Below are 57,671 nucleotides of genomic sequence, written 5' to 3'. Positions count from 1 at the left end.
CGGCAGTTTATTTAGCGGGTTCTCCATTGCAGAGCGGTAAAAGGCCGCGCCAAGCAGGTAATAATCCAACCGGATAAAATGGCCTGTAAGCATAGGCTGATATTGCTGTACATCGGCAACCAGTAATTGCAATACCTGGGCCATAGGTTTGCCGTTTAGTGTTAAAAACTGCGGAGTAAGGCCATGGATATTTGAAGCTGCAGGTGTTATTGTAACACCATTTTCGTTGATATAATGATCCTGTTGTTTAATGATTTGTTTATGCTTATCGTAAATAAGCCATGACACCTGCAACACATGGGGCCAGTTTTCATCGGCGCTGTAGGGTTGATCCCATTTTATGGGTAAGCCCGATGCTTCTGTGTCGATAAATAAAAGATAATCGTTCAATTGGTTTGCCGGGTTGCTGTTGCTGTTTTCAAATGTAATTAATTCTGTTAAAAGTCGACGGGGATTCAATCACTCCGTAACGTTTGACTTGACGAAATACCAATCGGCAGTCAAAAAAATAGGCTGATTTAATAATTATTCATTCCATTCAAATGTAGGTACATGTGTTTTTTATGTGCAATATATGCTACCTTTAGTAGCTGCCTTGTTTTTCAAAAAGAGTCAATAATAGCGTAAACCAAACCGATGATTTTGTTTTCCAGGAATAGATTAAAAGATATTTCTATAGCCAAAAAGCTGTATTTTACCGTAGGGATAATGGCTGCATTGGTAACTATAGAGCTTTTTACACTTTATTTTGCCGTTACTACATTATCTGCTGTAAGGTCATTTGTTGCCGGGGAGGGAATGTGGTCAAAGGCCGAAAAGGATGCCACAGCGGCCTTAAGTCAATATGCCCACTCACACAATGTGGCAGATTATGAGGCATTTAAACACTACTTAAAAGTTCCGTTGGGTGATAGGAATGCGCGTCTTGCCTTATTATTGCCACCCCCCGATATGGAAAAGGCAAGACAGGGCTTTCTTGATGGCCGCAATCATCCCGATGATATTAACGGAATGATTAAGCTGGTGCAACGTTTTCATCGTGTTTATTATATTAATAAGGCGTTTAAACTTTGGGAGAATGCAGAACCTATTATAGGCCAACTGACAAAAATAAGCGAAGAACTGCATCATAAAATAAATAGTGGAGCTTCACAAAAAGACATCGATAAATCGCTTGAAAACATAAAACTCATCAATAAACAGCTTACCGAAATGGAAGATGGGTTTTCATTTACGCTTGGCGAAGGTGCCCGCTGGCTGGAAGATCTGGTACTTAAGATATTGCTTACACTGTCGGTAACTATTGGTACTACCAGTATTTTAATAACCATATCGGTAAGTAATGGTATTGGAAAAGGCTTAAAAGCGATTATTAACGGCGCGGATTTGATCAGTGAGGGAAACTTAACCAGCAGGGTGAAAGTTTATTCAAAAGACGAAATAGGTTTGCTTGCCAATGCTTTTAATCAAATGACAGATAAGCTTGAACAAAACAGTTATGAGATAAAGCAGCATGAGGAAAGCCTTAAAAAGGAAAAAGAAAGGGTGTTGGCATCAGAAAAAGTAAAGCAGCTTTTTTTAATGAACATGAGTCACGAAATAAGAACCCCGATGAACGTGGTACTTGGTTTTGCTCATTTACTGGAAGATTCATTAACTGACGAGGAGCAGCTGGAGTATACCAACATGCTTATAAAAGCTGGTAATGAATTACTGGTAATTTTAAATGATATCCTGGAGTTTTCAAAAATTGAATCGGGAGATATTGTTTTGGAAACTCACCCTTTTAGTCTAAATCACATGATTTATGCTATACTGGCCGACATAGAACCAATTGCAATGGCAAAGCATATCAATTTAAACTGTTTTATTGATAGTACCGTGCCCGAAGTTGTTTTGGGCGATAAAAGCAGGGTGAACCAGATATTGATTAAGCTGCTTTCAAATGCTGTAAAGTTTACCGAGCGGGGAGAAGTTATGGTAATCGTTAACTGCACAGCTAATCATCCCGAATATGTGGAGCTTGAGTTTAGTATCAAAGATACCGGTATTGGGATTCCGGTTGATCAGCAGGAAAGAATATTTGATCATTTTGAACAGGCGTCCATAGATAACGGGCATAAGTTTGGAGGTACCGGATTGGGGCTAAGTATTGTAAAACAATTGGTGAAATTACTTGATGGAAGCATATATGTGAACAGTACGCCCGGCAATGGATCTGAGTTTCATTTCAAGCTATCGTTCCTGAAGGTTAGCAACCGCAAAGGGTGGACTGAGTCCGCTGAGGTAGACACTGCAACAAAAGAGGAACTATTTAGTATAACAAAGCCCCGGGTTTTAATTGTTGACGATAACCCGATGAATAGAACATTGATTGTTAAGATTTTACAAAAAAGGGGATTTGAAACAGACACAGCCGAAAATGGTAAAATTGCTGTATTTAAGGTACGTAACCAAAAATACGATATTGTATTAATGGATTTACAAATGCCCGAAATGGACGGCTATGAAGCAACAAGGCAAATAAGAGGCTGGCAAAACCATAAAAGTAATATCCCAATTATTGCCATGACAGCGCATACCATGTTGGGCGAAATGGAAAAATGCTTTGAAATAGGGATGGATGACTTTATCCCTAAACCGTTTTTTTCGGATATGCTTTTTAAGAAAATTTACGCCTTGCTGCTGCAAAGCAAAAATTAAATAAGCCCTTGCTATACCAAGGTTAGTGCCGTTCCGATTCATCTGGGTCAGAAAAATCGGTTATCCGGCTAACTTTTAAAGGAGTATAAGCACAGCAAAAATTTACAACCGGATACAGTAAATCACCTTTTGCTTTGCGTAACTATACTTGCTCTGCCCGACCTACAATTTCGCGGATGATGCCGTCGAGCTCCCATACCGAAGCCGAAATTTGTGCTATGAGTTCGGATTGCTCACAGTCATCCCCCTCACATGATTTATATACCTCAATCAAGCCCATCACCCTTGCCAGCGGGGCGCGAATAACGTGCGATTGCAGCCAGGCTATCTCGCTGAGCTGTTTATTCTGTTGCTCCACGTCGGCCACTCGTCGCCGGCGTTCTGAGTTTAGTGTGGCCTCTGTCAGCTTACGTTCGGTGATATCCAGGCAGGCACCTATCATGGCTGTGGGTGCACCGTTTTCATCGGTTTGTACCCGCCCCCATGATTGCAGGTAGCGGATCTCGCCGGTGGGCCTTATAATCCTTTCCTCAAAAGTAATATCTTTTTGCAGCTGCAACGCTTCGCCAATAAAAGCGGTTATCCGCTCCCGGTCATCCGGATGCAACAGCTCCCGGTATCCCTCAAAAGTGGCTTTGAACGATGCTTTATCCAGTCCGTAAATATGGTATAAAGCGTCTGACCAGGTTACCCGGTTTTGCGCTACGTCCCATTTCCAGTTGCCAAAGCTTGCCATTTCCTGAACCTGGCTCATTAACTGCGCAGCGTTTTTTAGTTCGGTGGCGTAAATGGCGGTTTGTTGTTTCATGGTAATCGCTTCTGTAACATCGGTAAGTGTAAGCAGCAGGCAATACACGTTATCGCTATCATTAATTAGCGGTGTAATAGCCATATCAAAAAAACGATCAGGGCCTAAACCCTGTTGGCTGGGGAGTGCCCCTGTTTGTGTTGCTATTTTTTGCTCAAGCGCTAAATGCAAGGCTTCTGAAATTTTATCTGAAGCACTGCCCTCCTTACTGGTCAAAACCGATAGTGCGCTTTTGCCTGCAATCTCAGTTTGCGCAGTATTGGTAAGTGTGGCAAATGCCCGGTTACAATCGGCTATGGTAAAAACCGGTGCATCGGGCATCAGCACCAGGCAAGGTGAAGGCAAAATGTTGAATATCTGGTAAGGGTTGGTCTGCTTCAGCATAGTTCTAAGATTTTGAGTCAAAGACTGTACAACCCCGCTAACGTGCTTCGAATCCCTGGCTTACCTGGGCCAACAGCGCGACCGATAGATTGTATATGCTAAAGATAGCAAACAACCCGCCCAATTTGTTATAAACGCAACAGATAGATTATTTTTTATATTCATTAAAGAGGCTTTATTTGGCAGGAATTGCCCAAGCCAACCCATCTGGCCCTCCGCCAACATCAATGTGGCCGCTTACCTGTAAGGTTTTAAGATCAATAACTGCAATATAATTATCGGCTGTGCAACCAATAAAAGCGCGTGATCCATCAGGATCAACCAAAATACCCGCCGCGCCGTGGCCGATGTTTATCTTCTTTACCTCTTTGTGCAATGCAGCGTCATACACAACCAGGTCGCCGCTTTGCAGGCTGGATATCAGCACGTATTTGCTATCGGGTGTAAATTGCAGGCGGTTGGCACCTAAAACCTTTGCATCAATAGTTTCAATTACCTTTTTTGTGCTAAGATCAATAATGGCAATGGTGCCATCGTTTGCAGCGGCTGTCCACAGTTGTTTGCCATCCGGCGATACATCAAAACCTTCGGAGCCTTTTGAAACAGGCACAAGGGTTTGTGTCCAGTCGTTGCGTGGTTGTGGTTTAAACCCCGGCGGCGGGCCTCCCTGACCAGGTCCACCACCTGGGGGAGGGCCAAAGCCGCCCTGCTGAATAAGGGTATCAACCAAAATACTCACCGTGCCCGAACTGACGTTGGTTGTATAAACGCGTTTGGCGTTGGGGGTAACATACAACATATGCGTGCGGTCCTGACCTGTTCCCATAGCCCAATCGAAAGCTTTGGTAGCCGGGTCATATCTAACCACGGTTTTTGTCCCCTCGGCTGTAAACCACAATTCACCGGCTGCAAATGTTATTCCGTGCGGGCCAAAAAATGGTTTGGTATCTATAATTGGTAATGCTTTTTTATTTACCAGGTCTATAACGTCTATCTCGTGCAGGCTACCGCCGCCATAAATAGATACGTAAGCCATTTTACCATCTGCAGAGGCAATAACCTCATGCGGATCCTGGCCTACAGGTACACGCGCTATTACTTTAAAGGATATAGGATCAACAATGGCTAATGTTTTGTCGTTTTTTGACAAGGCCAGCAGGTAGGGCTTTTGGCGGGTTTGCGCAGTACAGCTTGTAATGCAGTACAAACAAAATACTAACACAAAGCCGGCAAACAGTTTGAACGGCAATTGCAGGCGGCGAACGACTGTAAGCAACCTTTTTTTAGGAGCTTTATCCATGTTGTTTATCAATTTGGTAAAATGGGTAACAATTGAAGTTGGCAATGGTTGTTGAAACTACTTCAAAACTATCACCTTTTAACAAATATAATCCTGGCTATTTCAAAACCACCATAAAACCGATAGCAAGCACGAAATTATCGACAGTGGTTGATTATCAGTCTATCAAGGATCCTGTGATGCTGAAAACTTAACGGGGATTTTCATACTATATCTACGCCTGTAAAGCCGGTGCCTCGGGGTAACTAATACCAATTGCTCTGAATTTTTCATATACAAAGGTCGGCAACATCATGGTTAGTCCGTTTTGTTAAGATGCTGTTTAAAAATAAATAAACCTGGCTAAACCCAGGGAGTTTTTTGTTTGCTTAAGCTGATGTACTATGCATTACCTTGTTACTGTTCCACCGGAACGGGTGGAACGTTTGGAACACCCCGAACACTTTTATACCTCAATATCAGATAGTTAATGTTTTTAAAATGTCAACTTTCTGGAACACTTTAGGCGTTCATTATCAGGTGTTTATACGATATTAGCGATGCTGATCATTTTTTCTTCCAGATTTGACTGGTTGAAGGCTGGATATTTGCCTCGCGAATTATAACTAATGTTCAAAGAAATTTAAACAGGATCGGAAACGTCCAATTTTATTTTGTTAAGTGTCCAGGTAAATCAATATAAAAAAAGTGAAAATAAATTTGCGTAACTCACAGGTTACATATACATTTGAGTAACTTAAAAGTTACCTATTATGGCGAAGATCATCAAACACCAATTATTTTTTCCGCACCCACCAGCTGTGGTCTGGGAATATCTTACTAATGCCGAGTTAATAACGCTATGGCTCATGAAAAACGATTTCCTGCCGGTTTTGGGGCACGAGTTTCAATTCAGGATCAATCCTATGCCCCAGTTTAATTTCGACGGGATTGTGCATTGTAAAGTTTTAGCAATAGAGCCCTGTAGAGCGCTATCTTATTCCTGGAACTGGGGGCCGGGCAATGGAGAGTTGACCGAATCTGAGGTGAATTGGACACTGACTGAAAAAGACAATGGTACCGAACTTGATTTGGTGCATCGCGGGTTTAAAGGTGTAGGCTTTATGCCGATGGTTGACGCGATGGATACAGGTTGGTTACAAAACATGCACAAGATCCTTAAAGCCCTAAACGCCACAACCGATGGAACTGCAAAGGCTTGATGTATTCCAGGTGATTGCCGACCCCAGCCGCAGGCATATGCTGCAGCTGCTTTCAAAAGATAGCCTCACCATCAATTCGCTTGCCGAAAACTTCGATATGAGTCGCCCGGCGGTATCAAAGCACATTAAAGTGCTTTACAACGCCGGCTTTATCTCTATCCAGGATATTGGCCGCGAGCGGCATTGTATCCTTAAGCAGGACGGCTTTAAACAGTTACAGGAATGGCTGGCTTATTACGACAACTTCTGGGGTAGTAAATTGCAAAAGCTGGAAGCTTTATTGAACGAACGAAGTAATAAACAGTAGCAAGTAATTAGTATCAAGTAGCAAGATTATTAAAGATTATTATTTGACATTATTTATTCAAATGAAACCATAAAATCATGAACAACCAGGATTTAAGTGCCTCCATTGAGGTAAAACAAAGCCCCAAGCAGGCTTTTGATGCCGTTACCAACGTGCGCGGATGGTGGTCGGAAAATATTGAAGGTGGTACAAGTAAGCTTAACGATGAATTTACTTACGAAGTAAAAAATCTGCACCGCTGTACCATGCGATTGATAGAAGTTATACCCAATCAAAAGATAGTTTGGCTGGTGCTTGACAACTATTTTAGTTTTGTTAAAGATCAAAATGAGTGGAAGGGTACCAAAGTCATTTTTGAAATATCTGAGCAAAACGGCAAAACGCAGGTTCATTTTACACATCAGGGCCTGGTTCCGGGACACGAATGTTACGAGATTTGTTCTGAAGCGTGGACCGGTTATATAACAGGTAGTTTAAGTGACCTTATCACTGCCGGTAAGGGACAGCCTAACCCAAAAGAAAATTAAATCAATTTAAAACACACACAATGGATAAGCAGGATTTCAGTACTACTTTTTTGGTAGATCAAACCCCGATGGAAGTTTTTGACGCTATTAACGATATTGGCGGATGGTGGACAGAGAATTTTGAGGGCGGTTCTCAAAAGCTCAATGATGAATATTCCGTTCGCTTTGGCGACGTACATTATAGCAAGCAAAAATTAATAGAAGTGATTCCCGGCGAAAAAGTGGTTTGGCTTATTACCGATAGTAAACTCACTTTTGTGGAACACCAAACCGAATGGACAGGTACCAAAGTTAGCTTTGAAATATCAAAGCAAGGCGATAAAACGCAAGTCCATTTCACGCACCATGGTTTAGTACCCCGGTTTGAATGTTTTAATGGCTGCTCAAAAGGATGGGAACAATATGCACAGCATAGCTTACATAGTTTTATAACTACAGGTAAGGGAATGCCCGCGAAGAAAGGGGCTTAGCTAAAATAAGGGAATTTATATACCTTTGAAAAGAACGTCCCAAAGTGCTGAACAGAATAGACCTAAAGACTTCACTGTAATGAAAATCAAACTTATAGTAATAAGAACAAGCGATATGCCCCGCCTTGTTGGGTTTTATCAATTGTTGGGATTAACTTTTGATTATCATAAGCATGGCGCTTCACCATATCATTTTTCGGCAGAGGTAGAAGAGTTAATATTTGAGATTTATCCGTTGGCGAAAGGCCAGACTGATACAGATAAATATTTGCGACTGGGTTTTGAGATTGCTGATTTCGACGAAACTATTGCAACATTAAAAGATAGTAATGTCTTATTGGCCTCGGAGCCTGTTTTTACGGAATTTGGGTTTATGGCGGTAGTTATTGATCCGGATGGTAGAAAAGTAGAACTTTATAAAAGTAAGGATAAATGAAAAAGCTGCTAACTTTCGTCATTCTATCGCTATTCACGGCCCCGCTTTTTGCCCAGGTACTCAAGGTAGCACCAAGCAGACTAAAGCCATTTATCCCCGTAGGGTACTCCATTTTAGCCACCGAAACCGGCGACCTTAATCATGATAGCTACGCTGATGTTATTTTGGTTTTAAAGTATAACCACGAAGCAGATAGCGACCAGGCCGCAAGGCCTTTGCTGATCCTTTTAGGGAAACCAGGCGGTAAATTATCTCTTTTCGCCCGTAATGATAGTGTTGTGCTTTGTAAGGGATGTGGTGGAGTATTCGGTGATCCGTTTGAGGGAATAGATATTAAAGGCAGATATTTTTCCCTTGATCATTATGGCGGCAGCCGTTTCCGTTGGACGCGCATCATCACTTTTAAATACGACCCTGTTAAAAAGGATTTTATATTGCACAAGGATGCTGGGGTATCATATGATGATACTTTGCCTGTAGAAAAACTGGCTACGCAACTCTATAATAAAAAGGCTTTTGATAAAATGCGCTTTAAGGATTATCGGGAGGTAGATGAGTAAAATGTTTCCTCAGGGGTGTGTTCCCGAAGGCCCTGAGGAAATATTTTAAGGTACCTTACCAACGATAAGAAAGCTGAACGCCCGCTTTGGTCAACGGAGAATAGCTGACTCCCAGTCCTAATTTATGAGGACTGTATAATGCTGCCGCTTTCCATGAAATATTTTCTCTGTTTTGAGTGCTGACTGCAGATCCTGATAGCGTAGTTTGTGGTGTCTGACTTCCGTCTGGCGTAAGGCTTGAGACTGAAATATTGTTAATTGTGGGATTTATGGTAAGATAGCCTATACCCGCTTGCAACAAAAGTTTTCCCTCACTAAGCCCGTACATCAAAAAGCCGCCAGGTTTACCAACCACTGTGGAACTTGCAGGAACAACAAACTCAAACCCTATGTAATTATTTTCTTTGGCTTTTCCGGGTTTCCCTATGTGATGAAAATATGCGACTCCAAAAACATTTCCGGTGTATGCCGAGGCCTGTACATATTGTTTATACGGGGTATTATCGGTTTGGGATTTTTCTATTCGTAATAAAGAGTCGGCTGTCTTTTTTAACCCTTTAACAATGTTACAGCAGGTATCTGTTTTACAAACCGGCATATTCTTTTTTAACAGGCTGTCTATAAGTTTTCCCCAGTCAATATTTTTTGCCGGGGTGTTAGGGATAAGCGATTGAAGGTAAAGTTTGAAATTACCTGTTACAGTTAAAAAATGATCAATCCTTTCTTCTACATAATCAATTTGCACAGCATACAAAATTTTGTTGGTGTAACCAGATAGAGGATTCAAAGTGCTATCCATAAGTACATATTGATCATGAAAGTTATTATCCGCAGAACGAAAATTGTGTTGATCAGTGGTTTTGAGACTATCATATAACGGAATATCTTGTAAAGAATCCATTTGTAAACCTATTTTATACAAATGGTTATTTATAGTATTCCAATTACTTGATCCCAGTTTTTCGGTGGTTTTTAAATGATTTACAACAAATACGGATAACTGATTTGTAATATCATCAATATTTACCACATGCTGAATTACCTTCTTTAATAATGAATCCTTGGTTATTGGTTTCGTTGCAAAAACAAAGGTAGGTAGTAAAATGGTAAAGGTGCTGAGTAGGATATATTTTTTCATTATTTTTCTCCCTTATCGAAAATGGTTCTGTCTTTTGCGCTGCCAATAGTTCTTCTGGCTTGTTCTTTTATCAACCCTTTTGAAACAAGTACATTGGTGTCAATTCTTGCCAGGGTGGTAGAGTCATTGTAAACGGGCGGATTGGGGGGAGGAACCAGCTGGGGCAGAATTACTGGCTGGGATTCATAACTCCCGTTGCTTAGTTTACTCAGACTAAAATTTAAAAAAGGCTTGTCCAGCTCAACGCTATCTGAGTCGATGGTGCGGAACCATGGAATAATCAGTACAACCAATAAAAATATAAGCGACTTAACCTGGCTGGCATTATCCTTAAGTAATGGCAGGCGGCTGTCTTCCTGGTTAGTTATCCATTGTATTTTTACCATGGTCTTAAACCATAAACACAAGCCGAGTATAATTAAAAAAAGAAGCCATATTAAACTTTTAAATTGTAAGCCTTTTAGCAAGCCGGCCCACTTTACAGATATTTGCTGAATTTTGATTTTTTGTATTCCGAGGGCACGGTCAAAAAGGCTAAGAAAATAACGTTGGATAAAAACAACCTCATAAAATTTCAATTTATCACCGCTATTGATCAGGTAGTTTTCACGTTGAAACAAACTTTTAGATGAGCTTTTTATAAGGTTAACCTGTTTGATGATTTCTTCTTTTGTGGGATTGCTTATCGTATCAATATTGTTAATTGCTTTATTAATTGCTGCTATATCTTTAAGGTCGTCCTTATCGTAGGTAATCATTTTAGTTGTTACTACTTCCTGCTTTTTTACGTTTAAAATTGCCTTGGTGTAATTGGTAAAAGATATTTGTTTGAGGGAGTCTAATGGAACAATGAAATCTTTCTTTAATGCCTCACTTGATTCATAGGCTTTAAAGGCTCCATCCTGCATACTTGATGTATAATTGAAAATTCCATTTTTTTTTGACCATTCCTTTGTTATTATATTGATAAAGAAAAAGCTGAAAATTAGTAGTGTAACGACACCTATACCAAAAACTTCGCTTCTTAATTTTTCATTTTTCCAATAGATGATCACAAACCAGGCGAAGCAAAGCACCGCTATCGCAAAGAAAATTACCGAACCGGATACAATAGAAAATTTACTTGGGATGAATAAATAGAAAAACGCAACTAATGGTAAAACAAGCTCTGTTAAAAAATTCAACCACCGATGCGCTTTAAGGAAATCGGTTTGTTTTGTAGGCAATAACTGCAGATAGCCCACTTCGTCATGGATGCTGCAATAGGCCCAATAAAATACATAAGGTACTACAAAATAAACAGCAACGAAAATACCATAACCCACACAAATTTTGTTCAGTCCAAATATTTCAGATGTTTTGTTCAGAAATGCAGGAATAACGGTTGCCAGGGATACAATGCCTCCAAGAATTAAGAAAAACTTATCTCTCAGGTCGGAAAAAAACTCTAACTTATTATTGTTCTCTTCCATAGCTTTAATTGTTTAGATAATTAACAATATGGATAAAAAGGAAAAGCGAGGGTGTACTTATAGCGTATAAATACAATACCGTATGGGTACGGCCAAGTGGTAAGTTGTTCATCATGATAAAGTTTGGTGCTATAAAAATAATGAAAAACATATTAAAGCATATACTTTATTTAAATAAAATAATGCTTCAGCATATGTGAGGCCAAAAACCGATATTTTTTATTTAGATACTATATCTAATAGCGAATATTGCCGCTCAAATTTGAATGATGAGCGCTTGATTGAGTAGTAAGAACACATGAGGTTCGGCCAAACAAAAAAGGTCCGGTTGCAATGCAACCGAACCTTTTTGAATATCAGTAAAGTGATGATTATTTAGCCAGGATACCTTCGGCTAAAACGGTTACTTTATTGTTTAATACTTCAACAACGCCACCTTTGATCAAAAAAACTTCTTCTTTACCGGCGTTGCCTCCACGTACGGTTAACTTACCATCCTGTAAGGTTGATATGATAGGGGCGTGGTGGTTTAATATCTCAAATAATCCCAAAGTACCAGGTACGGTTACCGATGAGGCTTCGCCCTCGTAGATCTTTTTATCGGGAGTAAGAATTTCTAAAGTCATTTCTTTTTAGTATCAAGTAGTTAGTATCAAGTATCAAGTATTTTATGAAAATCAAGTAGTAAAACGGAAATTAGTCTTACTACTTGATACTAAATACTTACTACTAATTATTAGCTTCTGCCAATAATTTTTTGCCTTTTTCAATGGCATCCTCAATGCTTCCAACTAAGTTGAAGGCAGCTTCAGGGTACTCATCAACTTCGCCATCCATGATCATGTTGAAGCCTTTAATGGTTTCTTTAATGTCAACCAATACACCTTTTAAACCGGTGAACTGCTCGGCAACGTGGAACGGCTGAGAAAGGAAACGCTGAACACGACGTGCGCGGGTTACAACCAGTTTATCTTCTTCAGATAACTCGTCCATACCCAAAATCGCGATGATATCCTGTAGCTCTTTGTAACGTTGTAAAGTTTCTTTTACGCGTTGAGCTGTATTGTAATGCTCATCACCTAAAATAGCTGGGCTAAGGATACGTGATGTAGAATCCAAAGGATCTACCGCAGGGTAAATACCAAGCTCGGCAATTTTACGTGAAAGTACAGTTGTTGCATCTAAGTGGGCAAATGTAGTTGCCGGTGCAGGGTCGGTCAAGTCATCCGCAGGTACGTAAACGGCCTGTACAGATGTAATTGAACCACGTTTGGTTGAAGTAATACGCTCTTGCATGGTACCCATTTCGGTAGCCAATGTTGGCTGGTAACCTACTGCGGATGGCATACGGCCCAATAACGCTGATACTTCAGAACCTGCTTGCGTAAAGCGGAAAATGTTATCGATAAAGAAAAGGATATCGCGGCCTTTGCCATCCTCATCACCATCACGGAAATACTCGGCAATGGTTAAGCCCGATAAAGCTACACGTGCACGTGCACCAGGAGGCTCGTTCATTTGACCGAAAACGAAGGTTGCTTTTGAATCTTTCATTGCTTCGGTATCTATTTTAGATAGATCCCAGCCGCCTTCTTCCATTGAATGCATAAATGCATCACCATATTTTATAATGCCTGCTTCAAGCATCTCACGTAAAAGGTCATTACCTTCACGTGTGCGCTCGCCAACACCTGCAAATACAGATAAACCTGCATAAGCTTTCGCGATGTTGTTGATAAGCTCCTGGATCAATACTGTTTTACCTACACCGGCACCACCAAATAAACCAATTTTACCACCTTTTACATAAGGCTCTAACAAATCGATTACTTTGATACCTGTAAACAATACTTCAGTTTCGGTAGATAAATCTTCGAAACGTGGAGGGGTATTGTGGATAGGGCGACCATCGGTTTTGTCAAGATCAGGGATACCGTCAATCGCGTCGCCTACTACGTTAAATACACGGCCTTTGATGCTTTCGCCAACCGGCATTTTAATGGCCGATTCTAAATCCAAAACTTTCATGCCACGTAGCAATCCGTCTGTTGAATCCATCGCGATCGCGCGTACACGATCTTCACCTAAATGCTGTTGAACTTCTAAAATGATTTTTTGGCCATTATCTTTCGTGATCTCCAACGCGTCATAAATTTTAGGGAGATGAGCGTCATCAGCGAAACTTACGTCAACTACCGGACCGATGATCCGTGATATTTTTCCAATGTTTGGCATATATAACCTGGTGTTTTAAAGAATTTTCCTTTTTAATAGTTATCTTATGTATAAAAATTATAAGATGCTATTTCAGAGGCGCAAAGTTACGATTTCTATCTAAATATTTAAATATCAAACGCAGCATTTTTGCACTATAATTTCGGCAAGGGTAATTTAGCCTTAGGAATGCTCAAAATTGAGTATGATTTTGCCAATATGCGCGCTGCTTTCCATCAGTTCATGAGCGGCGGATGCATCGGCCGCGGCAAAAACCGAATGGATAACCGGCTTAATATCACCCGATACCAGCAAAGGCCATATGGTGGTTTGCAGCTCATGAGCTATTTTGCCCTTAAAGGCAACCTCCCGCGAGCGTAGCATAGATCCGGTGATGATAAGGCGTTTCCGCATCACCTGGGCAAGGTCAATTTGTACATTGTTTCCCTTCATGGTATTGATGAGTACCAACCTGCCTTCAACCGCGAGCGACTGGATATTGCCGGTAGTATAATCGCCGCCTATCATATCTAATATCACATCAACGCCTTTGCCATTGGTAGCCTGGCTAATCACATCTGCAAAGTTTTCTGTTTTATAGTTGATGGCTTTTGCAGCACCAAGCTGTTGGCAAAAGCGGCATTTATCATCAGAGCCCGCGGTTACATAAACTGTATGCCCGAGTGCTTTAGCCATTTGAATAGCTGCAACACCTATACCGCTTGAACCACCATGCACCAGCAAGGTTTCGTTGCCTTTTAAAGCGCCACGGTCAAATACATTGCTCCAAACTGTAAAAAAGGTTTCGGGCAACGAGGCTGCTTCAATGAACGACAGGTTGCCGGGAATAGGCAGGCATTGCTCCTGCGGTACGTTACAATATTCGGCATAACCGCCGCCCGATACCAGGGCGCAAATCTTATCGCCAACCATTAAATGGGTAACGGTAGTGCCAATAGCAGTAACAATGCCGGCAATCTCCAGGCCGGGAATATCCTGCGGCGCTCCCTCAGGTGGTAGATAATTGCCCTTTCGCTGAAAAACATCGGGCCGGTTAACACCCGCGGCCATTACTTTAATCAGCACCTCGTTATCGGCACAAATAGGTACTGGCCGTTCCGAAATCTGTAAAACAGACGCTGGTCCAGGTTCAGTTATTACAACAGCTTTCATGATGATATGATTTACACAAATGTAAACCATAAAAGAAGCAAACTGTTCCCACTAATGACTAATGACTAATGACTAATGACTAATGACCAACTACTCGTTTTTCAAACTATCAACCGGATTACTCATCGCTGCTTTAAATGATTGCGCGCTGATAGTGACAAAGGTGATGACAACTGCGCCCGCGCCCGCCAGTACAATTACCCACCATTGAATATTTTGGCGATAGGCAAAACCCTGCAACCATTGATGCATAGCCAGAAAGGCTAATGGAGCGGCAACAAGGAACGATATAATAACCAGTTTAACAAAATCAAAAGATAGCATACGCACAATAGCCGATACACTTGCACCTAATACCTTGCGGATGCCAATTTCTTTATTACGTTGCTCGGCAGCATAAGCAGCCATGCCAAATAAACCTAAACAGGCAATAACGATGGACAGTGATGTAAATATGATGAATAGATTGCCCATGCGTTGTTCGGTGCGATAGAGGGCGTCAAAATCCTGATCCATAAATGAGTATTCAAACTGCTCATTGGGGGCGATGGCTTTCCATGTTTTTTCAATTTGTGCCATCAAGGCAGGGAGGTTATGGGTATTTACCCGGATGCTTAAACGCGCCAGCCAGTCGTTATCCAGTGTCATAACCAGCGGTGTTACATTATCGCGAAGCGAACTGAAATTGAAATCTTTTACTACCCCTATCACATGATATTTTTTTAAATCCTTGGCGCCACCGGTGGTTATAGTTTTGCCGATAGCATCATTGCCATAGCCAAATATCTTTGCCGCTGTTTCGTTAATGACCATCGCTGTCGAATCAGTTTTAAACTGCTCAGAAAATGCGCGACCGGTCTTCATTTGCATACCCATAGTGCTGATGTAGTCCTCATCTATTTTCCAAAATTGGGTCGACTGGCCTTCTTTTTCGCCTGGCGATACATAGTTCAATATCTTGTTATTGGCAGTAGGCAAAAAACTGGTAAGCGTCGCGTTAACTACTCCGGGCAATTGTTTAATTTCCCGCTTCAGCAAATCAGGGTGTTCAAGTGTATTAACGTTGTTGAGTATAAGCACCTGGTTTCGATTAAACCCAAGGTCTTTATTCCGGATATAGTTTAGCTGATTGTAAATGACCAAAGTGCCTATCACCAAAAATATGGAGATGGAAAACTGGAAAACTACGAGTGTATTCCGGAAAGCACCGCCTTTAAAACCCGTTGAGATCTTCCCCTTTAAAACATTAATTGGCTGAAATGCCGAAAGGAAAAAGGCCGGGTAAGAGCCAGCCAAAACGCCAACAATAATAACGAGGCTTAATAAAGCAGGTAATAACCAGGTTATTGTTTGCAGATTGATAACTAATTGCTTGTTCGATAAATGATTGAACAATGGCAGTAAAACCCACGCGGTCATCACTGCTATAATAGATGCTGCAAAGGTCACGATCAATGATTCGGCGAGGAACTGGAAAATGAGGTGTTTACGGGATGAACCCAATACTTTACGTACACCAACTTCGCGTGCGCGGTTGGCAGAGCGGGCTGTAGACAGGTTCATGAAATTGATACAAGCCAACAATAGAATGAAAACCGCCACGGCCGCAAATATATAGACGTACTGGCTGTTACCGTTGGCGCCCAGTTCCATTACCCGGTTTGATTTAAGGTGGATGTCTGTTACCGGTATAAGGCTAAGCTTGAAATAATTGCCGCCCGATGTAAACTTGGCATAGTTCATGGTGCTTGAACCTTTAAGTCCTTTTTGCATTTCTGCGTTAAGTTTTGATTCAAGAAGGTTGGTATTTGCATTGGGTTTAACCAATACGTAGGTGGCAAAGGCCGTGAGTTTATTCCATAGATTATTATTTTGAACAGGATGGCCGGTAGCGAGCAGGAAATTTGCCCGAAAATGTGATTGCATTGGCATGTCGCGCATAACGCCCGTTATTTTGTGCGATGTACTATCAGTAACCAAAAATAGCGTTTGACCTACCACGTTGCTGCGGTTAAAGTATTTTTGAGCGATAGACTCGGAGATCACTACCGAGTTGGGTTCTTTTAAAGCCGTTTTTGCATCACCCGAAAGCAGGGGAAGTGTGAATACATCAAAAACATTGGGCTCGCAATAAAACGTTGCGCCGTCTTCCCTTACAATTTCGTCGCCTTTTTTAAATCGAATGTTTAGGGCGGGTGTTATACGCACGGCTGTTTCAACTTCGGGGCATTCAGTTTTTAATACATTGGCAACCGGGATTGCGGTTATGGCATAATTGGTTATCGTACCGCTGTATTTCAGATCGGTATTTACCCGGTAGATGCGATCATGTTTGATATTATACCTGTCGTAGCTCAGCTCATCAACTACATAAAAGGTAATGAGCAGGCAAATGGCCAGGCCCAGTGCCAGGCCTAATATATTGAGAAATGTAAAGCCCTTGTTTTTTAACAGGCTGCGCAGCGCGGTTTTAAAGTAATTCCTTATCATGATTTTAAGAATTGATAAGGCTAAATATATAACTAAATATTTAGTTAATTAATGGGTGTATTAAAATAAACTAAGAATTTAGTTGTTTTTTTTACTTTTTCTCAAAAGATTAAAGCAATAAAAGCTATGGTCAATTCCACACCAATGACCAATGACCAATGACCAATGACCAATGACCAATGACCAAATTACTCGTTCTTTAAGCTATCAACCGGGTTGCTCATAGCCGCTTTAAATGATTGCGCGCTAATGGTAATAAACGCTATAGCAACAGCGCCAATCCCGGCCGCCACAATTACCCACCATTGAATACTTTGGCGGTAGGCGAAGCCCTGCAGCCATTTGTACATAGCCAGGCAAGCTAACGGTGCGGCAATTACAAAAGATATGATCACCAGTTTAATAAAATCTTTGGATAGCATGCTTACTATGGCCGATACGCTTGCACCCAATACCTTGCGGATGCCGATCTCTTTATTGCGTTGTTCGGCTGCATAAGCGGCCAGGCTAAACAGGCCAAGGCAGGCAATGATCACAGCTAACGTAGTAAATGTTAAGAACAGGGTGCCGGTACGTTGTTCGGTGCGGTAAGCGGCATCAAAATCCTGGTCCATAAAGCTGTATTCAAAATGCTGGTTAGGCGCAAGGTTGGTCCACATATGCTCTACCTGGGCTATAAAGGCTGCCGGGTTTTGCGCGTTCATTTTGATGCTCAAGGCTCCTTTGTCATCAGTAAGCATCATTACTACAGGGGTAATGTTAGCGCGTAACGAACTGAAGTTAAAATCTTTTACCACGCCAATAACGTGAAACTCTTTTAAGGGTTGATTGGGTTGAGCAGATGGGCGGTATACCTTTTTATCCAAAGGGTCATTTAAAATACCCAGCATCCGGGCGGCGGTTTCGTTGATCACCACACCCAATGAATCGGAAGCCAGCGCGCCAGAGAAATTTCTGCCTTTTGCCAAACCCATGCCCATGGTAGGTAAATAATCGTCGTCAACGGGCCAGATCTCGGTATATAGGGCATTTTTAGGATCGGGTGTCCTGTTGCGGAACACGGCATCAGGTTGCCTAACTACCCCGGTAGGTAAAAAGCCGCTCAGCGAGGCACTTTTTACCCCGGCAAGTTGTTTTACCTGCTGTTTAAATAGTTTGGTGTTTGGTAGTACATCTACATTTTTAACCACCAATACCTGGTTTCGGTTAAAGCCAAGATCTTTATGTTGAATATAATTAAGTTGATTGTAAACAACGATGGTGCCTATTATGAGGAAAATAGAGATTGCAAACTGGAAAATCACCAAAAAATTGCGGAGTTTGCCTCCCTTAAAGCCGCTCGCTATTTTACCCTTTAATACATTAATGGGCTGAAAAGCCGAAAGGTAAAATGCCGGATATGATCCCGCTAACACGCCAACTACTAAAACGATAATCACCAGCGCCGGTAAAAGCCAGGTTAATGTTTGTATAGTAATAGATAAGTGTTTGCCTGCCACCTGGTTAAATAGCGGGAGCAAGGCCCATGCTGCCAACACGGCTATCACAGCCGCGCCAATGGTCAGTAAAATAGATTCTGATAAAAACTGGGCTATCAGATACCCGCGCGACGAGCCTAAAACCTTACGGACGCCCACCTCCCTTGCCCTGTTGGCCGAGCGCGCTGTTGACATGTTCATGAAGTTGATACAGGCTATCAGCAATACAAACAATGCAATCGCGCCAAAAATGTAAACGTAGGATGAATCGCTGTTGGTGCCCAGTTCGTACTGCCGGTTTGATTTAAGGTGGATGTCGGTAAGTGCTGTCATATTCAGGTGAAAATAGCCACCGCTTTTTTCCAGGCGGGCAAAGTTTTCGCCAAGTTGTGTTTTCATCAACCCGGCCAGTTTGTTTTGAAATTGTTGCAAATTGGTGCCGGGCTTAAATAATATATAGGTAGTGTAACTGAAGTTGTTCCAGTCGGTACTGCTGGCATCTGGCCTGCCGGCTATCGACAGAAAAAAATCGAAGTTAAAATGCGATTGACTGGGGATGTCCTTTATTACCCCTGTTATTTTATAGGTGGTATTGTTGCTTAAAGTAAGTGTGCGGCCAACAGCATGGTTATCTTTAAAATACCGTTTGGCAGTGCTTTCGGTAATAACAGCGGTCATGGGGGCGGTTAAGGCGGTTTTGGCATCGCCGTCCAATAATGGTAAGGTAAATACACCAAACAATTCAGAATCGGCATAAACTACTTTCTCTTCCTGTATAAATTCGTCGCCCTTTTTAATGCGGACGCCGGCGTCATGAATAAGGCGGGCGGAGCGTTCAACCTCGGGGAAACTGCTTTTTAATGTCGCCGCAAGGGGAGGGGGAGTAATGGCGAAGGAGGATACATTGCCGCCATATTTTAAATCCATGTTTACCCGGTAAATCCTGTCGGCTTTGGTGTTAAACCTGTCGTAACTTAGCTCATCAATTACATAAAACATAATGAGCAGGCAGGTTGCCAGCCCTATGGCCAGGCCCAATATGTTAATAATGGTAAACGCTTTGTTTTTTAAAAGACCTTTAAAAGCTATTTTGATAAAGTTTTTAAGCATGGCAGCAAGTGTTGTTATAAGGTGATTGGGAGCAACACTAAGGTAGCTAACTATGTATTAAACTGGTTGTTAAATAAAGTTAAACTAAGTTAAATACCCGGGAGGGACGCGCAGTACTAAGTTTTACTTGCCAAAAGTTTCGGATAGTTTTTTATCAAGCAAATTCATACCTCCATCATTATCCCCCCTCGTAACCCATACTGCATGATCGCCAAGGTAACGGCCAATAATTTTGCCCTGCTTATCAATCAATATTAAAATGGAAGGAGGCATGCCATTAATATTGTACTTGTCTTGTAAGCTATCATCATATTTTGTTAAAATATTGTGCCATTTTCCTAAGCCATTTTGGTTTATCGCATTTTTCCAATCCTTGCAGATAATATCTTGAGATATGCCAACAATTTCAAGTCCTTTAGTGCGGTATTTTTTATATAGGCTTACAAGGTGCGCGGGTTCATCACTTTTATACAAACACCAGCTTGCCCAAAAATAAACTAATACATAGTTTTTGTCCCTGAATGACTTAAGATCGATTGTTTTTCCATCAATATCCTTTTTCACGAATAGCGGAGCTATGCCTCCCCTTGCCGAAATGGAATGCTTCAGAATGGTTTCATATAAAGCTTTCCCGGCAATGGTGTTTTTCACAGGCGCGGTAAATGTGTTGTAAAATAAGGTTGTGGAATCAAGAGGGAGTTCATACATATCAAAATGATAAGCAGTTAAATATGGGCTTAGATACGATCCGGGATTTGAAGCAATAAACTCGTATTCTATTTGCTTTTCCCGCTCATTATAATTATCCCGTTCGCTGCCCAGTTTAAGTACAGCCGCATGGTTTTTTGGGGTATTGCCACCTGCCGATATTTCATTTGATTTTCTATCTATAATATACTTTAGGCGTTCTATCGGTTGTTCTTGCTTTTTTATCTTCGTCCAATCATCCTGCATTGCCGAACCTGTTATCAAGGCATTTGTAGTACTATCACCGGTAAGCGCTATCGTCATTTTACCCGGACTTAAAAACACTTCATTAATACCCCAGTCGTGATTTGAAAGCGGCTTGCTGTTAAAGTAGAGTTCGGCATAAACCGGCCCGGGTATAAAACAGCTGAACGAAAAAGCCCCCTTTTTTACATATGCTTTACGTTTTATCCGTGGTTGTTTGCCAAGTGAGTAGGTTAACCATATCACATGTGTTTTCTTATCAGTAGTAGTGCCTTTTAATATGAAGTTGTTTGCAGGGTTCGTTTTTTGAGCATAGATCGCATTGCTAAATAACGAGAGCAACAGGAATATGTATAGCTTATGGTTCATCTGATAGGTTTAATCACCTAATTTAGGCATTGTTGTTATTACAAACCATTAGCTTTTGATTTTGTAAAAAAAATATTTTGATCTTGTGACTATCGTGATTTCAAATTTATTATCATTCATTTGCAATACAATAAACACACACAACATGTCATTACAAGCAGGCCAGGCGGCACCACAGTTTACATTAGTATCATCATCATTGCAAAGCGTATCACTGGCCGATTTTAAGGGCCGCAAGGTTGTATTGCACTTTTTCCCTTTTGCTTTTACCGGCGTTTGTACTACGCAGCTTTGCACCATGCGCGATAGCTTTGGATACTACGATGGTTTAAATGCCACTATCTTAGGCATCTCTGTCGATTCGCCTTTTACACTGGCTAAGTTTAAAGAAGAAAATAATTACCAGTTTGATCTGCTATCTGATTTTAACAAAGAGGTTTCAACTGCTTATGGCGCTATTTATGCCGATTTTGTGATGGGCCTTAAAGGTGTATCCAAACGCGCAGCTTTTGTTATTGATGAAGAACAAAACATTATTTACGCCGAAGTTTTAGAAGTAGCGACCGATTTGCCAAACTTTGAAGCTATTGCCGCAGCGGTAAAATAGATGAAATTCCTCGTTGATGATAAATATTATAATTCATTATCAATAGGTTGATCATTATCTTGCAAGATATTTTAAAAAAGTTTGCAATGGAAGTACAAAAAATCTATCTTTGCATTCCATTTCGGAAAAGCACTCGTAGCTCAATTGGATAGAGCGTCTGACTACGGATCAGAAGGTTAGGGGTTCGACTCCCTTCGAGTGCACATATAACGTGCCTTTATTGGGTTTCAATTCCCATCATGGTATAAAGTTAATCTTAAGCCTTTCTGTGTAGTACCGAAAGGCTTTTAATTTATAACGAGCATGCTAAACCTGGTATTGTTTGGTCCTCCCGGAGCCGGGAAAGGGACTCAGTCACAAAAGCTTATTGAAAAACATGGATTGATCCATTTATCAACCGGCGATCTTTTACGTGGCGAAATTGCGCAGGGAACAGAACTTGGGTTAGAGGCAAAGAAGTTGATGGATGATGGCAAGTTGGTTCCGGACGCGGTTGTAATTGGAATGATCAGTAATAAGTTGGATAGCAATAAAAATGCTAAAGGCTTCATTTTTGATGGTTTTCCCCGTACCGTTGCACAGGCCGAAGCTTTAGATAGCTTGCTTGAAAGTAAAGCATCAGCTATATCGGGCATGATAGCGCTTGAGGTGAATGATGATGAACTGGAGCGCCGTTTATTAGAGCGTGGCAAATTATCGGGCAGGCCTGATGATGCCAATCCAGAAGTTATCCGCAAGCGTATTGTGGAGTATAATGATAAAACCGCTCCTGTAGCCGGTTTTTATAAAGGCCAGGATAAATTTACAAGCATTAACGGAGTAGGGTCTGTTGATGAGATCTTTACCCAGATAGGTGAAGTTGTTAAAGAATATTAAATAAATCAGAAAGTCCGTAAGACGATAAGTTAGTAAAGTCCGAAAGTTAAGAATGTCAAAATTCTTAACTTTCGGACTTTACTGACTTTCGGACTTTCCCGCTAAAGAAAAAGTTATGTCGCAAGGTTCCAATTTTGTTGATTATGTGAAAATCTGTTGCCGTAGTGGCCACGGAGGGGCGGGCTCTGCGCATTTACATCGTGATATATTAACCTCGAAGGGTGGTCCGGATGGCGGCGACGGTGGTCGTGGCGGTCACGTGATTGTTAAAGGTAATGCCCAGTTATGGACCATGCTACACCTTAAATACCGTAAACATGTTATTGCCGGCGATGGTGATTCTGGCGGCAGTTCATTACGCAGCGGTAAAACCGGGCGCGATGAGATATTGGAAGTGCCATTGGGTACAACAGTAAAAAATGCTGAAACCGGCGAGGTGATCTTCGAAATCACCCAGGATGGCGAAACCAGGATTTTGACGCCAGGTGGCCGTGGCGGTTTAGGTAACTGGCATTTTAAAACGCCAACCCAGCAAACCCCCCGTTTTGCCCAGCCTGGTGAAGAAGGTAAAGAAGACTGGAACGTACTGGAGCTGAAAATTTTGGCCGACGTAGGTTTGGTAGGCTTCCCTAATGCGGGTAAGTCAACACTGCTTTCGGTAGTGTCTGCTGCCAAGCCGGAGATTGCGGATTACGCTTTTACCACTTTGGTGCCTAACCTGGGCATTGTATCATACCGTGATAACCGTTCCTTTGTAATGGCCGATATTCCGGGGATTATTGAAGGCGCATCGCAGGGAAAAGGATTAGGTTTCCGCTTTTTGAGACATATTGAACGTAACTCGGTATTGTTGTTCATGGTACCTGCCGATACTACCCGTACCATCAAACAGGAATACGAGATTTTACTAAACGAATTGCAGGAATACAACGCCGAGCTGATGCACAAACCCCGGGTTTTAGCCGTAACCAAAATGGATTTGCTGGACGATGAGCTACAGGCCGAAATGAAAAAAGAACTCCCCGAGGGCGTTCCTTCCATATTCATATCATCAGTAGCGCAAAAAAATCTTACCGGGTTAAAAGATCTTCTTTGGACCGAGATCAATAAACAAGTCTGAGGTGTGTGGGGTGAGGTCGGTGGCGAGTGTTGCCCCAATTTATAACTGTCCATAAGTCCCGGAGTCCAACAGTCTGCGAATCTTACTTAGCCGAGTACAGCACATACTTATCACTCAGCATATCCATGTGAAAACCCTTATAACCCGGGAAACACTTGCGGATGATGTTCGATTTTGGGCCCATGTAACTTGCCGGGAGCAGAATAAAGATGGGGCCCGCATGGCCGTAGTGCACGTAATCGTCATAATCAATTTTAATATCCGCACTGATGGGATCTAAAGTGATGTAACGGTTATGGTTAATCTCCAGGCCCAGATCGGGGCTGATAAATACAAACAAAGCATTAGTATTTTTTTTATCCAGGCTGATGATCTCATCTAAAGAAGGCTGATCAATAAACATTTGTGCCAGGCCCGATGTACCTTTAGCACTGATGTTTTTGTTATGGATATAACTTGGTATAAAATACCGCAGGCTTAAACCTGCTATGAACAGGCATACTACACCAAATGCTATCTTGAAAGGCTGTTTCCAAAGGCTTACCAAATAAACAATGCCGGGTGTTACCAATAGCCCGATTACCCGGAAATGCCTTGCCTCGTAAGAGATACTGGCCTGGCGCAAAAAGCTGTAGCCAAAAAACAGTACGGACGCAGCATAAAATACCAACACCAATAAACTATATTTTTTGTTGGGAACAAGCCTGATCACATTCACCACCAGAATAACACTTACAATGGCCGAGAGCAGTAGTATAAGCACAGCGCCGGTTGCGCCTACTACGGCTGCGTTGCTATGGAAGATTAAGCCATGAAAAATATCATCGACAGAAAAACCGGCTAACAAGGGTGAAGCCAAAGGGAATGCCAGCGATTGCCAGCTTAATAAAAAACCGGCTGTTTGCCCGGCAGGGTTTGCTCCTTTTGACAGGTATAGAAGCTCTATAACAACGAACGATAGTATTGCCGGGATAGCGATCCACGCCCCGTTTTTAATCCATTCAGTGACTTTTAATTGCTTTTGTGATAGGCTGATCCACAGATATAAACATCCGGCCCCGTAAACCCATAAGAATGATGATTTACAGAAAAAGCCTATCCAGCCGGAGAGTAAAATAAATAGGGCAAGCTTCCAGCCGGCTTTATCCATACTGATGCAGCCATACAGGAACCATCCGGCGAAGCCGAAAAGTAAAACCTCGCCGCCATTGTAAAAAACATAGGGTGTAATAAATGCTTGTTGTACCGCTATAACCAGCACACTCACCGCGGCTAACGTAGGTGTAAAACCTGCTTTTTTAAAGAAGGCAAACAAACCAGTTATCCCTAATAAACCACAAATAGTAGTAGTTAACGCTGATGCCTGCCCGGTATTAACACCAAAAACAGACTTGAAAAAATAGGGGATCAGATACTGCCCCGGCGACCACCACGATAAAAACTCGCTGTAATTTTTACCCAGATCTTGCTGATCGGGTTTTACGGCGATATTAAACGCGCCACCGGCCTGCATTTTTTGCAACACCTGGAAACCCCAGGATGGATCAGGAAAAATGGATGTAGGCGCAATAAATATCAATACCCCAAGCAGCAGCACTATAAAGTATAAACTGTATAGAATGATGTTGTGGATTTGCGATTTTGAGGTAGGCATATAGGTTTTGATGAATTTTGTATTATTGATTGATCTCGCGTTCGCGGACTTTAATCGCCGGATTGCCCTGGTAAACGCTGTAAGGCAACAGGTTTTTGGTAGCAATTGATCCGCTGGTGAGCACCGAATGACTTCCAGCTGTTACGCCCAGGTTTATCATAGCGCCGGCACCTATCCAAACGCCATCTTCCAAAATAATGCTTTTTGTAATCAGGTCAAATGATGTTTTTTTATAGTTGTGGCTGCCCGTAAGTAATACAGTGCCTTGCGATAAGCAAACATTTGCGCCTATAGTTATCTTCACCAGGCAATCTATCCATACGTTTTCGCCAATCCAGGTTTCATCGCCAATTTGTAAAAACCAGGGATATTTGATATTTACGCAAGGCTTAATGGTTACATTTTTGCCAATCCGGGCACCAAACATCCGCAGTAAAAATACTTTAAACCCGCTTGAAGGGATCAGGCTGGTTTTAAAAAACAAGGCGTTTACATAAAACCAAACAAGCCGTTTAATGACATTCCCGCCGGGATGAAAAGGGTGGTTATTATAAGAGGAAAGATCGGTCTTAAGCATGTTGATCGGCAGGAGCCTGGTTGTTTTTAGTTACCCAAAAATACAAGCTTATCATGATGATAATGTATAGTATAATGTTAAAAACGGTATGGTGATCAATAATCTTACTGGCTTTTTTATTCCAGAACAGGGCCAACAGCACAAAACGCGTTATGTTTAAAACCTGGATAGTTAAAACTCCGGCAATCAGAAAAATAAGCTTTTGTTTTAGTTTTTTAGGATAGGCGATTACAAATGCAGCAAAAAAACTCATTAACCCAAGCCCCAGGCAGGAGTAAATTAATACAATGGTTCCTTTACCAACTACCAGCAGTTCGGTGCCGTTATGTATGGCCGTAAAGCCCATCCAATTTAATATTTGCGCACTACAGCTTAACAGAACCCAGCGTAAGCCCTGTATATAATTGAGGTTATCAGCCAAAAATGGCGAATACAATTTACCCGGACTGGTAATCCCAAAAAACGCAATATTGAAGTAATAAAACACCAGAAATAAAAGCAGGAATGTAAAGACAAACCTGAGTGGCGATGCCGCGACGGTTTTTTTATCTTCTTTTTTTTGTTCGCCTTTCAGAATCTCGTCAATTTTAACATCCACCATAAGCCGGAACCAAAAGCCCTGTAAAAAATGGAAGATCACGCCGGTTCGGCCTTCCAAAATACCCAGCTGAAAAATCATCCGGTAGGTAAAATAAAGTAAGGGCCTTACGTAGCGTGGTAGCTGCCACCATAAATTTTTTAACCAGGCGGTACGCTCGTCCGGCGAACCTAAAAGCGAAGGCTTAAGTGTTTGCAACCTTAGTTTTTGCATCCGCTCAACTTCTTCATGGGCCAGCAGATCGCTGTAACGATTGTGTTTAGCTATCCAGAAGCTGATCTGGTTTTCCTTTAAATTTTCTTCCAGGATGTGGCCCTTTTTCCAAACCACGGTTTTGCCTGGCACAATGAACCGATGATCCATGTTTTCATTAAGATCGGAATGGCCCACACCGTAACGAATCATTTTAAGCAGGTAAAAAGGGTAGTAACCACCGTGTTTTATCCAATGACCTTTAAAAAAGTTTTTGCGGTTAAAGTAAATTCCATCGATATCAAGGTGATCCTCATCTTTAAAATTGACTAACTTCTCTTTCAGCTCTGGTGTTACTTCCTGGTCGGCATCCAGACAAATGATCCAGGGTGTTTTTATCTCGAAGCTTTTTAAGGCGAAATCCCATTGTTTGGGATGATTTTCAAACGGATGCTGTAAAATAACTGCTCCGGCTTGTTGTGCTATCGCGATGGTGTCGTCCTCACTACCCGAATCTAAAATAAAAACAGGGGCGTTCAACCCTTTGATGGATGCCAATAAACGCGGCAGGTGTTGCTGCTCGTTATAGGTGAGAATGATAAAACAATATGCCGGTGTCAATGAATTACGCTATGTTATGGTACAAACTTATATATTTTTCAACCAGGCTGACATCACTAAAGTCATGGTAAATAATACCCGGGGCCTGTTGGTTGATGCGTTGCAGCTCATGGGTTTGTGTGACTATCTGTACAATTGCTTTGGCCACCGATGCCGCATTGGTCTCGCAAAGCCAGCCCAGTTTGTTTTGCTTTACGTAATCGGCCAGGCCAACCTCTTCACTGATCAGCACCGGTGTGCCAACAGCAAGGCTTTCAATGACGGCATTGCCAAAATTTTCATCGTATGAGGGCAATATAAACAGGTGATGCTGTTGTAAAACAGCAAATTTATCTTGGCCGATGAAACCGGCCCAGGTTATCTGTTCGGCGATGCCGTTACCGGCAGCTAATGATTTCAGGCTTGTAACATAATCCCCGTTTCCGTTGCCTGCTATGGTGAGGTGAAAAGGAATGCTGACCAGGGCGAGCGCGTTCAACAGGATATCGAGGCCTTTTTTTTCTTCAATCCTGGAAAAGAAGATGAGTTTTATGGGCGATACCGGGGATCTTTGTTTGTAGGGAGGAATATCACCTGGTAACGTCACAAAGTTGGATATGGTAGTGGTGCTTTTAGGGTTAATGATACGGTTAATGGCTTTGTTTTCTCTTAAAGAGGTAGCGTGAACGTGGCTCCTTTTAAGTAAGGGTTTGGTGAGCAGGTGGTGGATAATCGATTTAATGATCGTGTTTTTATTTTGGAAAGAATAGGGGCTTAATGTACCCCTTGGCGAAACCACAACCCGGGCACCGCGTGCAACCGCAAAGAGGCAGGAGAGTACGGAAACGAGGTTCCACCAGGCATGGATGTGGACGGCATCATAGGTTTTGGCGTTTCTCCATACGGCGCTTAATAACGCAGGTGAAAAATGGCTGTGATCTTTGGTGATGCGTTTAAAGTAGGTTACGGTTACACCATCAACTTGTTGTGGTTCATTGGGTGTTACCTTGAGTTCGTTGGCCCCATTTGCCGTGGTGGCATACACATCAACATGGCAGCCGGCTTTAGCCAATTGTTCGCAAAGCGCGGCTACAGACATCGTTGGGCCACCATAAACGTAGGCAGGTTTGTAAGCAGCCGAAACCTGTAATATTTTCAAACCTTTTTTAAAATATTGCGAGACAGAAGCACTTTATGTATCACTATCATAGTAACATAACTCCAAAATACGGTATTGATAATAAATTCAAAACTTAAGCCCCGCCACATGATTTGAAATAAGCCGCTAAAAACAAGCGCTGTTCCTAAAATATATCCCCCAAAAAGTCTTTCGGCCTTCATTGAAATAAATTGTGCAACTGCGCCGTAAATGAATAACAAGATAAAAATGGCTAAAGAACCGCCGGATAGGTAGGCGTCAACAACAAAAGCCGGTTTTGCCGATACAACAGAATTTCTGTTTATTACGCCAGCGTCGTATACACGTTCCATAATCATGTCTTCGGTGCTTGGTTTTGTTGGCCAAAAGATGCGTGGAATAATAGCCATGGCCGATTGCTTAATTAGTTTAAAGTTATAATAATCAATGTTCTTGGGGGTTGACTGTGTAAACTTAATAAACATGTCAATTTCACTTAGCCGGTAAACCAAAAAGCCCCAATTAGAATCATCAATATCATCCGAATCGCCGTTTAAAGCCGCACTTAAAGCTAATTGACTGGCATCTTCGGCATTGGTGTCGCCCTTCCACGCGTTTTCCCGAAAAATATGGTTATACGTGGGTAAAAACATAAACAACAACAGCATTAGCGGAATAAAAATGGCCGCTACTAATTTTTTATAATTGGGATAAAGAAAAATGCCCAAAACTAAAACACTGATGATAATAGGTTCTTTAAAACCCGAAATAAGCGCCTGGTAAAAATTGAAAAAGTAAAAACAAAGACAAAGGATGGTATTAGCTACTTTTTTAAGTGGTATAGCAAAAGCCAATGCTAAAGTGCCGGCAATAAAACTAAGTGAGTTTAGCTGGTAATAAAATTGCGATAAGCCTGGAAGCCGTAAAAATATAATAGAAACCGGAAAACTTACTACCGAAAACATCATGAGTAAGTTGGCAAGTTTTTGTTTTTCTATGTAATATTTTGATTTAACAGAGTAATCCATAAAAACTAACATACCCGTGGCAACTGAGGCATGTGCCAAACAATAATATTGCTGGCATTGTACAATAAGTTGGAGTTTGTTTTCATCAACAAGAATAGTACTGCTTTTTACAAAATTTTCATACCCCAATGCATCCATATAATAAAATATAGATGTGCAAGCCATATAACCGGCAAAAATTATCTGGACTAAAAATATCGGCCGCATCAGTTGTTCGGCTATGCTCCTGTCATTGGGTATTGGTTTTACCCACCCGGTTAATGTAAGAAAGAAAATCATAAATGAACCGAGCCAGGCTATCATATAGGATAACTCGCCATCCTTTTTGATTAACAATGAAAGTGCCCAGGGTAAGTAGAGCACTATTAGCCGTTCATATGAAATGTTTTTATCCATTATTTATTGGTACACAGAACAGGTTACCTTGTGTTACATCCGTTGTGGTTAAAATCTGTGCGCAGCCAATATCTGTGATTTGAAAAAGAGTATAATTTAAATCGCTGAAAAAGGCGCAACATTCTTTGATTGATTGGCTGGTTTTAATCCAATAGTTGCTATCGTATTCAAAAATAATTCGAGGTCTGTGTTTTTCGATGGCATTTTTTAATCCCCGCAAAACATGGTATTCAAACCCTTCTACATCTATTTTAATCAGATCAAGTCTGTCAACGTTTTTGATCTCTTCAATGGTATCGCCTGTTTTTACTATCAGCTCCTGTATCGTGCTACCCGAATTGCTGTTTTTTAAGCTAAATGCTCCCTGGTTCCAGGTGTGCTCATCAATAGATACAGTTATGGTGTCTTCCTGGTCTGAAAGAGCCCACGGAAAAAGGGTAACATTATTGCAATGATTGAGCCCTATATTTTTTTTGAACTTTTTTTGAAGGTAATTCAGCGGTTCAAAGGCGTAAACCTTGCCATTAGGCCCAACGCTTTGTGACATTCGTATGCTTTGAAGTCCGATGTTTCCCCCGATGTCTAAAGCAACAAATCCCGGCTTTAAAGAAATATTAATCAGTTTTCCTATTTCATCTTCATAGGTACCTGTGCTTAATATGGCGTATTCAATGTAGTTATCTGCTGTAGTGTAAATGGCAATATTTTCATTGCTTAACCAAATGATACCATTATTGAGTGTGGTTTTTAGCTGTGGCGATGCTTTTAGCCAGGCAGCCAATCTTTCTTTACCGGGTAGGTTCCAATTTCTTGAAAAGTTTATTTTAATACGGTCAGATCTTTTCATTTGTTAATTTATTTTCAATTACCACAGCAATATTGGCAAAGCTCCATTCCTTTATTAACGCTTTTGATTCCATTCCATATTTATTTAACAGGCTATGATCACCTAAAAGCTTTTGCAGATTTAAGGTTAAATCCTCCACATTTTCGCTATTAAAAATTATACCGTTATTATTGGTAACTAAATCAATAGCGCAACCGCATTTGTCAGATACCAGTACGGGCTTACCAGCCGCCATGGCCTCATTTACCGCAAGTCCCCAGGTTTCACCTGGACCTTTTGAAGGTAGGCAAAACAAATCACAAGCCAGGTATATGACCGGCATTACAGACTGGTTTTGAAACTCCATGAAATGAACGTTATGATTTTTACTTGCGTTTGTTTTTAATTCAATTTCCAAAATACCATTCCCAACAAACAGCAGGTGTGTTTTTGGGGCTTTCAAAGTTATAAAAGCATCTAACAATAATCCCGGCGATTTCTTATCCTCCAGTTTGCCTGCAAATAGCACCAACGTATCGCCCGGATCAATGCCCAGGTTTTTTCTGAGTTGTACAGCTTCCGTTGTTCTGTCGGCAGCGAATCTTTCATTGTCAATTGCGTGCGGGGCGAAACTGAGCTGCCACTCCTTTAAGCCATGTTTTTTAAAATAAGCTTTATTATTAGCTCCAACATAAAAAGCATGGTCTACATGCCGATAAACCCATTTTAAAAATAGCGATCTCAATACAGATTTGATCCCCTTTTTTGTATCTAACAAAGTTGAATCGCCACGGAAATAAACCGGTATTTTATTTTTGAAATAGCGTAAAGCCTTTAAATGGCTATGATAAGCCCAGCCAAAAACAAGGATGGCATCAGCTTGCCATACTTCAATTTGGGTTATCAGGTGGGGATTAATAATTCCTTTAAAATGATGCGAGCCGGGCTTTGTGGATGTGTTTTTAACCCATTCATAAGGATAGCCTTCTAATACCGGGATGTCCCAGGCTATTGTTTTACCAAAGCCGGGATCAAATTTTTCCAGTGCTTTTTCGCCCCAGGTATAAAATACTTTAATGCTGATCTCTTGTTTTTCATGCAGCAGTTTAAACACCGGCGCGTAATATTGAATAGGATGTGTGGTAATAATAGCCAGCCGCATATTATATGGTTTCGCTCAATACGTCAAAGGTCTTAGCAGCATTAATACGCTGATTAATAAATTCAGTATCACGGCAATAAATGGTGTTATAGTTTCCGAATGAATCCAATATAGTTAGCGCTCTTGCAAAGGGATCATATTGATAAGGCTCAAAACCGTTTAATAACAGGTTTTGATGTATCTTCTCCTCATTAAAACCATAGCGTGCTCCGCTGCCGTTAAGCTCAATAATAATTGCCTTAAGTGATGGCTGTTTTAATGTATTAACCATACCGTTGAGCACTTCGGTCTCAAAGCCTTCTACATCAATTTTTATTAATGCCGGTTTTTCAATTATGGTAAGCGAATCTACACTGATCACATTAACAGTTTCCACATCAGTATTTGCCAATTCATTATTGCTGATGATATGGTTGGTAGTGTCCTGGTTTTTTGAAAAATTAAGCGTACCGTTTGTTGCACCTGCTGCAGCATTAATTAAAGTAACCTTATCCTGGAGTTTATTTAGATTGATGTTTTTTTGGGTGATCTCCGCTGTGTTTTTAGACGCCTCAATGGTAATTGATTTTGCCTGGCATATGCCAGATGCCAGTAAGGTGTATGAGCCAACGTTGGCACCCACATCTAAAAAAATATCTTCGGGCCTTAAAAAATGAAGTAAAAAGCCCATATCATTAAACTCGTGAAGGCCTGTATAAATATTGCCGGTAATACCTGTTAAACCTTTACGGGCAAAAAAACGCAGGCCGGACAGGTATTGTTTTACAAATAACTTTGACGGATTGCCGCCTGTTTGCAATTGCCATATCAACAGCCGGATGATAGCCTTAATTGGATGCCTTTTTGCTAAAGGGTGATTGAGGATGAACCCGAATGTCCTTTTAATTTTTTCCATTAAGTACCTGATTAAAGAGTGCGCATTGTGTTAAAGTCATTTGTTTGGCCGAATATTGAACCTCCATTTCGGCATTATAGGCAACCTTTGGTGTATTGCTGTTGATAATATCCAGCAGGAATTTACTAATGTCTTCGCTGGCAACGCTATCGTAGTCATACACTGCTTTAACACCATAAGCCTTCATGATCGGGATCACTGAACTTGCTTTGTTGAATATAGCCAACAGCGGTTTTCGGGTAAGCAGGTACGGGTATATTTTGGATGCAGTATATTGGGGATCATCAGAACCGGGAATAAAAAAGGCATCGGCCTGTTGTAGGGTAACCAGGGTGTGGTAGTAGCTGATCCTATCTGTCATTTCAATTACCAGGTTGTGTATATCAAATTGTTTGGCAAGCGGTATTACAGTTGGCGTGCCCTGCCCGCTGGCAGCATAACTGGTACCGATAAAATAAAATCGTAATGTTTTTAACGCATCGTTACCTTTAGCCAGTTCCTCTTTAAGTGATTGGAAAAGCGGGGTTATAGCCTTGTACATATCGTGGCCTCCCCGGCCAATGTAAACTACATTTTTAAAATCGGGCTTGAGCAGTTTTGTAAACGTATCCTCGTTCTTTTCGGCAATAGCCATATCCGGTTCAAACGCACCGAATGTAATTGTTGTGGAAGGAATATTTTTTATAGATGGATAACTGTTTTTTAACTTGGTAATATACGCTTCAGAGACACTAATCAGCCCATCAACAGTTTTCATGGCAATTGGTTCCATGTATTTATTTAAGCGATAAGAAAACCAATATTTAGGCGGCCTTTGGGATTTTGGCTTATCCCGGTAGTAATCAGAAAACCAGGGGTCCTGCATATCTATCACATAAGGGATATTGAATTTCTTTTTCCAGTGCGCACCCAAAATGCAAACAGGGAATTGGGTAGTCGAAAAATAAATAAGGTCGAATTTTTGAGCAGATAAAAGCTTATCGACCTCACGTTTATAAAACCATAATGAACGAAGGGCAATACTGCCCAGCCCTAGTTTTGATGTGAGCGTTTTTTTTAGGGCTTTAACTTTATGGATTTTTATTTGGGCAGGGATGCTTTGCAGTAATAAAGTGTCGATACCCAGATCTGAAAAGTTTTCATCTACGGTAACCACTTCGGCGTCCCAGCCGTTTTCTGCAAAATAGGGGAGGCTCATCCGCACCCGCTGCATATCTGCCGCGTTTACCGGCGGGAAGTAAGGTGAAATGATAAGGAGTTTTTTCAATAGGTTAATTTAAAGGCCTTTCATTGAAACACATGATACTTTATTTTTCAAGTGCTTCATTTATGGAGTTTAACAGCTTTTTCGATTCGTTCTCCCAATTGAAAATGCCTGCCATCTCAATTGCTTTTCCTCTTGCGGTTTGCAGGGCGGTGGCATTATTTAGCCATTGTTCTAATTTGCTTATATCCATTGCCAAAGGCTGTTGCGGCAACAGATACCCTGGCTTAAACTGTTCAAATCCCTCAATCTGGCCCGCTGTTTCGCTGGCGATAACCGGTAACCCTGATTGAATATATTGGAAAAATTTATTGGTGATGGTGTAATTACGACTCATCGGGCTATCAAGCTCAAGTGCCAGGCCGATATCAAAGCTAGCTATTTTTGCGGCGAGTTTACTTTCCTCCACAAGTTCATGAAAATACAGTTTATGCTGCGCGGGAAGTATCGAGTTTAATAACTCCTTATATTGAGGTGTAATATTTCCCAGCAAATGTATTTCTACGCTGTTTTTGAACCCCTTTGATATATTGATAAATTGCTCAAGCCCGCGGCCTGTACCAATAGTTTGCGAAAACCAAAACAACTTCAAAGGGTTTGAAAAGCCTTTTGGCTTATTCAAATCAACATCGGGCGACGGAAATACATTGTAAACGGCAGTTGGTATAGGGCATTTATAAGTTTGTGAAAGCTTTTTTGCAAGTGCCTTAGATGTTGTAATGCAAAATACCCCTTTATTTAATGCTACTGATTCGGTTGTTTGAAGTAAATTAATAGGGCGCTCGGCGCGGGCGGCAGGCAACAGATCTTCAGAATACCAGTCTTCCAGATCAAAAGCGACTTTAAAGCCGGCTTTGATAAGTTTGGTACCAATATAGGTTGCCAATTCCTGGTGACAGATAAAAAGATCGGCTTTGATGTTTTTCGCTTTTTTATAGTAATGACTTGTGCCATAACCAAGAGACATGCTGTTTTCTATCTTGAATTTAGAGACCAGGAGTCGGCCCAACTTGTTTAACAGCCTATCGATAAATGACAGGAGCGATGGCAGGGAAAGATCAAATACTTTAGTTAAGCGAATATTCGGACAGTTTTTTATTAAGCTCAAATCTTGCCGATATAATTCACAGGAAATGATACCTGTTATAATATTAACCTGGTAGCCGGCATTTGCCAAAGCGATTGCCTCCTTTAATACTCTTGGATTGCGGCAAAGGTGTGATTGGGTTATAATACAGATAACTTGATTGGAGTTCATATCCTTAAGGAGACTTTACCGTATTTTCTTTCAAAAAGGTATATACGTTTTGCTGTTGTGTTAAATATGCCTTAATTTTTAAGATGTTGAAAATGTTTTTTATCAGCCACTTATTTATGATCAGCCAATCATTTAGTGTTAAAAATTTACATAATGACGGCTTCTTTAAAATAAAAAAGATAGCTACAAAAAAATTCGAGAGCGGGGATGGTTCTTGTTGTCTGTATATGGCCAAGGTTTCTTTAAACTTTTGCTGCGAGGCATTTGCGGCTTCAATAAAGCTGCTAAGCAGCATGGCCTGGCATGCTGTCCAAACCCATTTTTGATTTGAACGGCTGGTGCTAATTGTATGCGAAAAGTTAGCCATGGGTTTACTAACCAGGTAAATAGGAAATTTAAAGAGTCGCTCTCTTACGGGTTCAATGATGCTAAACTCACAATTATCAGGGATACTGTAATTTGCAGCCTCGGCTCCTTTGTATATCATTGCCCCGTTTGAATGTAGCGCAGCCATTGCAGGCCTGTTAGCCGGCCAATTGAATGTTTTATCGGTTTCAGTTTCATTCCATATGGTTTTGCCTGTATTAACCCAATTGCTATCTGCAACTTCCCGCCAGATAAACATGTTACTCCATGCAATATTAATTGTCGGGTTGCTGTCCATTATATTGATCATTTGCTCCAAAAAGTCAGGTTCCCACCAATTATCGTCCTCTAAAATAGAAGCATATTTTTCCGGGCACCCTGTGAAGGCCAGGTTAAAACTTTTAGTGCCTCCTAAATTGCTTTCGTGATTTTTAATAATAAAGCGGTTATCGTGGAGTTGTTTTATATATTGTTCAGGGAACGAATCTTCTACACTGTCGTTATGTAACTCGCATACCCAGTTCTGAAAAGTTTGCTTCAACAGGCTGTTTATCGCCCTTATTAATAAGTGGTTTCTTTTATAGGTAAATAAGTAAACCCTACAGGTTGCTTTCATTTTCTTTTAAGCAGCTTTTTTATTTTTTTTGTGACTTGCCAGCCCAGTAAATTGGCCAGTACCCGTGTATAGCCCCCGGCCGGAAAAGGTATTGTCGATCCGCCAAGTTCGGCAACCTTATGTTCTGCTTTTTTTACAAGTTCGGGATAGTCGGGGTAAAAAGTGTATACAAATCGTTGAAAACAATTTGCCGATAACTGCCTCACCTCCTGCCGGTCACTAAAATTCAGCAGATGCCCGGTTCCGAGTTCTGTGGAGAGGTAGGCGGATTTTGCACCTTTTAAGGTAGTAGTTGAAGAAAGTGAGTTTTGTAACCCGCTCCGGTAATATAAAATCGCTTTATCGGCATATCTGAGTTCTTTAGCTTGCAGTAGTACGCGTATAAAAAATTCAAAATCGTTAATCAATGAAAGCTCCTCGTTCCATAATCCGGCTTTGTTAATAATTGTACGTGGTATTAGCCATAAGGCACATTGCAGCATTACCTCGGCCGATTGCATGGAAGAGATCAACCAATCGGAGGGGCGCATATTTCCGGTGACTGGTCCGGTAGATAATTTAAAAGTATTCAAGTCATTTTTATAAAACCGCCCCCACTGCGCGTACCCAATAGTGTCGGTAAAATTATCCATCACTTCTACCTGCGATTTTAAAAAATCATCAGACAAAAGATCATCGGCATCCATAAACTTAATCAACGTCCCTTTCGACATCGAAAAGGCTTTATTTGCTGCAGCGCATTGTCCCTGGTTTTGCTGATGAAAAACTTGTACCCGTGGGTCCGAAATGGTTTGTAGTTCCTGCGCTGTATAGTCCCTTGATCCGTCGTTAACAACAATGAGTTCCCAGTTTTGATAGGATTGTTGCTGTATGGATCTTATCGATTGTAGAATATACGCTCCGGCGTTATAGGCCGGCATACAAATTGAGATCAATGGCTGATCGTTTTCCATTCGGCCGAAAAGTAAGGGAGTTTTGCTTTAAAAATATAATGCCTTAGTGTAGCGTTATCATTGTCATCAACAGCACTATCGTAATATATCTTGTAGTCGGTTTTATTTAGTGGAGTGCCATTTTGCATGGCAAGGATGTAACTCATCAGGGTTTGTTCTATACGTGCCGGCCCCTGGTGAAAATAGTTTTCGAGCAATAGTTTTGCTATATGTTCAAGGCGAGGGTAATCTACCACGCTGCCATCGTAAGCAATAATTCCACCGTTTACATTTTGCAACGTTGGGATATCATATTTTTTTAAAAGCACGTCTGAGTCGTCAACAAAATAAGATGCGCTCATTTGCTCCTGCATAAAAAAAGCCTTTTTTTGTTTTGAAAAATCAGTCAGGTCATCGGGGCATTTAAAAAAAAGCATATCGCTATCTAAATGAATTGCCCATTGCATTTTACAATGAATATCAATCATCCTTTTAAAAAACGGGCTCCAATCTCTTAAAAAATTTAGCGAGGGATACTTATCAGCAGGTATAATGGCATTCAGGTTCTCCATGATCTGCGCCTCGGTAGTGATGGTAATTTGAGGGCAGTAGTTTTTTAAAGTTTCAATAATTGGCGGGGCAAGTGATCCGTCGGAATAAATATCAATTCCTATATTGTTACCATAATGATTTACCAATGATTGAATGCCAAAAATGGTTTGGTGCCAATATTTTTCGCCGGTTAAATAGCTTATTACAGGTACGTCGCCTGAATTTTGCAAGCTGATAGCCGGAAGGTTAATAGCCGCTGTTTTCATTTGTTTTTCACCGTTTTTGTAAGCGTACCAGCCTTTTATACCAAAATGATGCAAATTATACCTGATACTGGCTGTTGGCGCGTATAGGTATTTGTATACCAGTTTTCCTAAGGACATATAACTAAGCCAAGCCTTTTAAAGCCACGTTTTAAATAAATTTTTTCCATGCCGATTTAAAGTAATATTCTTTGGATAGATCAACATAATGATGCAACACACCCGTTGATGTATGAAGCGGGTTAACTATATAATTTGTAGTATCTAAAGCTACAGATGCACTGTTACCGATAATCATAGCGGTTAGGGCTTGCTCAAGATAGTAGGTTGTCCCTTCTTTAGCTTCCAGTTCTTTTGTCCATAATTCCAACTTTTCCCAATCTATCGCTTCGCTATTCAGACCGATGGTGCCTACATTCACCAGTGGTTTCATGATGGTACCTGTGAGGCTTTCCATTAATCGGGCCGAATAACCGTAGCTTTCCACACAATCTATCATATGTAATGGCTCTTGGGGATTTTTTAACCAGGATACTATTTCTGTTGGATTGTCCCAGAAAAACATATCAGAATCTAAAACCAGTTTCCATCCTTTAGCCGGTAGGGTATGAATATCCGTCAACTTTTTAAGATGTGGATAAACATTCCGTTTGTTTCTGAGTACCGGGTATTTATCCCAAGGGAGATTTTTTTCGAGGTTTTGGTTTATGCTTTTCTGTGTAATTATCTCAGCACCTGGTAGCAACCTGTTTATTTGCCCAATCATGTGAGCGTCAAAGCTTCCGTCGTCAACAATAGCAAACTGAAACTGCTCATTACTGGCTTTAGTTAGTGAACGGATACAAAATAAAGTTTGGTAAAGGTATTTTTTGCCTGTAAGAAAATAGATTGATAAAGCGTTTGCATGTGAATTGACCGGAGGAAGCTGAAACGCGGCCTTTTCCATCAGTTTACGACTGGCAATCATTTTTCTGTAGTTCAGATACCCGCCAAAATGTTTAAATCTCTTGAGATTTGATTTTGGATAACGGTAAAGAATATCTACAAGGCGTTGGAACATGTTAACCAGAATGTTTTTTTGCGTTGGCATTAAAATACTTTTGGGCGAATTTTCTTCCATAGGCAATGGCAGGCACTTCAATATGATTGTATATTAGCCATGCCAGTCCTGTAACTACAAGGTATACTGTTAAATCATAAGCAAAATTCAATGCCGGGTTTTTCTGGATGATCTTGTTTTCGAAAAGAGCCAGTATATATACGCCTACCGGTATGTGAATCAGGTATACCGAATAGGAATATCGCCCCAACAAGGTAACAAAGTTAGGTACCATGCGGTAGTAATTGCCCATGATTATGATAGCAAAAGTAATAATGCCGGCAACTTTGTATTCGGTATTGTTTACGGAGCTATTGAACAACCCAAACAGGTTTATGGCCAACAGGCAAATAAAACACAAGCCCGAAAGCTTGTCCTTTATATTGAATAAATAAAAAATGCTGATACCCAATCCAAAAGCAGGCCATTGATCCAAAAAAAATAAAACGCCGGTATGTTGTGCCGGAACAAGGGCCGCCAGTAAGGAAAAGCCTATAAGTAAATAGATTAATTTTGCCTTGTTAAATAGCAGCATAAGGGTAACGGAACAATAGAAAAGTAGCTCGCAGGTTAATGACCAGTATACCCAGTTTATGGTTGTGATTTTGCTAAATGGTTTGGTGGCGAGTGTGATGATAGCTAAAACAGATCCAACATCCCTGGGCAGTACCGCAACGGAATTGAAACCGATATATAGTTTTTGAAAGCAAACGGCGCAGAGTACTACTCCAAGGCTTACCCAATAGGCCGGAAAGATGCGAAAGAGCCTCCTGCTTAAAAAATCTTTAAAATTTGCAGAGTTATACGCAGATAAAGCTATGCAATAGCCGCTAACTACGAAAAATATAGCTACCCCAAGTGAACCATGCACCACCAGGTGCCTGTACCAGTTTTCCTGTACTGGAATAGCCTGACTTAAATGAAAAAGTACAACCATCAATGCAGCAATAAAACGAAGGGCATCTACGGTATAGTTATGTTTTTGCATGTTTTTTTTCAATTGCAGAAAGGCCATCAAATAATCCGCAGGATGCTTTCCATTTCAAATAATGTATGGAGTTTTTCCAGGCCTGGTGTGCTAACCACGCCTTCAGCTTTCTTAAGGGAACAGACCATTTGGGAATAGGTTGCCATGGGTTTATGCTGTGTTTTTCTAAAACTGCAACCCATGATTCATTTGTGTTTTGAACCAAGCGCGCGAGGTAACCAATTTCGATGCGCTGTTTAGGAATAATATGCTGCAAAGTAAGATCAGGAAAATAGCCAACCCGCCAACCTGCCGCCAAAATTTCAAGCACGATATCGTTATCCCCCCCGGAAGCCAATGATTTGCCCGTGCGATCACCTATAAGGCCGGTGCCAAAGTTGTATTTTTTTATGTAGTTAGCCAGTGCCAATTTTCGGATTCCCATACCTGCACCAATAGGCGCGCAGGTTGGATATGCGTTAGTTTTGCTCGCTGTAAGTATGCTTTCTCCGAGATCGCGAAGGGCCAGGTTTCCGTAAAACTCAGGCAGCCAGGTGGGCGGTGTAGCTTCAAATAAGGGAAGCGATTTGCCGCCAATGGCTCCCAGTTTTTGATCGCTTTCAAAAATGGAAACGATGTGTTTAAGATAATTGGGCTCCAAAATGTTGTCATCATCAACCAATAACAACAGTTCGCCTTTGGCTTCACTAAACCCTTTAAGCCTGGCATGCGTAAGACCCTGTTTATTTTCAATAAGTATTCGGTGGTGTGGATGCCAACTAAGATCAATTTGTATGGGAGCAGGTGAGTTATTATCAATAATCAATAACTCCCATTGGTTGGTTGGTAAGGTTTGGATCTGTAATGCCTCAATCACCTGCGCCAAACGGCCTTGATGCGGATTATAAGCCGGCATTATAACAGATAGGAAATTATTCATGGCGGTGTCCGGTTATCCGTGCAGGCGCCCCAACAGCAATAGAATACGGGGGCAAGCTTTTGGTAACAACTGATCCTGCACCTATAACACAACCATTGCCAATGGTTACATCGCCTAATATTTTTGCGCCGGCACCTATCCATACGTCGCTTCCAATTTTTACGGGCAGTAAGATATCTGGCTGCGACCGAATCAAGGTTCCTTGCGAAGGGATAGTGTGATTTGAACTTACAATACAGGTATGCATGGCTATTAAAGTATTTTCACCTATTTCGACACCGCCATGGCCATATATGGTTACGTATTCGCCCAGGAATACATTTTTACCAATATTGATGTTCCCTCCATATGCTTTTAATATAACACCACGCGATAACTCAGCACCAGCGCCGATTTGGATATTGCCCGGCTTGCTGTTCATGATCCCCCGGGAAATTGAGGGCGATGGTTTTATGTTAACATTATAATCAATATCGATACCCCGAAATTTGAAAAACCACCTTAAAAGCGCCGAAACTATTTTTGACATGGGTTTAGTTTAAAAAAGCCGATAACGTTTCTTCAAGTGCATTGATACCAGCATGGGTATTTTCCCTGTTTTCAAAATCAAGATAGATTACCGAGTAATCGAGCTTACAAACCGAACAAATACGTAAATAGCAAGGTTGATAGGTTTGCCCATCGGGATAGATTTCTAAAATACGGGTAGCCGGCCGGCATAAATAAATGTTGCTTAACCCGGCACCATGCGGACTAATCACGTGGGTGGCCTGCTGCATTTTATCAATGGTTTCCGCGGTACTTAACTGGGCAAGGTCAATTTTTTCAATAAAAGGGTACTGTGTTAATAATTCATCCTCCCATTTAATATCCCGGGCCAGGCCTTTCCTGCTGATGAGCAATACCTTTTTCGCATCAGGGGAGTTGATTTCATCAGCAATAACCACAGGTACGTTAAATAATGACTTTAACGAATTGAGGCACCATGAACTAATTTGCTGATCGGCAATGAGACGGTTGGTAAAAAGTAGTTGGTCGCACTGGAAATGATCGGTATCATTAACCCATGTTATCTTTTGAGGATCTATGCCGGCCCTGTTTGTCCATTTTAATTTCCAATCGGTGCAGGGGCCATTAAATAGTATGTGGTCGATATTGTTCATCAGCGATTTACAAAATTGAATTTTTGTAAGCGATTCAAAAAGGAAATGGTAAAAACCGCCATCTGCACCGTTAGTTAAACATGAAAGGGTTATGCCTTTAAGATTAGTTTTAGACCTGAAATTAATAACATTAGTATACCGTGAGTCTTTGATATTAATAAACCACTCTTTAGCCGATTCATATACGTAAGCTCTTTTTTCAGGCGAATAAACAACCCCCAGATTACCGGTAATACAGCCATCGGCTAAACTATAAAGTATACGATCCTGTTCCTTAAAGATACCAGAAATTTGATATCTTTTATTTTTACCAATGTACCGTTCTACAATTTTGTTTTCAATTTCAGGTGCCGGTGGATAGATGATTAGTTTACCCGGTTCATTGATCAGGATGGCAGAAAAACTTTCTGGCAGATCAATAGGCGTGCCCTCAATAGCCGAAAACAATTGATTGTATGTACGGATTTTATAAGGGTGCTTTGTGAAAAGCCGTACCCAGGTTTTTTTTAATTTTTGTATTATGCTGCTGTTGTACAAGATGCTAACGGGTTATCTGATTAATTTTAACATCAAGCTAATGAAATTTGAAGGAAGAAATTTACTTGCTTTATAAATTAACACTATCTTCCAATTATCCATGAGCAGGTTATGTTGTTTGTTTAGCAAGATGACGTTGCCCAACTGCTTATATTTGCCCAATCGTACAAATTCATTTTGCACTTTTTTTAGTTCATTTTTAAGAGATGCTGTGGCACTTTGAAAATTGCTTAAATAGCTTTCAATAAATTTAAGCCTGCAGCCCCAGCACCTGGCTTCGTTTTTACTAATACCATTATAATGCCTTAGTGAGTAAGCCAAAACATGGTTGATAACTCCAAAAGTGGCTCCTGCCGCCGCCAATTGAACGTGTAAATCAGCATCTTCCCAGCAGGTATAATGCTCATTGAACCCTTTAACCTTTAAAAAAATATCCCTGGAATAAACTGTATTAATAATACCCAGCGGGTTGCTTATAAAATACGATAGCGGATCTTTTAAAAGTTCGCCCTCATCGTATCGCCATTGAATCACGGTATCGCGACTATCAAAGTCAATCCAGTCTGCATAGCCCAAAATCACGTCAGTTTGGTTTTGGCTTAGCTTATCGTCAATCAGCTGTAAAAAAAGCGGATTAAATTCATCATCAATGTCGTGAAAATGAATGTATTTACTGGTAGCCGCCCCGGCCAACCTGTTGCGGGCAAAACCAGGCCCTTTATTTGTTTCGCCTTTTATTACCCTGATACCTTTTGATTCAAGTGCTTGTAAGGTGTTATCTGTACTGGCATCATCGTAAAAAATAACCTCGTCAAACGGAACAGTTAACTTCGATAGATTTTCTAGGAAACCGTCGATGTAGTTTTGAGCGTTATAACAAGGAACCAATAACGCGTGCCGTTTCATGAAAGCGGTAGGTTGGGTATCACCGGTGTATTTTCGCCTGTTTTGGCGTTGAAATTTTTGATCCTTTTAGCCCTGTATTTTTCAATAGGGGAATTTAATAACCATTGCACTATCAGGGCATATACGATCACTATTATTACCGCTGTAAAACCAACGTCAATGAGTTTTGGAAATCTTTTAGCCGAAACTATCTTGATAATTAAACTTTGACCAATATAAATGGGATATGATAAGTTGCCTAAAAATCTATCAATCCTGCTTTTTTTGGTGAGCTCAAATGCAAACGGAATACATAAGGCAATGCACAAAAATAGTACGATTTGCTTGGCGTAGTTTTCTTCAAAAAATTGGTAGTAAAGCAGCACCACACAAAGAAGAATTCCATAAAAAAGATATAGTAACGCCTTGCTTGCTTTGTTTTTGATGTATTTGGCGTACATACGGTAGGAAAACATTCCACCTATAAAATATATCAGCTGCGTAGGGAAAAACATATAATCCCAGGGCGGGCCGTCTTGTAGATGATAGCACCAGAGCCGCAAACCCAGGCTTAAAAGAAAAATAGTAAGGAGTATGTAGTTTTTACGTTTATTTAGCCAGGGGGCTATTAAATAAAAGGCAAGTTCAACGCCAATTGTCCATGCAGCACCATTAAAAGCAAAATTGTAAACCGATGGCTTACTGCTGTTAAAATAGCCGGTAAAATATAATTGCCCACTTTTGTTAATACCCAATAAAAATACCCAGTCTAAACCAATAAGCAGCAAATTAGCCAATATTAGGTAAATATAAGTTGATAGGGATGGATGCGCATATTTGGTGTAAAAGTCTAACGTGCCCGGGTAATGCTGATGGTAAACAAATACGGCCCAAAAAATAAGTAATATAAGATTTAGCCAATAGGCCGGGTATATTTTTAAAGCCCTATTGGTATAAAACTGATAACTGGCACCTGGCTTGTTATATTTTTCTGTTAAAACCATTGCCATGTAAAATCCCGAAATAATGTAGAAACATTGAACCGCAAGGTTCCCTGCTACCGGCGAGTAGCCCATTATAGTGCTCGTGTGTGCAAGCACTACAGCGCAGGCCAGTAGAAATCTGATAAATCCCATTAAAAATTAAGCTGATATAAAAGGTTAAATAACATTGATGATTATATACTAAATTCTACCTGGATCCATTCGGGCGGAATGATGGCAACGGGGTATTCTTTTTTTATTTTAAAGCCAAGCCAGTACCGCGGGCAAAATATCTTTTTATCACTTTTAGGATTCAGATAGGCCGCCCACCATGAAAATGTGCTTTGCGATAATATGCATATATCGGCGTTCAACAACAACTGAAAATCTGTGATCAGATCATCGCCGGCAAATAAGGCGCCGGGTATATGCGCAAAAGCCGACTTGACAAACGCGATATCATCGCTTACAAAAATTACCTGGCAGGCAGCTATATCGGGTATTTGCGCCAGGCAATGTTGATAATAGCTGATTGGCAGCGTTAAGTCGCTGCTGCCCAGGTTTTCGGCCCACCAGTTATTTAAATCAAGATAATCTCCGCGACGAATATGTACAGCCACTACACGACGATTGCTAAATACCTGGCTGTACTTTTCATTGAAGATTTTAATATGTCGCTTTTTTACTTTGATATATCGGGAAATATCGACGATGATGTCATTAAAGAAGGCTTCTGACTGAAAATATCCCTGGTATATTTGATCGTTTGTTAATGTAAGGTACTCCTCTTTATTATACTGGCCAATAGCAACGCTTTGAAGGCTTTTTAACAAGCTGTGTCTTATTTTAAAATAGATCCTGAAATACTTATTTAACCATGGGCGATAGCCGCTGAGTTCAAAATAGTCTTCTACTATAAATTTCTCTACGCTTTCGTTCAGAAAAAAAGGTGTATCCAATTTCAGCGACAAGGCCTTTATAAAAGCATATTGGAATAACTGGTTTCCCAGCCGGCAGTCAATCGTTACGGCTACCATTGTATTGTGTTAAAACTTTTAAACGGATTTATCCCGTAACTGGTTGGGGTTAAATTAATTTTAGCCATTGATATAGTTTTATTCTAACGCGGTTTAAAAAAAACCTTTGATTCCAATCCATTACCGCGCCGTGCGCGCCGGTGTCACAGATAAGTTCATGGTCACGCTGCCATCTTATCTTCATCGCAGGATCGGATGTTTTCGCATCGGGGTGTACCGTAGCCACTGACAAGGGGTCTTTGATCAGACTTCGCCTGTTTCCTTTAACCATTCTTAGCCAAAGTTCGTAGTCAAGCGAGCAATGAAGTTCTTCCCATATAGGTTGATGAATATCGGCACTCCAAAAACAGGAGGGCTGCGCAAGCGAGGGAATCCTGATGAAGTAATCCAAAAATGGCAATACAGGGTTCAGTTTTCTGAATAGCTGCGTCGAATGGTCAAAATCGAGTGCGTAGCCATATATAAAGCCACTTTTAATATGCCTGAATCTGTCAATCACCTTTAAAAAAGTATTTTTAAGATAATAGTCGTCACTGTTTATCCAGGCATAATATACTCCCGATGCCAGGCTGAAGCCCTGGTTAATGGCATTACCTTGTCCTTTATCTTTTTTGCTTTGCTGGTAGCTAAGCCAGGGTTTATATTTTTCAATGATAGCCACCGTTTCATCGGTACTGCTACCATCCATAATAATATATTCCAGGTTAGGATAGTTTTGTAACAACACTGCCCTGATTGTTTGCTCGATAAAAATTCCCTGATTGTATGATGGCGTTACAATAGTGATTTTGGGCCATTGCAGGTTTTTATCATATAGCGCCGTATCAACCTGATCTGTCCACGGCCAGCCATGTTTGTCCGCTGGCGGGGCTGGTAATTGGTGCAGCAGCCCTGGTTTATTAAAAGGAACAATGGGAAGAGGATAAGTTATACCCTGGTTAAGGAAAGTTGTTTTATATGCTTTTAAGTTGGGCAGGTTTATCATTAATTTTTGTACGGTGATTGCTCCATGCTATCATGAAGCCCTTTTATATAATGTTGCCATATTTCAGGTTCGTTCTTTTCAAAGGCGTGGCATCCGAATGGTAAAACGCCCTGAAGCTTCCTTAACGATTCGGCAGGCGATTGCTCTACCGAAAAATGGAGTGCGACCTCATCTGAGGGTAACCTGAAAACCGGGTGAAGGATATTGCCCCAGTATTTAAAAAAACCATCTTCATTATTGGTTCCCCAAACTTTAATCTTCGATTGTAATAATTTAAGTAAACGATAACAGCTTTTGGTGTTTCTTAATGAAAAGCCGCCATTACCTACATTGCTGATCTGATGGTTTGTTCCGAGAATTTTGTTAACCCGCTTAACCCACCGGGAATATCTCTTCAAAAATTGTATTTCGTTAGGTTTGTTTTCATGCGGAATAGCCGGCGCGCCAATAAAATCGTAGCCCTGCCTGCACCAATGCAAAAGATCATCTTTAAAAACGTAGGCATCAAGCTGATAGATGAGCAGGTATTTATATTGTATAAAACTTTTATACAATGCAGGCGAAAGCATCAATTGGTTGTATCCGGCTATGCCGCTAAAATAGCGGTCGGCAAATCGCACCTCGCGAAAATTTATGCCATGTTGATTACATTCATTACTATAAAACGCAATATCGAGAGTTTCAGGGGCGATAAATATAATATCATAGCGGCTTAAAACCCGGAAACACTGGTTCATAGAAAGCACTTCGTTTTTATCCGGCAGGAGTTTATAGATAGGGATTATTACTGCGGCTGGGTTACTGATCATTGTTGCCAAAAAGTATTCTGCGTACCCGGTTGGCTGCGGCTTTTATCTTTTTTAAGTAAAAAGCCGAACTGGGTTCAATGAGTATATTAAACCGTTCGTACCGATCGGCTTGTTTGTTAATCGCAATATTTATGGGGTGTATTATTCGTGCTATGGTATGCTGCTTCATAGCTGCCTGGCTTGAAGCATCGTCAAAAGTGTGAGTGGCATGTGACCCAAACCCGATATTGGATATCATATTTTGCCAGGGTACCACGCATACACCTTTATTCTTCCATATCCAGTACATCCACTGATAATCCCAGGCATCAAGACCGTTGATGATGAGCCTGAAGTTACGCACCCAAAGCTGGCGTTCGCGTTGTAGCGCAAATGATTGTGTTACTACAGTGGCTCTTGTTTCTTCAGTTTCACCGCTTAGGCTAAAGTTATAATTTGCCCATGCCCGTTTCCAGGTGGCCCAGCCCCAGGCATGCGGGTAGCTGGAAAAATAATAGCTGGCTGTATCCAGTTTTTGAGGTTGGTAGCTTGTGCCGCAAATCATCATTACGCTTGGGGTGTTCCTATACTTTTCAAGCAATGTTTCGCAAAAAGTAAAGAAACTGGTATTGGGGATACAGTCATCTTCTAATATGATACCCTCATCTACATTGTCAAAAAACCAGGTGATGGCGCTTGCAGGTGCCGCCCCGCAGCCCAGGTTTTGATCCCTGAACAAGGTTTTAACCTCACAATCCCAATCAACATTCGTGGCTATGGCCCGGGTTAGTTCGCATAGGCCAGCATCAGCCGGTTTGTTTGCCCGTGGCCCATCCGCGGCAATAAAAAGATATTTGGGTTGTTGCCTGCGAATCTCGTCGAAAACTTTTCGCGTGGTTTCAGGCCTGTTAAAAATAAGAAAGAGAACCGGGGTATTTACCATAATAGTATCCTATCGATATTTTGGCTGGCCTCTATTGCAAAAATGGACTTAATCAACAGATAAATTTTTTGCTGGTTTACGGGTATCTGAATTAGTGAGCACGGCATAGGCTTTCTGCTTCAGGTAAGCGGCAAGGCAATACGTACGTTCAAGGATATTCAGCGGTGATGCTTTAGAAAATGCAGCTTGTTGAAGGTATAATCGTGTACCAATAAAAGATTTATTAAAAATCCGGCGCCCAAAATATTTCATCAACAAAGCCCCCCGATCGGCCTTAAACACATAGTCTTCAACGTTTGAACTCTGGCCGCCTACAAAAAAATTTGCGATTACCAGGTCGATAAAAGTGAATGTAAATCTGGCATAACACCTCAAGTTATAATCAAAATCGGCATTGGTAACATATTTCAAATTGTAGTACCCTATTTTTTCGACTACGCTTTTTTTGTAAAAGATTGCCTGGTGGCAGATATTGCGGTCAATGAATTTTTCCAGGTTGTACTCCCCGTCAAAAATTACATTATCCAGGTTCCATTTGTTTTTACCCCGCATAATCACGTTGCCATAAACAACATCAGCCTTGGTCTCCATAATTTTAAGTGCTATTGCCGATAATACTTTGTTGTTATGGAAGGTATCGTCGCTGCCTAAAAAATACAGCCAATTACCGTTGCATAAATCTATCCCTTTATTCATTGCATCGTAAATCCCTTTGTCGGCCTCAGATATAAAATTAACAAAGGGAAATTTCGCGACGTAACTTTTGATTAGAGCCAATGTTTCATCGGTTGAAAGCGCATCAATAATCCATACTTCAAAATTATCGTAGTCTTGTTCGGTTATACTCTGCAAACATGCGTTCAGCGTACGAGCCGAGTTAAATGTGGGGATAATGATGGAAATGAATGAGCCGGCGGCCATTAGCAATTGAAATCGGAGCTATTTACATTAGTAATATGAAAAAGCATCGAATGAAATGTTTTCGTTTGCGTTTTCGATTAAATGAATTGGTTTGTTACCGTAAAAAGAAGCCCAATAACTAAAAGTACTTGGTGGCCCTAATATGTAGTCGCATTTTGCCAAAGCGTAAAGGTCAACTATAAAATGTCGCTGTTCAATACTGGTATTCAAATGGGCGATGGTGTTTTAATGCCAGCTTATTAATTAACTTAAAAGGAGTTAGTCTGATGCTGATAGAATGAACATAAATTTATCAGCTGCAAAACTCGTGTTACTCTTCAAAATATGGATAAATAAGCCGATACCGTATTCTACCGGATTGGCTATAAAATACCCGAAGTGAAATAACCTGTTGCAAAGCTGCCAGTTTTTATCTGTTGTAATAGCCATTGTTGCGGCTGCGCTTTATGAATTGTGCTATTAATATGTACTTCTCATCGATATTCCTGAGGTTGATGCGGGATATTACATAAATCTTTAATTTTTCTGCGTTAACGTTCCAGCGGCTTGTCCCTGTAAGGCCCGCGGTAATGAGCCTTAACATTGGTTTAATTATCTGCCTGCTTTTTTCTATTAGCCGAAGTTGCGCCGCATCAATAAATGAGGCATAAATTTTTAATACCTCGTGGGCATCAATAAAGCCCTGCATTAACCGCTTATTATAATCGGGAGTTAACCGCTCTGGTGCAATATAATGGCTGAATAAAAGCTTTTCGGTGTAAAACAGCCGGTAGCCCATCAACAAAAAGCGCATACAGATTTCAGAGTCCTCGCCCGAAGTTAATTCTTTACCGTTGCGGCCAATAAGTAAATACGGAAAACCAGTGAACGCGCTTTTGTAAAGTGATTTTCTGATAACAATGCCGCCAGTCCAAAGAAATTTTCTTGACGAAACATCGCCGCTGCTTTCGGCCTGTTTGCCCACGGCGTAGTTGGCAGCAGATGAATTAAACCAATCCGGTAAGGGTATATCTGATACGGCTACGCTTTGCCCGCCCAGAGCCGCCATTTTTGGGTTGACCGAAATGGTATTATATGCAACGCCAACATAGTCTTCGTGCAGCCAGTTATCGTCGTCGCAAAAAAGTATGTAGTCAAAATTTGAATTTTGGATACCCGTTTCCCGTGCATTGCACACTCCCGGTTTCAACTCGTCAATTACCCGGAAATTGACACCTGGCGTATTAAAGTTTTGCCACTCCATTTTTGCTGTTTCTGCGGTATTATCGGTCGAGGCGTTGTTAACCACGATAATTTCCCAATTGATATCCGCAGATACTTTTTGCAGTGCCAGATGCCTGATGGTTTGTTTTAAACGGGTGGCGCTATTATAACAACAGATAATAATCGAAATTCCACCCTTATCCATTGTTGTCCATTGTTGTCCATTGTTGTCCATTGTTATTCACATCTAACAGTTGCCACCCATCGGGATAAATTTCTGGCGGCCAGGTTTTTTGGATATGGTGCCCCAAAAAATATTTTGGCGCGTAAATTTTTTTTTCCGGCTTTTGATTTAACCAAGCGCCCCACCAACTAAAAGTACTATTGGCGATAACACAAATGTCGGCATTTAAAAGATGCTGAAAATCGTTAATCATGTCATCTTCAGAAATTAACTTATAGGGCAGGTAGTCAAATTCTTTTTTTACAAGGTCAACATCGTCACTTATAAATACAAATAGTGTATTTGTTGATGATATGCGGGCAATGATGTTTTTATAGTAGCTGATAGGGAGTGAAAGATCGTCGCTTCCTAAATTTAAATGGCCAAGATTTTTATAGTCGTCCTGCCTGATGTGTACAGTAACAATTGTTTTGTTTGCAAAAAGGGTGTCGTATTTTTGATGGTAACGTTTTCTGAAATCGGCCTTTACATTAAAATGTTTTCTGATAGCATCTTCGTATCCAGTAAAATAGCGTTCTGACTGAAAATAACCTTCAAAAAGAGTTTTATCTTTATTAAGAGCGGCAACCTGGTCAAATTGCTCTTCTACTTTAAATTCAACTTTGTTAAAAATAAAATACTTGTGAATTAGCCGGTAATAGAAATTTCTGAGCCGGTATGAAAAGAAATTACGGTAGCCGCTAATGCCAAATATACGATCATCTAAAAAAAAACTTCGGTTATATGGCAGTTCAAAATAGTTTTGAATAACCTGCTTTTGATCAGCCTGATCAAAAAAGCAGGATGTATTTAACTTTTTTGCAGTTGCATAGCCAAAAGCAAACTGAAATAGCTGATTTCCCAAGCGCCCCTGTAGCTTTACTCCAATCATTACTTAACAAACCAAAAGCAGCCACAGCCCCAGTCTTGCTGATCGACATCAATTTGCGAGGCGTTGATTATCATCCCGGTTTCCAGGTAATTATCCGGCACTAATGAAAATTCTTTGAGGGTAAAGGGCCCAAAATAGCTGCAAATTTGTTGATAGGAATATATCCTGTGCGCATTGAATGCCATCTTTGGGCGGCCTACAGGCACAACAATTATGAGGTTGCCGCCTTGTGCCACAACTCTTTTTAATTCCTGCATGGCTTTTAAATCGGCAACAGGATCAATCGGATTTCCGTATCGGCCTAAGCCTATATGCTCAACTGTGTGCATGCACGATAAGGAGCGTATGCTAGAACAAAAGTGCAGAGTTGATGATATATCAACATGTACCTTTGGCGCTATTTTTTTTACCACCCTTGCAGCCCATGCTGGGTGATAAGTATAGTGTCCCTCAAAATAGGTTGAAGAGGTTTTATCATCTAAACATGGATAAATGTTAGACCAATTCATTTCAAACCTGTTATCTGTATCAAGCTTCTTAAATACAGCAAAATCCTTTTTAAATGAGTTCCATTTTTCGCTCTTGCGTTTTCTTTTGTGATAAAGATGTCGCAGTTGGTCAAGAACTAATAGTTTTTATATTCATTTGCGGGGATGATTTTTGCGGTGAGCTTTTATGCTGTAAAATATAGCTTTATGATTTTTTGTTGGCTGCAAACTTGTGTCAATGTATAGTTTCATTTACTCCGTTTGGGTGTTGATGATCTATTATGAGTTTAAATAAATGAATTTCTTATTTTTAGAAGCTGATCATGCCGTTCCCCGATTATTCCAGTAGTCTTTATTGATAAAGATTGTGTTTATGTAGGTATCGGCATAAACAAAAAAGTTATTCTTGGTAAAGTATTTAAAAATAGCCTCGTTCTTCTTTTCCGAATTGTCTTCAGTATAATTGATAGTTTCGATGCAAAATACGGTGGTTGTGTATTTTGTTAAATCTAAGGTTTTTAAAATTTGATAGTCCAGTCCTTCCACGTCAATTGATATAAAATCCGGAGATGTGCCAACAAGGAAATATGTTTCAACTATTTTTTGTAATGGAATAACTTTTATTTTTTTAATCGTTTCAATACCGTACGATCCGTACGCGGCTACCCGCTCAGCTTCTTCTTTAGAGAACGTGTTAAGCACCCTGTTGGACATCACATAAAAATCCAGCACGTCTTCGGCTTCTAATCCGATGCCTATATTGATATTAACATCGTTTGGTCGGCACTTAATAAATGATTCTATTAATTCGGGATCCGGCTCAATATTAACGCCTGTTGATCCAGCCAGGTAAAATAGATAAGTATTACTCAATATTGTAGGGTGATTTGCGCCTACATCAATATACCTGGGTTTTGAAACGCCTAATGAATTGAAAATGGAAAGCAGGATTCTGTCCTCGCCACATTGGGAATATGTTCTTTGAAAATCATCCGTTTTTTTGTTGAATAAATTAAAAAAACGAGTTCGAAGAATCCTAAAAATTTGCTTCATTGTCTTTAATTGTTTCAAACTTCATTTGGTTAATAAGTAAGCCGGTGTTTGCTTCATAGCTTACAATAGTTGAATCGGATAATCTATCTAACTCGATAGTAAATATTAGCGCTTCTCCAATATATTGTATATTACTTTTGCCAATTGAAAGGCCGATACCTATGGTATAGGTGCCTATAGCTAAATGCAATAAATCCATTTGGAAATAGGTATGATAGATACCCTCCTGAAGAGTTGCGGGTTCTGTCCAGGTAGTATTTATCGGGGTACCCTGATGCATGATACCTACTGCACATATAACGTCTCTTTGTGGGGTATTTACCTGGTAAGTAACTTTAATTGTAAAGTTACTCTGAAGCGCTATCTCACTACTTTTTTTACCATCCTTATTGATAAGGCTTGCAGATAGTACGGACATGGATAGGCTTTTGTTAGCCTTAAAAATTGCCTCAGCCTGCGAATTATCCGTTTTTAAATATTCATTAATTGTAGATGCCGCGTAATCAAAATAATCAAGCTTGCCATTATTTAATAAAATAGCTTTATTGCAAAGCTGGCTTATGCTGGCCATATTATGACTCACAAATAGTACTGTTCTTCCTTCGCCCTTACTCACTTCTCCCATTTTACCCAGGCATTTTTTCTGAAATTCGGCATCCCCAACGGCCAATACCTCATCAACTATCAAAATTTCTGCTTCCAGGTGGGCTGCAACGGCAAACGCAAGCCGTACATACATGCCCGATGAATATCGCTTTACAGGTGTGTCGATATATCTTTCGACGCCCGAGAAATCTACTATCTCATCAAAGTTGCGTTTTATTTCTGCCTTACGCATGCCTAAAATTGCACCATTAAGATAGATATTTTCCCTTCCGCTTAATTCCGGGTGAAAGCCGGTTCCTACTTCCAACAAGCTTGCTATGCGCCCTTTTAATTTAACAGAGCCTGTTGTAGGGGCGGTAACGCGGCTCAGAATTTTAAGCAATGTGCTTTTACCCGCGCCATTTTTACCAATAATACCTACCGCATCGCCCTGTTCTATATCAAAGTTGATATCCTTCAAGCTCCAAACAACATCACTTTGCCCTTTTTTTGTCCGGTCATTTACTTCTCCTATCTTTAAAAAAGGATCTTCTTTACCACGTATTTTAGCCCAGTAGCGTTCCAGATCGCGGGATAAGGTCCCTGTTCCAATTTCTCCTAACTGGTAAGCTTTTGAAAGATTTTCTGCTTTAATTACTGGTGGCATATATTATACAGTATCGATAAAGGTTCGCTCAACGCGGTTAAAAATTACTATTCCAATTAAAAGTATAGCAACGGTTATTACCGAAGTGATACCTAATGACAGCATAGTAAATGTGCCTTCTCCGAGGAAGCCATACCTGAACACTTCTATAATAGGTGTCATGGGGTTATACTCTACCACCCATTGATAGTGGGGATATTTTTCCTTTACTACAGATAGCGGGTAAATTACAGTAGTTAAATACATCATTAACTGAATGCCAAAAGTGATCAAAAAGCTCAGGTCACGATATTTTGTGGTCATAGCCGAAATGATCATGCCAAGGCCCAGACCTAACATGGCCATTAACAGCAATAAAAAGGGAAACAATAGCAGGTAAATATTAGGGTGCACATTGGCACCTTTAGCCATATAAATGCCCATCATTAAAAAAAACATGGCCATTTGAACAGCAAACCTAATCAAATTGGATACCACAATGCTTAAAGGAACGATAAGCCTCGGGAAATATACCTTGCCAAAAAGGCCTGCGTTTACTGTGAATACAGATGATGTTTTTGTAAGGCAATCAGCAAAATAGTTCCAGGCCGTAATACCTGCCAGGTAAAATAATGGTTGTGGTAAACCATCTGTTTTGATAGCCGCAAGGTTTCCAAATATAAAAGTATAAATAATAGTGGTAAACAGGGGCTGTATGAAAAACCATAGCGGTCCAAGTATGGTTTGCTTATAAAAAGAAACAAAATCACGTCGAACCAGCAATATCAGCAGGTCGCGGTAATGCCATATATCTTTTAGTTTTAGATCAAATAAACTGCCATGAGGCGTTAACTCGATATCCCACATTTCTTCGGTTGATGTATTCATTCGTTTAGCAGTGTTTTAATTTTTTGCATATAATCCAGTTCATTAAAATGCAATAAGCATTGCTCTTGCAGCATCTTGCGTTTATTAGGGGTGAGCGGGGTTTCCAGATGTTCGGTAATACACTTAATAAGCTCTGCCGGGTCGTCGGCGTCAATGGCGCTGCCCAATTCGCCGTTTCTGATGGCATCAATGCTCCCATCGGCGTTGCCGCAAATAACAGGTAAACCACATGCCAGTGCTTCAATGAATACAAGCCCGAAGCCTTCTTTTTTACTGGGTAATACAAAAAGATCGGCCATTAAAAAATGATCGGCAAGTTCGTCTTCGTCAATAAAGCCGGTAAGTATAACCTGGTTGGCTACTTTAAGTTCATTAATGAGCTTGTTGATCCTGCATTGCTCCTTTTCATCGTACTTGCCAGATAGTATGTATTTGATATTGGGGAAGCTTTCTTTTAAACTGCTGATAGCTTCTATTACATGCTCATAGCCTTTGTATTGTTCTGTAGAGGCCAGCCTGGTAAGGGTAAATATAATGGGCGAACTATTTTCTAACCGATAGCGGGATATCAGAGAAGTTGGGATCCGGGTAACAGAAGGTACCTTCATGAACGGGTCAATGGCGTTATTCAACACCCGGCAAATGTCTTTTTTAACGTGGTGCCTTGTTATTAGTTGGTCGCGTGTAAAATCACTTACGCAAATTACCTTGTCACATCTCTTTAATAGGTATCTTTTTACAGGGGAAAGATTACGCCAAACCTCAATACCGTGCGCTATTAGCCATACTTTACAATTAGGGTTAACTAATTTAATGATAAGGCCGATGATGGATAAATTGATATGGCTTAAAATGATCACGTCGGGTTTTACAGAACGATTAATGGCTTTTAAAACAAAACTTGCCCGCTTTGCACCAAAACCTTTAAACCCGGTTTGGGGAAGATACTGCTCCATCAAATCTTCCTGTTTATCATATGCAGACCATAACTCAAAATCCCATTTATTAATTTGGGCCAGCTTATATAAGGAATGCCCAAGTGTACGGGTCATTTTTTGAATGCCACCTGTTGTACTAAAGGTTTGTAAAGTAAAGAGGATTACTTTTTTACACATGGCCCTGTACCTGGTAAAGTGCATAAGCCTTTGACCAGTGAATTTGATTGTTTTTAAACTTTTGAATGCTGTTTTGTGCCAGTTTGCCATTGTAAAAGCTAACGTCGCTTATCCGGTGATTTTTACTCATCCACATTTGCAACGGAAACGAGAAACCCATTTTAGGTCTGTCCCATACAGAAGTTGGCAGCAAGTTACTAAAGCTATCAATTAACAATTTTTTGGGCTGTTGATTATTGAATCGTATTTGAGGCGCAATACTTTGAGCAACCCCGGTAAAGTCTTCATCTAAAAAAGGCACCCTTACTTCTAAACCGTGCCGCATACTCATTACGTCGGTATCTCTCAATAGCTGATTTTGCATATAAAGGTTTGTTTCAAACCAGAAAGCATGCTCATGATTATACGGGCCAAGCTCGGGAACGTCATGATCGTTAAAAAGCACATCAGCAACCTGCCGGGTGTCGGTGTCTAATATTTTACTAATGTCTCCAGGCGAAAATAGTCCCCTTAGTAAAAGATAATCGGCTATTGAGCTTTTACTGGCCAAAAAGGCAAGTTTTTTATAAGGATCGGGCAGCACTCCTCTTATTGCCGAAAATAAAAACGGCGGAATGTTTCTTAAATGCCCCAGGAACCTGATGCGGTTAAAGGAGGGATATCCGCCAAAGTACTCATCGGCCCCAACGCCGGATAGCACTGCCTTTAAACCGTCGTCGTGTGCGTATTTACTTATGAACCAACTGTTGATACCATCGGTTGTGGGCATATCCATAGCATCAATAATTTCGGGGAAATGATTTTCAAAATCCTGTTGTTTGACCAGATGTGAAAAGTTTTCACCGCTTATCTCATCTAAAATTAAACGTTGATATGCTTGTTCGTCATATTGTTTTTCGTCAAAAAAGATAGATATGGTTTTAAGCTGCTGTTTTTTTTGTTGATCAGCAAGGAGCGTTATCAGGCTTGAATCAATTCCTCCACTCAAAAAAACACCCAGCGGAGCATCGGCTATCATTTGCCGGTTTACCGCCTTTATTAAAGCCGCTTTAATGAGTTGCTGCGCCTCATTAGCATCGGTAACCTGGTCTTTTATAGCTGGTTGATCATATGAGCGCATCTCATGGGTTGATGTTGCATGATTCCAGCATAAATAACACCCTTTAGGTAGGCTATACACGCTTTCCAGTGTGGTGTATGGCTCAGGTATATGCCCGAAGGCCAAAAAGCGGATTGGCCAATGAGCATCTTTTTGGGTAGCCAGGCCGGCAGCGCCGAATGCCCTTATTTCAGAGGCAAAACTTAAGCCGTCATCCTT

55 protein-coding genes and 1 tRNA gene (2 of these 56 cut by a window edge) are annotated in these 57,671 nt (G+C 40.8%); 11 read left to right on the top strand and 45 right to left on the bottom strand.

Annotation, left to right across the window (positions count from 1 at the left end; genetic code table 11):
* A protein-coding gene (locus FHS10_RS03500; protein WP_259087661.1) for a 3'-5' exonuclease crosses the window boundary here: on the bottom strand, positions 1–390 show its 5' portion. 312 nt of this gene lie to the left of the window's left edge; 390 of the gene's 702 nt are visible here — the first part of the coding sequence; its start codon is at positions 388–390; the stop codon falls past the left edge of the window.
* Between the two features lie 246 nt (positions 391–636).
* On the opposite strand from FHS10_RS03500, the gene FHS10_RS03495 reads away from it, so the two are divergent.
* Entirely contained in the window at positions 637–2,703 is a 2,067-nt protein-coding gene (locus FHS10_RS03495) for a response regulator (protein WP_259087660.1), read from the top strand.
* Positions 2,704–2,845: 142 nt separating this feature from the next.
* On the opposite strand, the gene FHS10_RS03490 is transcribed toward FHS10_RS03495, so the two are convergent.
* Both FHS10_RS03490 and FHS10_RS03485 read right to left on the bottom strand, forming a co-directional pair.
* On the bottom strand, positions 2,846–3,895 hold the full coding sequence (locus tag FHS10_RS03490) for a PAS domain-containing protein (RefSeq protein WP_259087659.1): 1,050 nt from the start codon (positions 3,893–3,895) through the stop codon (positions 2,846–2,848).
* A 175-nt stretch (positions 3,896–4,070) separates the two neighbouring features.
* Complete coding sequence (locus tag FHS10_RS03485; RefSeq protein WP_259087658.1) at positions 4,071–5,195, bottom strand: YncE family protein; 1,125 nt, start codon at positions 5,193–5,195, stop codon at positions 4,071–4,073.
* 752 nt (positions 5,196–5,947) lie between these two features.
* Here FHS10_RS03485 and FHS10_RS03480 point away from each other — a divergent pair.
* The 6 genes from FHS10_RS03480 (at position 5,948) to FHS10_RS03455 (ending at position 8,697) form a co-directional block, all read left to right on the top strand.
* Positions 5,948–6,397, top strand: a complete 450-nt coding sequence (locus tag FHS10_RS03480) for an SRPBCC family protein (protein ID WP_259087657.1) — start codon at positions 5,948–5,950, stop codon at positions 6,395–6,397.
* A complete protein-coding gene (locus tag FHS10_RS03475) occupies positions 6,378–6,704 on the top strand; it encodes an ArsR/SmtB family transcription factor (RefSeq protein WP_259087656.1) in 327 nt (108 codons plus the stop codon). The genes FHS10_RS03480 and FHS10_RS03475 overlap by 20 nt, the downstream gene beginning before the upstream one ends.
* 77 nt (positions 6,705–6,781) lie before the next feature.
* Positions 6,782–7,231, top strand: coding sequence for an SRPBCC family protein (locus FHS10_RS03470; RefSeq protein WP_259087655.1), 450 nt, complete (start codon positions 6,782–6,784; stop codon positions 7,229–7,231).
* A 20-nt stretch (positions 7,232–7,251) separates the two neighbouring features.
* On the top strand, positions 7,252–7,701 hold the full coding sequence (locus FHS10_RS03465) for an SRPBCC family protein (RefSeq protein ID WP_259087654.1): 450 nt from the start codon (positions 7,252–7,254) through the stop codon (positions 7,699–7,701).
* Positions 7,702–7,780: 79 nt separating this feature from the next.
* Positions 7,781–8,137, top strand: coding sequence for a VOC family protein (locus FHS10_RS03460; RefSeq protein ID WP_259087653.1), 357 nt, complete (start codon positions 7,781–7,783; stop codon positions 8,135–8,137).
* Positions 8,134–8,697, top strand: coding sequence for a hypothetical protein (locus FHS10_RS03455; protein WP_259087652.1), 564 nt, complete (start codon positions 8,134–8,136; stop codon positions 8,695–8,697). The genes FHS10_RS03460 and FHS10_RS03455 overlap by 4 nt, the downstream gene beginning before the upstream one ends.
* A 55-nt stretch (positions 8,698–8,752) precedes the next feature.
* Here the strand turns inward: FHS10_RS03455 and FHS10_RS03450 are convergent, their stop codons facing one another.
* From FHS10_RS03450 to FHS10_RS03415, 8 genes are all read right to left on the bottom strand, one after another.
* Positions 8,753–9,835: a hypothetical protein gene (locus FHS10_RS03450; RefSeq protein WP_259087651.1), complete on the bottom strand. Its 1,083-nt coding sequence runs from the start codon at positions 9,833–9,835 to the stop codon at positions 8,753–8,755.
* On the bottom strand, positions 9,835–11,307 hold the full coding sequence (locus FHS10_RS03445; protein ID WP_259087650.1) for a hypothetical protein: 1,473 nt from the start codon (positions 11,305–11,307) through the stop codon (positions 9,835–9,837). Before FHS10_RS03445 ends, FHS10_RS03450 begins: the two co-directional genes overlap by 1 nt.
* A 371-nt stretch (positions 11,308–11,678) precedes the next feature.
* Positions 11,679–11,933 (bottom strand): ATP synthase F1 subunit epsilon, encoded by a 255-nt coding sequence (gene atpC, locus FHS10_RS03440; protein ID WP_259087649.1) that lies wholly within the window; start codon positions 11,931–11,933, stop codon positions 11,679–11,681.
* 103 nt (positions 11,934–12,036) lie between these two features.
* On the bottom strand, positions 12,037–13,542 hold the full coding sequence (gene atpD / locus FHS10_RS03435) for a F0F1 ATP synthase subunit beta (protein ID WP_259087648.1): 1,506 nt from the start codon (positions 13,540–13,542) through the stop codon (positions 12,037–12,039).
* A 162-nt stretch (positions 13,543–13,704) separates the two neighbouring features.
* A complete protein-coding gene (locus FHS10_RS03430) occupies positions 13,705–14,694 on the bottom strand; it encodes an NAD(P)H-quinone oxidoreductase (protein ID WP_259087647.1) in 990 nt (329 codons plus the stop codon).
* A 90-nt stretch (positions 14,695–14,784) separates the two neighbouring features.
* On the bottom strand, positions 14,785–17,184 hold the full coding sequence (locus tag FHS10_RS03425; RefSeq protein WP_259087646.1) for an ABC transporter permease: 2,400 nt from the start codon (positions 17,182–17,184) through the stop codon (positions 14,785–14,787).
* Positions 17,185–17,372: 188 nt separating this feature from the next.
* Positions 17,373–19,772: an ABC transporter permease gene (locus FHS10_RS03420; RefSeq protein ID WP_259087645.1), complete on the bottom strand. Its 2,400-nt coding sequence runs from the start codon at positions 19,770–19,772 to the stop codon at positions 17,373–17,375.
* 123 nt (positions 19,773–19,895) lie between these two features.
* The gene (locus tag FHS10_RS03415) at positions 19,896–21,092 is read right to left on the bottom strand and encodes a TlpA disulfide reductase family protein (protein ID WP_259087644.1); all 1,197 of its coding nucleotides are present in this window, start codon (positions 21,090–21,092) and stop codon (positions 19,896–19,898) included.
* A 145-nt stretch (positions 21,093–21,237) separates the two neighbouring features.
* Here FHS10_RS03415 and FHS10_RS03410 point away from each other — a divergent pair, with 145 nt between their 5' ends.
* From FHS10_RS03410 to obgE, 4 genes are all read left to right on the top strand, one after another.
* Positions 21,238–21,699 carry a redoxin domain-containing protein gene (locus tag FHS10_RS03410; RefSeq protein ID WP_259087643.1) on the top strand — a complete coding sequence of 154 codons (462 nt, stop codon included), beginning with the start codon at positions 21,238–21,240 and terminating at the stop codon, positions 21,697–21,699.
* Between the two features lie 129 nt (positions 21,700–21,828).
* A tRNA-Arg gene (locus FHS10_RS03405) sits at positions 21,829–21,902 on the top strand.
* 100 nt (positions 21,903–22,002) lie between these two features.
* Positions 22,003–22,575 carry an adenylate kinase gene (locus tag FHS10_RS03400; RefSeq protein WP_259087642.1) on the top strand — a complete coding sequence of 191 codons (573 nt, stop codon included), beginning with the start codon at positions 22,003–22,005 and terminating at the stop codon, positions 22,573–22,575.
* 115 nt (positions 22,576–22,690) lie between these two features.
* Positions 22,691–23,695: a GTPase ObgE gene (obgE, locus tag FHS10_RS03395; protein ID WP_259087641.1), complete on the top strand. Its 1,005-nt coding sequence runs from the start codon at positions 22,691–22,693 to the stop codon at positions 23,693–23,695.
* 82 nt (positions 23,696–23,777) lie between these two features.
* On the opposite strand, the gene FHS10_RS03390 is transcribed toward obgE, so the two are convergent.
* The 34 genes from FHS10_RS03390 to asnB form a co-directional block, all read right to left on the bottom strand.
* Complete coding sequence (locus FHS10_RS03390; RefSeq protein ID WP_259087640.1) at positions 23,778–25,349, bottom strand: hypothetical protein; 1,572 nt, start codon at positions 25,347–25,349, stop codon at positions 23,778–23,780.
* A 22-nt stretch (positions 25,350–25,371) separates the two neighbouring features.
* A complete protein-coding gene (locus FHS10_RS03385) occupies positions 25,372–25,926 on the bottom strand; it encodes a WcaF family extracellular polysaccharide biosynthesis acetyltransferase (protein WP_259087639.1) in 555 nt (184 codons plus the stop codon).
* A complete protein-coding gene (gene xrtY / locus FHS10_RS03380; protein WP_259087638.1) occupies positions 25,919–27,337 on the bottom strand; it encodes an exosortase Y in 1,419 nt (472 codons plus the stop codon). Before xrtY ends, FHS10_RS03385 begins: the two co-directional genes overlap by 8 nt.
* A 4-nt stretch (positions 27,338–27,341) precedes the next feature.
* Positions 27,342–28,475: an XrtY-associated glycosyltransferase XYAG1 gene (locus FHS10_RS03375; protein ID WP_259087637.1), complete on the bottom strand. Its 1,134-nt coding sequence runs from the start codon at positions 28,473–28,475 to the stop codon at positions 27,342–27,344.
* Complete coding sequence (locus FHS10_RS03370) at positions 28,472–29,878, bottom strand: exosortase Y-associated Wzy-like protein (protein ID WP_259087636.1); 1,407 nt, start codon at positions 29,876–29,878, stop codon at positions 28,472–28,474. Before FHS10_RS03370 ends, FHS10_RS03375 begins: the two co-directional genes overlap by 4 nt.
* Positions 29,871–30,725, bottom strand: a complete 855-nt coding sequence (locus FHS10_RS03365) for an FkbM family methyltransferase (RefSeq protein WP_259087635.1) — start codon at positions 30,723–30,725, stop codon at positions 29,871–29,873. The genes FHS10_RS03370 and FHS10_RS03365 overlap by 8 nt, the downstream gene beginning before the upstream one ends.
* The gene (locus FHS10_RS03360; protein ID WP_259087634.1) at positions 30,712–31,866 is read right to left on the bottom strand and encodes a glycosyltransferase family 4 protein; all 1,155 of its coding nucleotides are present in this window, start codon (positions 31,864–31,866) and stop codon (positions 30,712–30,714) included. The genes FHS10_RS03365 and FHS10_RS03360 overlap by 14 nt, the downstream gene beginning before the upstream one ends.
* 1 nt (position 31,867) lies before the next feature.
* Complete coding sequence (locus FHS10_RS03355) at positions 31,868–32,761, bottom strand: FkbM family methyltransferase (RefSeq protein ID WP_259087633.1); 894 nt, start codon at positions 32,759–32,761, stop codon at positions 31,868–31,870.
* Entirely contained in the window at positions 32,748–34,028 is a 1,281-nt protein-coding gene (locus FHS10_RS03350; RefSeq protein WP_259087632.1) for a glycosyltransferase family protein, read from the bottom strand. Before FHS10_RS03350 ends, FHS10_RS03355 begins: the two co-directional genes overlap by 14 nt.
* Positions 34,029–34,068: 40 nt before the next feature.
* On the bottom strand, positions 34,069–35,283 hold the full coding sequence (locus FHS10_RS03345) for a glycosyltransferase family protein (protein WP_259087631.1): 1,215 nt from the start codon (positions 35,281–35,283) through the stop codon (positions 34,069–34,071).
* Between the two features lie 4 nt (positions 35,284–35,287).
* Positions 35,288–36,265 carry a glycosyltransferase family 2 protein gene (locus tag FHS10_RS03340; protein WP_259087630.1) on the bottom strand — a complete coding sequence of 326 codons (978 nt, stop codon included), beginning with the start codon at positions 36,263–36,265 and terminating at the stop codon, positions 35,288–35,290.
* The gene (locus FHS10_RS03335; RefSeq protein WP_259087629.1) at positions 36,262–37,218 is read right to left on the bottom strand and encodes a glycosyltransferase family 2 protein; all 957 of its coding nucleotides are present in this window, start codon (positions 37,216–37,218) and stop codon (positions 36,262–36,264) included. Before FHS10_RS03335 ends, FHS10_RS03340 begins: the two co-directional genes overlap by 4 nt.
* Positions 37,197–38,132: a hypothetical protein gene (locus FHS10_RS03330; protein WP_259087628.1), complete on the bottom strand. Its 936-nt coding sequence runs from the start codon at positions 38,130–38,132 to the stop codon at positions 37,197–37,199. Before FHS10_RS03330 ends, FHS10_RS03335 begins: the two co-directional genes overlap by 22 nt.
* Before the next feature lie 31 nt (positions 38,133–38,163).
* Complete coding sequence (locus FHS10_RS03325) at positions 38,164–39,072, bottom strand: hypothetical protein (RefSeq protein ID WP_259087627.1); 909 nt, start codon at positions 39,070–39,072, stop codon at positions 38,164–38,166.
* Between the two features lies 1 nt (position 39,073).
* Positions 39,074–40,099, bottom strand: coding sequence for an acyltransferase family protein (locus FHS10_RS03320; protein WP_259087626.1), 1,026 nt, complete (start codon positions 40,097–40,099; stop codon positions 39,074–39,076).
* Positions 40,086–41,018 carry a glycosyltransferase gene (locus tag FHS10_RS03315; RefSeq protein ID WP_259087625.1) on the bottom strand — a complete coding sequence of 311 codons (933 nt, stop codon included), beginning with the start codon at positions 41,016–41,018 and terminating at the stop codon, positions 40,086–40,088. The genes FHS10_RS03320 and FHS10_RS03315 overlap by 14 nt, the downstream gene beginning before the upstream one ends.
* The gene (locus tag FHS10_RS03310; RefSeq protein WP_259087624.1) at positions 41,011–41,547 is read right to left on the bottom strand and encodes an acyltransferase; all 537 of its coding nucleotides are present in this window, start codon (positions 41,545–41,547) and stop codon (positions 41,011–41,013) included. The genes FHS10_RS03315 and FHS10_RS03310 overlap by 8 nt, the downstream gene beginning before the upstream one ends.
* A 4-nt stretch (positions 41,548–41,551) precedes the next feature.
* Positions 41,552–42,718 (bottom strand): glycosyltransferase family 61 protein, encoded by a 1,167-nt coding sequence (locus FHS10_RS03305; RefSeq protein WP_259087623.1) that lies wholly within the window; start codon positions 42,716–42,718, stop codon positions 41,552–41,554.
* Between the two features lie 12 nt (positions 42,719–42,730).
* Positions 42,731–43,624: a glycosyltransferase family 2 protein gene (locus FHS10_RS03300; RefSeq protein WP_259087622.1), complete on the bottom strand. Its 894-nt coding sequence runs from the start codon at positions 43,622–43,624 to the stop codon at positions 42,731–42,733.
* Positions 43,621–44,739 (bottom strand): acyltransferase family protein, encoded by a 1,119-nt coding sequence (locus FHS10_RS03295; RefSeq protein WP_259087621.1) that lies wholly within the window; start codon positions 44,737–44,739, stop codon positions 43,621–43,623. Before FHS10_RS03295 ends, FHS10_RS03300 begins: the two co-directional genes overlap by 4 nt.
* A 41-nt stretch (positions 44,740–44,780) precedes the next feature.
* Positions 44,781–45,623: an alpha-1,2-fucosyltransferase gene (locus FHS10_RS03290; RefSeq protein WP_259087620.1), complete on the bottom strand. Its 843-nt coding sequence runs from the start codon at positions 45,621–45,623 to the stop codon at positions 44,781–44,783.
* A 49-nt stretch (positions 45,624–45,672) separates the two neighbouring features.
* Positions 45,673–46,608 (bottom strand): glycosyltransferase family 2 protein, encoded by a 936-nt coding sequence (locus FHS10_RS03285; protein WP_259087619.1) that lies wholly within the window; start codon positions 46,606–46,608, stop codon positions 45,673–45,675.
* Positions 46,608–47,417 carry a DUF5672 family protein gene (locus FHS10_RS03280; RefSeq protein WP_259087618.1) on the bottom strand — a complete coding sequence of 270 codons (810 nt, stop codon included), beginning with the start codon at positions 47,415–47,417 and terminating at the stop codon, positions 46,608–46,610. The genes FHS10_RS03285 and FHS10_RS03280 overlap by 1 nt, the downstream gene beginning before the upstream one ends.
* Entirely contained in the window at positions 47,407–48,339 is a 933-nt protein-coding gene (locus tag FHS10_RS03275; protein WP_259087617.1) for a nucleotide-diphospho-sugar transferase, read from the bottom strand. Before FHS10_RS03275 ends, FHS10_RS03280 begins: the two co-directional genes overlap by 11 nt.
* 48 nt (positions 48,340–48,387) lie before the next feature.
* Complete coding sequence (locus tag FHS10_RS03270) at positions 48,388–49,260, bottom strand: glycosyltransferase family 2 protein (RefSeq protein WP_259087616.1); 873 nt, start codon at positions 49,258–49,260, stop codon at positions 48,388–48,390.
* Positions 49,261–49,518: 258 nt separating this feature from the next.
* Positions 49,519–49,689, bottom strand: coding sequence for a hypothetical protein (locus tag FHS10_RS03265; RefSeq protein WP_259087615.1), 171 nt, complete (start codon positions 49,687–49,689; stop codon positions 49,519–49,521).
* Positions 49,670–50,698: a glycosyltransferase gene (locus FHS10_RS03260; RefSeq protein WP_259087614.1), complete on the bottom strand. Its 1,029-nt coding sequence runs from the start codon at positions 50,696–50,698 to the stop codon at positions 49,670–49,672. The genes FHS10_RS03265 and FHS10_RS03260 overlap by 20 nt, the downstream gene beginning before the upstream one ends.
* Positions 50,661–51,578, bottom strand: a complete 918-nt coding sequence (locus tag FHS10_RS03255) for an alpha-1,2-fucosyltransferase (protein ID WP_259087613.1) — start codon at positions 51,576–51,578, stop codon at positions 50,661–50,663. Before FHS10_RS03255 ends, FHS10_RS03260 begins: the two co-directional genes overlap by 38 nt.
* The gene (locus FHS10_RS03250) at positions 51,578–52,087 is read right to left on the bottom strand and encodes a DUF268 domain-containing protein (protein WP_259087612.1); all 510 of its coding nucleotides are present in this window, start codon (positions 52,085–52,087) and stop codon (positions 51,578–51,580) included. The genes FHS10_RS03255 and FHS10_RS03250 overlap by 1 nt, the downstream gene beginning before the upstream one ends.
* A 300-nt stretch (positions 52,088–52,387) precedes the next feature.
* Entirely contained in the window at positions 52,388–53,119 is a 732-nt protein-coding gene (locus tag FHS10_RS03245) for an FkbM family methyltransferase (RefSeq protein ID WP_259087611.1), read from the bottom strand.
* Positions 53,103–54,371, bottom strand: a complete 1,269-nt coding sequence (locus FHS10_RS03240) for an ABC transporter ATP-binding protein (protein WP_259087610.1) — start codon at positions 54,369–54,371, stop codon at positions 53,103–53,105. Before FHS10_RS03240 ends, FHS10_RS03245 begins: the two co-directional genes overlap by 17 nt.
* Positions 54,372–54,374: 3 nt before the next feature.
* A complete protein-coding gene (locus FHS10_RS03235) occupies positions 54,375–55,238 on the bottom strand; it encodes an ABC transporter permease (protein ID WP_259087609.1) in 864 nt (287 codons plus the stop codon).
* On the bottom strand, positions 55,235–56,353 hold the full coding sequence (locus tag FHS10_RS03230; protein WP_259087608.1) for a glycosyltransferase family 4 protein: 1,119 nt from the start codon (positions 56,351–56,353) through the stop codon (positions 55,235–55,237). Before FHS10_RS03230 ends, FHS10_RS03235 begins: the two co-directional genes overlap by 4 nt.
* Positions 56,346–57,671 carry the 3' portion of an asparagine synthase (glutamine-hydrolyzing) gene (asnB, locus tag FHS10_RS03225; RefSeq protein WP_259087607.1) on the bottom strand. 462 nt of this gene lie beyond the right edge of the window, so 1,326 of the gene's 1,788 nt are visible here — the last part of the coding sequence; its start codon lies off the right edge, out of view; it ends in the stop codon at positions 56,346–56,348. The genes FHS10_RS03230 and asnB overlap by 8 nt, the downstream gene beginning before the upstream one ends.

The organism is Mucilaginibacter dorajii (assembly GCF_024808255.1).
Lineage (GTDB): Bacteria > Bacteroidota > Bacteroidia > Sphingobacteriales > Sphingobacteriaceae > Mucilaginibacter > Mucilaginibacter dorajii.
The sequence above is the reverse complement of the archived record's forward strand: the minus strand, read 5'-3'. Positions and strand labels throughout refer to the sequence as shown.

Excerpts from the sequence above, each read along its gene's own strand:
- FHS10_RS03495 (WP_259087660.1), top strand. The coding sequence starts at position 637 with ATGATTTTGTTTTCCAGGAATAGATTAAAAGATATTTCTATAGCCAAA.
- FHS10_RS03490 (WP_259087659.1), bottom strand. The coding sequence starts at position 3,895 with ATGCTGAAGCAGACCAACCCTTACCAGATATTCAACATTTTGCCTTCA.
- FHS10_RS03485 (WP_259087658.1), bottom strand. The coding sequence starts at position 5,195 with ATGGATAAAGCTCCTAAAAAAAGGTTGCTTACAGTCGTTCGCCGCCTG.
- FHS10_RS03480 (WP_259087657.1), top strand. The coding sequence starts at position 5,948 with ATGGCGAAGATCATCAAACACCAATTATTTTTTCCGCACCCACCAGCT.
- FHS10_RS03475 (WP_259087656.1), top strand. The coding sequence starts at position 6,378 with ATGGAACTGCAAAGGCTTGATGTATTCCAGGTGATTGCCGACCCCAGC.
- FHS10_RS03470 (WP_259087655.1), top strand. The coding sequence starts at position 6,782 with ATGAACAACCAGGATTTAAGTGCCTCCATTGAGGTAAAACAAAGCCCC.
- FHS10_RS03465 (WP_259087654.1), top strand. The coding sequence starts at position 7,252 with ATGGATAAGCAGGATTTCAGTACTACTTTTTTGGTAGATCAAACCCCG.
- FHS10_RS03460 (WP_259087653.1), top strand. The coding sequence starts at position 7,781 with ATGAAAATCAAACTTATAGTAATAAGAACAAGCGATATGCCCCGCCTT.
- FHS10_RS03455 (WP_259087652.1), top strand. The coding sequence starts at position 8,134 with ATGAAAAAGCTGCTAACTTTCGTCATTCTATCGCTATTCACGGCCCCG.
- FHS10_RS03450 (WP_259087651.1), bottom strand. The coding sequence starts at position 9,835 with ATGAAAAAATATATCCTACTCAGCACCTTTACCATTTTACTACCTACC.
- FHS10_RS03445 (WP_259087650.1), bottom strand. The coding sequence starts at position 11,307 with ATGGAAGAGAACAATAATAAGTTAGAGTTTTTTTCCGACCTGAGAGAT.
- atpC (WP_259087649.1), bottom strand. The coding sequence starts at position 11,933 with ATGACTTTAGAAATTCTTACTCCCGATAAAAAGATCTACGAGGGCGAA.
- atpD (WP_259087648.1), bottom strand. The coding sequence starts at position 13,542 with ATGCCAAACATTGGAAAAATATCACGGATCATCGGTCCGGTAGTTGAC.
- FHS10_RS03430 (WP_259087647.1), bottom strand. The coding sequence starts at position 14,694 with ATGAAAGCTGTTGTAATAACTGAACCTGGACCAGCGTCTGTTTTACAG.
- FHS10_RS03425 (WP_259087646.1), bottom strand. The coding sequence starts at position 17,184 with ATGATAAGGAATTACTTTAAAACCGCGCTGCGCAGCCTGTTAAAAAAC.
- FHS10_RS03420 (WP_259087645.1), bottom strand. The coding sequence starts at position 19,772 with ATGCTTAAAAACTTTATCAAAATAGCTTTTAAAGGTCTTTTAAAAAAC.
- FHS10_RS03415 (WP_259087644.1), bottom strand. The coding sequence starts at position 21,092 with ATGAACCATAAGCTATACATATTCCTGTTGCTCTCGTTATTTAGCAAT.
- FHS10_RS03410 (WP_259087643.1), top strand. The coding sequence starts at position 21,238 with ATGTCATTACAAGCAGGCCAGGCGGCACCACAGTTTACATTAGTATCA.
- FHS10_RS03400 (WP_259087642.1), top strand. The coding sequence starts at position 22,003 with ATGCTAAACCTGGTATTGTTTGGTCCTCCCGGAGCCGGGAAAGGGACT.
- obgE (WP_259087641.1), top strand. The coding sequence starts at position 22,691 with ATGTCGCAAGGTTCCAATTTTGTTGATTATGTGAAAATCTGTTGCCGT.
- FHS10_RS03390 (WP_259087640.1), bottom strand. The coding sequence starts at position 25,349 with ATGCCTACCTCAAAATCGCAAATCCACAACATCATTCTATACAGTTTA.
- FHS10_RS03385 (WP_259087639.1), bottom strand. The coding sequence starts at position 25,926 with ATGCTTAAGACCGATCTTTCCTCTTATAATAACCACCCTTTTCATCCC.
- FHS10_RS03370 (WP_259087636.1), bottom strand. The coding sequence starts at position 29,878 with ATGGATAAAAACATTTCATATGAACGGCTAATAGTGCTCTACTTACCC.
- FHS10_RS03365 (WP_259087635.1), bottom strand. The coding sequence starts at position 30,725 with ATGAAAAGATCTGACCGTATTAAAATAAACTTTTCAAGAAATTGGAAC.
- FHS10_RS03360 (WP_259087634.1), bottom strand. The coding sequence starts at position 31,866 with ATGCGGCTGGCTATTATTACCACACATCCTATTCAATATTACGCGCCG.
- FHS10_RS03355 (WP_259087633.1), bottom strand. The coding sequence starts at position 32,761 with ATGGAAAAAATTAAAAGGACATTCGGGTTCATCCTCAATCACCCTTTA.
- FHS10_RS03345 (WP_259087631.1), bottom strand. The coding sequence starts at position 35,283 with ATGAACTCCAATCAAGTTATCTGTATTATAACCCAATCACACCTTTGC.
- FHS10_RS03340 (WP_259087630.1), bottom strand. The coding sequence starts at position 36,265 with ATGAAAGCAACCTGTAGGGTTTACTTATTTACCTATAAAAGAAACCAC.
- FHS10_RS03335 (WP_259087629.1), bottom strand. The coding sequence starts at position 37,218 with ATGGAAAACGATCAGCCATTGATCTCAATTTGTATGCCGGCCTATAAC.
- FHS10_RS03330 (WP_259087628.1), bottom strand. The coding sequence starts at position 38,132 with ATGTCCTTAGGAAAACTGGTATACAAATACCTATACGCGCCAACAGCC.
- FHS10_RS03325 (WP_259087627.1), bottom strand. The coding sequence starts at position 39,072 with ATGTTCCAACGCCTTGTAGATATTCTTTACCGTTATCCAAAATCAAAT.
- FHS10_RS03320 (WP_259087626.1), bottom strand. The coding sequence starts at position 40,099 with ATGCAAAAACATAACTATACCGTAGATGCCCTTCGTTTTATTGCTGCA.
- FHS10_RS03315 (WP_259087625.1), bottom strand. The coding sequence starts at position 41,018 with ATGAATAATTTCCTATCTGTTATAATGCCGGCTTATAATCCGCATCAA.
- FHS10_RS03310 (WP_259087624.1), bottom strand. The coding sequence starts at position 41,547 with ATGTCAAAAATAGTTTCGGCGCTTTTAAGGTGGTTTTTCAAATTTCGG.
- FHS10_RS03300 (WP_259087622.1), bottom strand. The coding sequence starts at position 43,624 with ATGAAACGGCACGCGTTATTGGTTCCTTGTTATAACGCTCAAAACTAC.
- FHS10_RS03295 (WP_259087621.1), bottom strand. The coding sequence starts at position 44,739 with ATGGGATTTATCAGATTTCTACTGGCCTGCGCTGTAGTGCTTGCACAC.
- FHS10_RS03290 (WP_259087620.1), bottom strand. The coding sequence starts at position 45,623 with ATGGTAGCCGTAACGATTGACTGCCGGCTGGGAAACCAGTTATTCCAA.
- FHS10_RS03285 (WP_259087619.1), bottom strand. The coding sequence starts at position 46,608 with ATGATAAACCTGCCCAACTTAAAAGCATATAAAACAACTTTCCTTAAC.
- FHS10_RS03280 (WP_259087618.1), bottom strand. The coding sequence starts at position 47,417 with ATGATCAGTAACCCAGCCGCAGTAATAATCCCTATCTATAAACTCCTG.
- FHS10_RS03275 (WP_259087617.1), bottom strand. The coding sequence starts at position 48,339 with ATGGTAAATACCCCGGTTCTCTTTCTTATTTTTAACAGGCCTGAAACC.
- FHS10_RS03270 (WP_259087616.1), bottom strand. The coding sequence starts at position 49,260 with ATGGCCGCCGGCTCATTCATTTCCATCATTATCCCCACATTTAACTCG.
- FHS10_RS03265 (WP_259087615.1), bottom strand. The coding sequence starts at position 49,689 with ATGGCTATTACAACAGATAAAAACTGGCAGCTTTGCAACAGGTTATTT.
- FHS10_RS03260 (WP_259087614.1), bottom strand. The coding sequence starts at position 50,698 with ATGGACAACAATGGACAACAATGGACAACAATGGATAAGGGTGGAATT.
- FHS10_RS03255 (WP_259087613.1), bottom strand. The coding sequence starts at position 51,578 with ATGATTGGAGTAAAGCTACAGGGGCGCTTGGGAAATCAGCTATTTCAG.
- FHS10_RS03250 (WP_259087612.1), bottom strand. The coding sequence starts at position 52,087 with ATGAATTGGTCTAACATTTATCCATGTTTAGATGATAAAACCTCTTCA.
- FHS10_RS03245 (WP_259087611.1), bottom strand. The coding sequence starts at position 53,119 with ATGAAGCAAATTTTTAGGATTCTTCGAACTCGTTTTTTTAATTTATTC.
- FHS10_RS03240 (WP_259087610.1), bottom strand. The coding sequence starts at position 54,371 with ATGCCACCAGTAATTAAAGCAGAAAATCTTTCAAAAGCTTACCAGTTA.
- FHS10_RS03235 (WP_259087609.1), bottom strand. The coding sequence starts at position 55,238 with ATGAATACATCAACCGAAGAAATGTGGGATATCGAGTTAACGCCTCAT.
- FHS10_RS03230 (WP_259087608.1), bottom strand. The coding sequence starts at position 56,353 with ATGTGTAAAAAAGTAATCCTCTTTACTTTACAAACCTTTAGTACAACA.